Consider the following 57671-nt stretch of genomic DNA (forward strand, 5'->3'; position numbering starts at 1 on the left):
GGCTCTTCTTCACCGCCCAGCAGCGGGTCGACAACTTCGGCCAGACCATGGCCTGCGACGCCCAGGCGTTCCGCGACTTCTTCACCCGAATGCTGGAGTCCGGCGTCTATCTGGCGCCGTCGGCCTTCGAGGCCGGCTTCATGTCGAGCGCACATACGCACGACGACATCCAGACCACTTTGCTGGCCAGCGAGCAGGCGTTCGCGGCCATGGCCCGGTGAGCCGACCGCGCCGCCATCGACAGGGAGACCCGGCATGAGCCGAGCGCTGATCCAGGCACTCAAGGAGAGTGACTGCTTCGACCATCCGGTCGGTGCCATCGACGTATTCGAGACCCCCATCTCCTGGGTGGTGCTGACCGGAGATTACGCCTACAAGATCAAGAAGTCGCTGGACTACGGCACCTTCCTCGACTTCTCCAGCCTCGACAAGCGTCGACGGCTGTGCGAGCAGGAGGTCGAGCTCAACCGGCGGGTGGCGCCGGCGCTCTATCTGGGCTGTGTCGCCATCTCCGGCAGCGAGGAGGCACCGCGGGTCAATGACGACAGCGCGCCGATCGAGTACGCGGTCAAGATGCGCCAGTTCAGCAACCGCCATCTGCTGAGCTCGCTGCAGGCCAGCGGCGAGCTGTCGGTGGAACTGCTCGACGATCTGATCGACCAGCTGGTGGCGCTGCACGAGTCGGCGCCACGGATCGACGACGACAGCCCCTACGGCTCGCCGGCGCATACCCGGCAGATGCTGGTGGAGGAGTTCGAACTGATCGAGTCGCTGCTCGATCAGCAAGCGATCGGTCAGACGCCCGAGGACCGCGCCGAGCTCGAGTGCGTCAAGACGCTGACGCTGGAGAGCTTCGCCCGGCTCGAGCCGCTGCTGGCGGCGCGGCGCCGCGACGGCTTCATCCGCGAGAGTCATGGTGATATTCACCTCGGCAACGCGGTGCGCTTCGAGGGCAAGGCGATCCTGTTCAACGGCATCGAGTTCAACGAGCGCCTGCGCTGGTGCGACGTCGCCTGCGAGCTGGCGTTCCTGATCATGGATCTGGAGGCGCGCGGTGAGCGGGAATTCGCCCACCACGCGCTCAACCGCTATCTCGAGCTCTCCGGCGACTACCCGGTGGTGCGCCTGCTCGACTTCTACAAGCGCTACCGGGCGCTGCTGCGGGCGCGCATCGAGCTGATCCGCGACCACGACGCCGGGCGCATCGACGACCTTCCCGAGGGCGATCCGCTCGAGGTGTTCCGGCGCTATCTGACGATGGCGCGGGAGTACAGCGAGTTCCGCTTCCCCTACCTGATCCTCGCCGTCGGCGTGTCGGGCAGCGGCAAGAGCCGCTTCACCGAGGAGATCGTGCGCCGTCTGGGCGGCGTGCGCATCCGCTCCGATGTCGAGCGCAAGCGCCTGTTCGATTTCAGCGCGGCGCCCGCTGACGCTGACGAGGTCTATGGCGAGGCCGCCACCGAGCAGACCTACCAGCGCCTGGCCGAGCTTGCCGGCAGCGTGCTGGAGTCGGGGCTACCGGCGTGTATCGACGCCACCTGCCTGCTGCGTGAGCAGCGCAAGCGGCTACGCTTCGAGGCCGAGCGCCGTGGGCTACCGGTATTGATGGTGAGCTTCGAGGCCGATAACGCCACCCTGCGTGCGCGCATCGTCAAGCGCGCCCGCCGTAGCGGCGAGCCATCCGAAACCAGCCTGGCGATCCTCGACCACCAGCTCGAGCGCTTCGAGCCGTTCGCCGACGACGAGATCAGTTACCTGGTGCATCTGGACACCACGGCGGCCGACGCCAACCTGACGCTGGCCTCGCTGATCCAGGAGCGCATGCGGCTCAATTGAACCGCCCGGAACCCGCCGGGGACATNNATGTCCCCGGCGGGTCACCTGGCGGGCGCTCAGCGACGTCCGTTGGCGTAGCGCGAGGCCATCACCGGAATCGTGCCCAGATTCTGGCGCGCCCAGTTGGTGGCCTGGATACGGTTGTGGACGTTGATCTTGCGGAACAGATTGTAGAGATGCGACTTCACCGTGTGCTCGCTGACGAAGAGCTTTTCGGCGATCTCGGTATTGCTGGCGCCAGAGACCAGCAGTGTCACGATCTCGAGTTCGCGTCGGGTCAGCCCGCAGACCGGACGGTAGGTATTGACCTGCTGACGGCGATAGAAGTCGATCAGCATCGCCGAGAGTGGGCGTGAAATCCACAGCTCGCCCTCGAGAAGTTTGACAATACCTTTACAGATCAACTCGAGATTGTCCTGCCGATAAAACACGCCGCGCAGATGGATGCCGATCAGCAGCTCCATGACCTGCTTGTTGTCGCGCACGTTGAAGGCCGACAGGATGATGGCCTTGTTCTCTTCGGCGCGGGTGTTCCACACCAGCAGATCCTTCTCGTTGACGTGGTCGCCGTCGAGCAACACCAGCGCACGCCTGCCTTCGGGCATCAAGAAGCGCTCCTGTGGATTGAGCGCAGAGACCCGGCAGCCGGTCTTTTGGTGGATATAGTCTAGGAATAGAACAGACTGTGAGTTACAGTCCGTTACAAGTACGATGTCGGTGGTTTCAGTGTTCATGGTCTGATCCCTTGTATCGGGTTTTTAATTAGTCTTCTACAGGTTTTGTTGTGATCCTTGGGCACTAGCCTCATGGCCGGTCTCTTAGTACCGGACGTCAATAGTGTTAATAAAACCTTTGCCTTGTAAATATAGGGCATTGAGGTTTTCGAAACGTGACACCCAGAGGTCATTTAAGCGCGCCTTAATTTTTAAAAAAACACAAAGAATTCATGTGCTTGGAAGTGAATTTTGGCAGGTGTTGGAGAAATTGCTGCTCTCTGTTGGAGAAAAAACAGCCGTGTTTGTCCGTGGCAAAATGAGGGTGTGCACGCCAACCGATGAGCTTTCTCATCCTCTCCTTCGGCGGCCCGCCAGGTGCCAGGTCAGGGAGCGCTCATACCCCCTCCCGCCAACGCTATACCCGCTTCCGTGCGGCCCGTAGAATGGAGCTTTTGGCAGGAAGACGCGCATGACCGCCACTCCACAAGATCTCGTCGTCGCCAGCGGTAACCCGGGAAAACTGGCCGAGTTTCAACAGCTTCTCGGACCGCTGGGATTGCGTGTCCGGGCCCAGGCCGAGTTCGGCGTCGATGACGTCGAAGAGACCGGCCTGACCTTCGTCGAAAATGCCCTGATCAAGGCGCGCGCCGCGGCCCGCGCCAGCGGTGGCCCTGCCCTGGCCGACGACTCCGGCTTGGCGGTGGATGCGCTGAACGGCGCCCCGGGGATCTACTCCGCGCGCTACGCCGGGGAGCCCAAGAGTGACCGCGCCAACAACGACAAGCTGTTGAGCGCGCTGCGCGAGGTGCCCGAGGGTCAGCGCGGGGCGCGCTACTGGTGCGTGTTGGTCTACCTGCGCCACGCCGACGATCCGGTGCCGATCATCGTCCAGCAGGATTGGCCGGGTGATATTCTCGCCTACCCACGGGGTGAAGGCGGTTTCGGCTACGACCCGCTGTTCTGGGTGCCGGAGTCCGGGGCAAGCGCCGCCGAGCTGAGCGCCGAGGAGAAAAATCGCCTGAGTCATCGTGGCCGTGCCCTGCAGGCGCTGATTGCGCGGCTGAAGGCGTGAGTTTGGATTTCCCTGACGCGGCAGCGCCCGGTGGTCTGCCGCCGCTGGCGCTCTATATCCATGTGCCCTGGTGCGTGCGCAAGTGCCCCTACTGCGATTTCAACTCGCACGGGGTCGGTTATGGTGCGGCCCTGCCAGAGACGGCCTATGTGGCTGCGCTGCTGGCGGATCTCGACGCCGATCTGGCGTGGGTGCAGGGTCGCGAGATCGTCAGCATCTTCATCGGCGGCGGTACCCCCAGCCTGTTCTCTCCCGAGGCTTATCATCAGCTGTTCGCCGGGCTGCGCCAGCGGCTGGTCTTTGCCGCGGATATCGAAATCACCCTGGAGGCCAACCCCGGCACCACCGAGCATGGGCGTTTCGCCGGTTACCGGGAGGCGGGAATCAATCGCCTGTCGCTCGGCGTGCAGAGCTTCCAGCCCGCACAGTTGACGGCACTCGGGCGCATCCATAGCGGTGCCGAGGCGGTTCAGGCGATGCAGCTGGCGCGCGATGCCGGGTTCGACAACGTCAATCTCGATCTGATGCACGGACTGCCGGGGCAGGATACGGCGCTGGCGCTGGCCGATATCGAGCAGGCGCTGGCGCTGGCGCCGACGCACCTCTCCTGGTATCAGCTGACCCTGGAGCCGAATACCGAATTCTTCTCGCAGCCGCCGCCGCTGCCCGACGAGGAGCGGCTGTGGGACATCCAGGATGCCGGCCACGCCCTGCTCGAGGAGGCCGGCTTCTCGCGCTATGAAATCTCCGCCTACGCCCGGCCCGGGCGCGCAGCGCGACACAATCTCAACTACTGGCGCTTCGGTGACTATCTGGGGATCGGTGCTGGCGCCCACGCCAAGCTGAGCCGGCCTGATGGTGACGGCGGGCTACGGATCGAGCGGCGCTGGAAAACGCGCCAGCCGCAGGCCTATCTGCGGCGTGCCAACGATCCGCGCGGGTTCGTCGCCGGCGGGCGTGCGGTCGATGAGGAGACGCTGCCGCTGGAGTTTCTGATGAATGCGCTACGGCTGACCCACGGCGTCGATCTCGCCGACTGGCAAAACCATACCGGGCGCGCGCTGTCTGAGTTGACGCCGCGTCTCGCCGTGGCGCGGCAGCGAGGCCTGCTGGCGGACTCGCCGTCGCGGCTGCAGGCGACGCCGCAAGGACTGTTATTCTTGAATGATCTGCTGGCACTGCTCGACGAGGCGTGACCCTCGCGAGCCGTGTCACTGCGTAACGTCGTCGTCGGTCGATCCGGCGACGCAGGGCAAGGAGCGATTCGCGCATGAAAACGATGATGAACAAGACCTGGTGGCTGGCCGTGCCGCTCGCCGTGGCCGTGGGTGTCAGCGGCTGTGCCAGCAACGACGGCTATCAGCAGCAGCAGGGCCAGCAGGAGAGCGGTAACACCAACACCTGGGGCGGTGCGGGTATCGGCGCCGTGGCCGGGGCCGTGGTCGGTGCGCTCAGCGGTCACGGCGGCAGCAGCACCCGCGATCGTGCGTTGATCGGTGCGGCCACCGGTGCCGCAATCGGTGGCGGCGTTGGTGCCTACATGGATTCCCAGGAGAAGGAGCTGCGCAATCGTCTCGACGGCACCGGTATCGGGGTCGAGCGCAACGGCAACAACCTGATCCTCAACATGCCCAGCAATGTCACCTTCGGCTTCGACTCGAGCGAGCTGCAGACCCCGGCGCGCCAGGCGCTCAACGACGTCAATGCGGTGCTGCGCGCCTATCCGGACACCCGCATCGGCGTTGCCGGCTATACCGACAGCACCGGCGCCGAGAGCTACAACCAGAAGCTCTCCGAGCGCCGGGCGCAGGCGGTGGCGAGCTACCTCGAGCAGGGCGGTGTCGCGTCCGGGCGCATCAGCGCAGTGGGTTACGGCGAGAGCCACCCGGTGGCGAGCAATGACACGGACGCCGGACGTGCCCAGAACCGTCGTGTCGAGATCACGCTGACGCCGACGAAACAGTCCTGATCACGTATCGATCGGTGGGATGACGCGGCCCCTTGGGGCCGCGTTTCACGTTCGAAGGTTCACTTCCAGATGCTCTACTGCAAGGCATCTCACTGCGAGGGGTAGCCGCCAATGCTGGCCTATCAGCACGCCTATCATGCCGGCAACTTCGCCGATGTACACAAGCACCTGGGGCTTTTTCACCTGCTCGAGGCGCTGACGCGCAAATCCTCCGCGATCAGTTTCGTCGATACCCACGCCGGACGCGGACTCTATCCGCTGGCGGCGACGGAGACGCAGAAGCTCGCCGAGTATCGTGAGGGGGTCGAGCGGCTGTGGCGGCGGCGCCAGGCGCTGGCCGCCGAGCCTGCCTTGGGCGCTTGGCTGGCGCGGCTGGCTACGCTGCAGTCCGGCCCGGCGCTGGAGTGCTACCCGGGCTCGCCGTGGTGGCTCGGCGACGCGCTGCGCCCGCAGGATCGGCTGACGCTGTATGAGCTGCACCCCGGCGAGCATCAGCACCTGGACACGCAGATGACGACCAGCATCAACGCCCAGCGGCTCCACGCCGACGGCCTCAAGGGGCTGTGCCAGCGGCTGCCGGTACCGACGCCGCGGCTGTGCGCGCTGATCGACCCGAGCTACGAACGCAAGGAAGAGTACCGCGAGGTGGTCGACACGCTCGTCCAGGTGGTGCGCAAGGTGCGCCATGCGGTGGTCATGATCTGGTATCCGCTGTTGCCGGCCGGACGTCATCTGACGCTGCTGGAAGGGCTGCGCGAGGCGCACATTCCCAAGCTGTGGCGTAGCGAGATCACTCTACGCGAGGCCAACGCCGAGCGCGGCATGTACGGCAGCGGGCTGGTGCTGCTCAATCCGCCGTGGCAGCTCGATCAGACCCTCGACAACGCCTTCGATACGCTGGCGCCACTGCTCGCCGAGCGGGCGGTGCATCATGGGGAGTGGTGGACCGCCGAGCGCTAGGCCGTGTACGAAAATTGGCTGCGCTCGGTAATACGGCGTTAAAAATCGGCTGGAACGCCAGCCCGGTCAAAAATGCTCATTTACACATCGTAAACTGGAGCGCCAGCCCGGTCCGTTTTCGTCGATTTTTGCCTTAGCTACGCGCCCCGGTCTGGCCTTCGCTCGCCGACTTTTTCGTGCAGACCCTAAAACACCAGGCCCGCCAATCGGCGGGCTCGGCAAGGCAGCAGCGCCTAGGTGCTGGCGCCGCTGTCGCCCTCGTCCTTGATCGCGGCGATGAACTCGTCGCCCCAGCGGCGGATATCGTTGTACTCGACGATATCGTTGAGCTGGCGCAGACGCGCCTGGGCTTCGGCGCGCGGCAGGTTGAGCCCCAGATAGCAGGTGCGCGCCAGGTCGTGCAGGTCGTGGGGGTTGGTCAGGATCGCCCCCTTCAGCTCCGCCGCCGCGCCGGCGAACTCCGACAGTACCAGCACGCCGCAGCCCTGGGTCAGCCCCTGGGTGGCGACGAACTCCTTGGCCACCAGGTTGAGCCCGTCGCGCAGCGGAGTGATCCACATCACGTCGGCCATGGCGTACCACGCCATCAGCTCCTCGAACGGGAAACCGCGGAAGTAGAACTGTACCGGCGTCCAGCCGACGTCGGCGAAGCGACCGTTGATATGGCCGATGGTCTGTTCGATCTGGGTCTGCAGCTCGTCATAGATGGTCATTTCACGCGCCGCCGGCACGCAGATGCTGACCAGAGTGACCTTGCCGCGCAGCTCCGGGTTCTCGTCGAGCAGCAGCTCGTAGGCCTTGAGCTTTTCGAGAATCCCCTTGGTGTAGTCGAGGCGTTCGACCGAGAGAATCAGCTTCATGCCCTCGAACTCGTCGCGCAGTTCGGCCATGCGCGCCTCGGCACCGTCCTGTTCCAGCGCGTTGCGAATACGCCCGAGATCCAGCCCCACCGGATGCGCGCCCAGTCTGACCACCCGAGTGCCGGTATCGATCGCCGTGGTCATGGTCTCCAGCCCCACCGCGCAGCCGTAGGTGAGAAAGCGTGGGGCGCAGTTCTGGCGCGATAGCGTGGTCAGCGGCACCACGCCGCGGGCGACGTCGACGAAGTTCTCCACCTGACGCGGGATGTGAAAGGCCACGTAGTCGCACTGCAGCAGGCTGCCGACGATCTCGCGGCGCCACGGCAGCACGTTGAAGACATCCGCCGAGGGGAAGTAGGTGTGGTGGAAGAAGGCGATACGCAGGTCCGGGCGCAGCTCGCGCAGATAGGCGGGTACCATCCACAGGTTGTAGTCGTGGATCCAGATAAGGGCGCCCTCGGCGGCTTCCTCGGCGGTACGTTCGGCAAAGGCGCGGTTGACCTCGCAGTAGGTGTCCCAATCCTCCTCGCGGAAACGGGCTCGCTCCCAGAAGGTGTGCAGCGTGGGCCAGAACGCCTCCTTGGAGAAGCGCTTGTAGAAGATGTCCACCTGCTCCTTCGTCAACGCCACGCGGGCAGCGGTGAGCAACGGATACTGCTTGGCGTCGACGCTGGTGTGAACGACGAAGTCTTCGGGCTCCTCGTCGCCCTCGTAGATCGACCAGGCGATCCACGAGCCGCGTTGGTTGGCGAAGAAGCTCTGCAGCGTCGGGATGATGCCGTTGGGCGAGGTCGGGCGGCGGCGGCGGATCTTGCCGTCGACGCGATACTCCTCGTAGGGCAGACGGTGGTAGACCATCACCAGCTCGGCCTTGCCGGTATGGGCGGTATCGCGGCGATTCTCCGCCGCCAGCCCGCGTGCCCCCAGGAAGCCGAAGTGGGCGAAGGCTTCGATGATGCCGCCGCAACCGGCGGCGCTGGCGTGCATCACCTTGGGCAGCGGGCGGGTGCGCTCGAGCAGCTCGGGCTCGGCGTCGCCCACGCAGACCGCCTTGAAGCCGGCGCTCAGCATCGCCAGGTCGTTCATGGTGTCGCCGGCCACCAGCACGTCGTCGTGGGCGATATCGAGCCACTCGACCAGCTTCTGAAGGCTGGAGCCCTTGTTGACCCCCTGCGGCAGGAAGTCGAGATAGCGTCCGGCGGAGTAGAGCATCTCGCAACCGAGCTCGTCGGCCAGCGCCGCGAGCTCGGGGCTCTCGGCCTGTTCCGGAGCGCAGTAGTAGGAACAGCGGCGGATCTGCGGCTCGTCCTGACGCACGATCTCGGGGAAGCGGCTCATCGCACTGGCGATGCGTGATTCGCCTGGCCAGCACTCGTCGATGGGGTCCTGCAGCGCCTGGATCGGCTGCAGGGTATCGCCGTGATAGAGGCTGGCGCCGACGTCGGCGACGATATAGTCGGGTTGCGGCAACGTGGGGTCGGAGAGCAGCGGCAGGATCGCCTCGAGGCTGCGCCCGCTGACGTAGGCCAGCTGGATCTCCGGATGCGCGGCGATGGTCTGGTAGAGGCTCAGGCGGTCCTCCGGGGCGCCACCGAGAAAGGTACCGTCGAGATCGGTCGCTAGTAGCATGTTCTTCTCCTGCCCGGCATGGCCGGGGTGTGGTTCCCTGCAGCATACACCGGGGAGGCCTCAGGCCTTGGCGGCCGTGTCGACGATCCGCCGGCGTTCATGCTCTGCGTAAAAACTGGGGTCGGCGAACAGATCCTGCTGCACGTCGTCGTACATCATCTCCAGCGCCTGGCTGCTGGTCGGGGTCATCGGCTCGAAATGTGCGCTGTCGCCACTGATCAGGGTCGAGACGTGGCGGCGGCGGTAGAGCGCGTAGAGACCCAGCAGGGCCAGCACGCCGGCGATATAGAGCGGTAGCCCCTGGTTGCCGAACAGGCTCATCACGGCGCCGGCGAGAATCGGCGCCAGGGCGCTGCCGGCGCCCTGCACCACCAGCATGTCGGCCGAGCCGGACACGATCTCATCGGGGTGCAACTGATCGATCAACTGCGCCACCGCCAGGGGGTAGAGGGAAAATGCCAAACCGCCCCAGACAAAGAATAGACCCAATAGCACCCTGGGGTCAGGCACCAGTGGCATCACCGCGGCACACAGGGCCGCGAGCAGCACCACCCAGGTCATGACCCGGGCGCGGTCGTGTCGGTCGGAGAAGCGCCCAATGGGGATCTGCAGCAGGGCGCCGCCGAGAATCGCGGCGCTCATCACCAGGCCGACACCGCCGACGTCGAAGCCCTGGGCGCGGGCGTAGACCGGGGTCAGCGCCCAGAAGGCACCCATGGCCAGCCCCGAGAGCGCGGCGGCGGCCACCGACAGCGGGGCGAAGCCGAGCAGCGCCTTGAGCCGGCTCTTGGGGCGCGCCGTGATCACCGGCTGGCTGCGTTTGGTCATGGTGATCGGCAACAGCGCCCAGCAGATGAAGATGGCGGTCATCAAAAACAGCAGATGGCCCTCGGGGGTGTCCAGCCGCAGCATCTGCTGGGCCAGTGTCAGTGCGCCCAGGTTGATCACCATGTAGAGGGCGAAGACGCGGCCGCGCTCGTGGCTGGCGGCCTGGGCGTTGAGCCAGCTCTCGATCACGGTCATCACGGTGATGAAGCTCAGCCCGTAGAGCACACGCAGCGCCAGCCATACCCAGGGGTCGATGAAGATCAGGTGCAGCAGTGCGGTCGAGGCGCACAGGCTGGCGCAGAAGGCGAAGGTGCGGATATGGCCCATGCGCCGGATCAGGCGTCCGCTGACCCAGGTGCCGCAGACGAAACCGACGAAGTAGCCGGACATGATCAGACCGATCAGCGCCGTCGGAAACCCTTCGCTGGCGCCGCGCAGGGTCAACAGGGTGTTGATCAGACCGTTGCCCAGCAGCAGCAGGGCGACGCTGCCGAGCAGGGCTCGCAGCGGACGAAGCAGCGACCACATGGCATCTCTCCCGAGGAAGGCTCTGCCATTTCCATGCAGTAAGCGTGCCGCCGGGCCAGGGTCGCTCAGAGACGCCTATTGATAATGCTGTGTTATCGGAAAAGGCCAGGATTGGGATATGCAGTTATCACCATCCTGAGTCCTGGAGGCGATGAATTGCACCACAATGGTGCCTATCCAAGGTGGCTGGCGGCATTGGCACGTTCAGACGTAGAGAACGCCTTCGCCGGCGATGATCGCCTCGCCACCGATCTGAATCGTCTCTTGGACTACCTCGGCGCGGCTCACCCGGCCGTGGATATGGCTCGGCCGACCCATCTCGACCCCTTGGGTGACCTGCCAGTCGAGCATCTGGGTGGCCGGCATCTGGCGCGACAGATGGCCGATCAGTGGCGCGGCGGCGCTGCCGGTGGCGGGATCTTCGTAGAGGGTCGTTTCTGCCGTGAACATCCGCGCGCGCAGCTGCTGCGAGGTGTTGCGCACATAGAGATAGAGATTGCGCTCGGCGGGGGCGGGCAGGGCGCGGGCGAGCGTGCCACTCTCGACCTGAACGCTGGCCAGCGAATCGAGATCGGCGAGTTCGATCAACTGATAGGGAATACCGCAGGAGGCCCTGACTGGCCGAGTAGCGATCTGCGCCCGGGAGAGCCCCAGGATCTCTGCCGCCTGCTCGATCGAAAGTGAGTCTTCACTGACGTCGAGCGGTTGCGCCGTGGTCAGCCAGGCCTGGGTGCCGGCGAAGCGGATCGGCACGTCGCCCACGCCCTCTGCGAGAATCAGCGGCGTGGCGGGATCGTGCCAACCCAGTGCCCGTATCAACCAGGCCGTACCCACGCTGGGATGACCGGCGAAGGGCAGCTCGCCGCTGGGGGTGAAGATGCGCAGGGCAACGCGGCCGGGTAGGCGCGTGGTGATGAACACGCTCTCGGAGAGGTTCAGCTCCTTGGCCAACTGCGCCATCTGGATGTCCGTCAGTGCAGCGGCGTCGGGAAACACGGCCAGCGGATTGCCCGCGAAGGGCGTGGCGGTGAAGACATCCAGCAACATGTAGCGATAGCCGCGCCGCCCTTGGACCTGCGCCGCGGACAACGTGAGACTGGATTCTGGCGAGCCGCCAGCTGGTAGTGTGTGCTTACTCATCAGGACATTCTCTGGCCGAATTAGCTAGCTAGGTGGTCGACTCAGCGCCAGAACGGGCGATGCGTTTCCCGGTACACCTGACTGGGCAGCAGGCCGATATCCCGCAACTGCTGCGCATCGAGCTCCGCCAGCTGGCGCCGGGTGCGCCGACGCTGCCAGACGTTGGGCGAGTCACGCCGCAGCGATCGCTGGCGTTGGTGCAAGTTGCCCCACAGGATACCGTCCACGGTATCCAGCGTGGTGACCAGCAGGTGCAAGGGTGTGAAACGCATGGTGGCGACTCCCGTGTCTCGAGGGGAGTGTCCAGCTTAGGCAGCCGCCGGCGTGCCACACAGAGGCAGAAAACGACTATATCGGGCACACAGATAGGCGCTTTCCCACTCTGTATGCCCGCTTTGTGCGCGATCTGTCACGTGAAGCGCCGGGTGCGAGCATACACAATGGTTGGCGTGACATGTCATGCGAGGCGGGGAGGGGAAAATGCACCGTTACGAGCGGTTGGCCGATCATCTGCGCGAGCGTATCCAGGCCGGCTTCTATCAGGTCCACGAGCGCTTGCCCTCGGTGCGCGCGCTGGCCCAGGCGCACGGGGTCAGCCTTTCCACCGTGCAGCACGCTTACCATCAGTTGGAAGACGCCCAACTGATCGAGGCGCGGCCCAAGTCGGGCTACTTCGTCTCGCCGCGGCGTGAGCGCCTGCCCGCGCCGCCGGTCGCACGTACCGCCCAGCGCCCGGTCGAGGTGTCACAGTGGGAGCACGTGCGCGAGGGCACCTGCGTGCTGCCGGACACCAGCATGCACAACCTGGGCCGGGGCATGCCGGATATCGATGCGCCGACGCTCAAGCCGTTGCTGCGCGCACTTGCCCGGGTCAGCCGGCGCCAGGATCTGATCGGACTCAACTACGATACCCTGCACGGGCGTCCCGAACTGCGCGAGCAGATTGCACGGCTCGCGGTGGGCCAGGGCTGCCGGCTGCATCCCGACGATATCGTGGTCACCACTGGCTGCCACGAGGCGATCTCGATCGCCATGCGGGCGGTGTGCGAGCCCGGCGGCATCATCGCGGTGGATTCACCCAGCTTCTACGGCGCCCTGCAGTCGATCCGCGCCTACGGCATGAAGGCGATGGAGATCCCCACCGACCCCGAGACCGGCATCAGCCTGGAGGCACTGGAGCTGGCCCTGGAGCAGTGGCCGATCCGTGCCATCCAACTCACCCCGACCTGCAACAACCCGCTCGGCTATACCCTGTCGGAGGCGCGCAAGCGGGCGCTCTACGCGCTGGCTCAACGCTTCGACGTGGCGATCATCGAAGACGATGTCTATGGCGATCTCAGCTACGGTTTTCCGCGACCGGTGACGATCAAGTCGTTCGACGAGGATGGCCGGGTGCTGCTGTGTAGCTCGTTCTCCAAGACCCTGGCGCCGGGGCTGCGCATCGGCTGGATCGCGCCGGGGCGCTATCACGAGCGCGCCCTGCACATGAAGTACGTCGGCACCGGCTCCACCGCGACCCAAGGTCAGATGGCGGTGGCCGAGTTCATCCGCGAAGGGCACCACGAGCCTCATCTGCGCCGGATGCGGGCGCAGTACCAAGGCAACCGAGACCGCATGCTCGACGTGATCGAAAGCGCTTTCCCCGCCTCGACCCGGGTCAGCTATCCGGCGGGGGGCTTCATGCTCTGGCTCGAGTGCGCTGACGGCATCGACAGCGTCGCGCTCAATCAGCGCCTGATGGCAGAGGGCATCCGCATCGCCCCCGGGGTGGTGTTCTCCGCCACCGGCAAGTACCGCCACTGTCTGCGCCTCAACCATGCCGTGTTCGATGCCGAGATCGCCCGCGCGGTGAGCCGCGTGGGGCACTGCGTGGCGGAGATGCTGACGCAGCGAGCCGACGCCGGGCAGCCGGAGACGGCCTGAGTCGACGTCGGCTACCACGCCGGATGATCATCGCCCCCGACCTGGGCGATCAGTCGATCAGGCGGGTCACTTCGGCGGCGATCGCCTCGCCCAGCAGGCGCTGCTGATTGGGCTCGATGTGCACGCCGTCGACCTCGCTGACCTGGATCAGGGTACCGGCGTCGATGAAGCCGGCACCCGCCTCCCGCGCCATCTTGCGGTAGCGGCTCGCCAGCTGGCGCGACTTGCGCTCGCCACCGGTGAAGATGCCTGCCAAGGGGCCGATCTCGCGAATCGGCGCCGGCGCGATCAGCAGCACCTTGGGGGCGGCCACGCCGAACTGGGCGCTGGTGGCCTCGATCTCCCACAGCAGCCGCTGAATGCTCAGGGCGATATCGTCGGGGGTAACGGAGAATCGCGCCTTGAGATCGTTGGTGCCCAGCATCAGCGTCATCACGTCCAGCGGCAGCTGGCTCAGCAGACACGGGCGCAGATAGCGCAGGCCGTTGAGATGCACCCCTTCGATGGGATCGTCATGCAGCGTGGTGCGTGCCGGCAGACCCTCCTCGATCACCCGCCATTCGCTGCCCAGGGTGGCAGCTACCACCCCGGTCCAGCGTGTCTCGAAGGGATAGCGCGCCAGCGGCCCCAACGTCCTGACCGGCTCGGTACCGTGGGTATTGGAGTCGCCGTAGCAGAGCAGGGTACGCGTGGTCATCGTGGATCTCCGGTGTGCGATGGCGTTCAGTATGAACGCGGTGTGCGCACCACGGTACCCTGCGGACGGCTAACGCGTACGGAACACCAGCGCTACGCCGCCGAGGATCGCACCCATGCCGAGAATGGCCAGCGGCGAGAGCGCATTGCCCAGCAGCAGATAGTCCAGCAGCGCGGTGACGATCGGCACCAGGTAGAACAGGCTGGTGACGTTGACCAGGTTGCCCTGACGGATCATGCGGTAGAGCAGCAGCTGTGCCAGGACCGAGATCACCAGCCCCAACCACACCACGGCCACGATCAGCCCCGGCTGCCAGCTGACGCTCACCGGGCGCCACGGGGTCAGCAGCAGGAACAGCGCCAGGCTTGCCAGATATTGCAGGGGAAGCACCTGGCGCGGCGGCAGGGCGATCGACTTCTGCCCGATCGCGCCGAGGGTCATGCAGGCCAGGGTGGCCAGTGCCAGCAGGATTCCGAGCGCAGGGAATTGCGCGGCCAGCAGGCTCTGCAGTACCACCAGTGCCAGCCCGCACAGCGCCAGCAACAGCCCGGCGATGCGCCAGCCGGAGATCCGGCGCTCGGTCAGCAGCAGCGTCAGCAGCGGTTGGATACCCAGCAGGGTTGCCAACAGCCCGGGGGTGATGGCGTGGTCCAGGGTTTCGAAGTAGCACACCGAGTAGCCGCCGATCAGCAGCGTGCCGACGCCGGCGACGCGCAGCCGCTGGCCCCGCGGTGGTAGCCAGGCTTCGCGCTGGGCGGCGAGCGGCAGCAGCACGGCCAGGGCGAGCAGAAAGCGCAGGATCAGCAGCGCCAGCGGCGAACCGTGATCCAGCCCCCAGCGGGTGAAGATTGGGGCGCTGCCCCACAGCAGCACGAACAGGGCCATTGGGGCGGCCTGGCCCCATGAAGAAGAACGGATCATGTGAAGACTCATCTGTCGAAGACGTGACGACCCGTTGCTGGACGCGATGCGCGTCGACCAGCATACACAGCGAACGGGGATTGTCGGGCTTGGGATCGCCGGGCGGATCAGCCCAGCGCGGCGAGGCGTGGCGGCGCTTGCACGCCAGCGACACTCGCGACAACCGCAGGCGGAGCCACGGTGTCAGCCAAGACGTCGGCCACGACACGCGCGACAGAGGAGCGGGGGGGAGGTGTCGCCGCCAGCACCTGCGGCCCTACCGACAGTTCGGCAAGGCGGGAAGCGTGCGGATGCGGGATGTGTGGCGACATGGGAAACCGGCATTCGAGTGTGAATGAGTTCGCCAGCATAACGCCGGCGAGGGCAGCGGAAAAGTCGACCTTTGGCCGATCACTTGCCGATGCAGAAGCTGCCGAAGATCTCGCCGAGCAGATCGTCGGCGTGGCGAAGCCTTACTCAGCTTCGCCTACCCTTTTGACCTTTCAACGAAGGACGCCGTTTTTTAAAAGACACTCTGTTTTTTGGGAAGGCCTGCCTGGCCGCCCATGCTACTTCTTGCAATGCGGTTATCGCCATCTTGCGGCAATGGACGTGTCTGATTCGTATCGGGACTTTTTTTCAAGGCCTGGCGGGTTGGTGTCTACTCACTTCGCTTCCCGCCATTGATTCGATAACGCGTACTACGCCCGCCACCGGACATCGGTTCCAGACAACCCTTCTCGACCAGATCCTGCAGATGGCGCGTAGCGGTCGCCTTGCTGACCTTGGCGACCTTCTGATACTGAGACGCACTGATGCCCGTCTCGAAACCACGATCGCCGCCTTCCAGCAGGCGCTCGAGGACACGGGTTTGAGCATCGGATAGCGCCGTCATGGCGTGTCGTTGCCAGAACCGCTGGCGTTCGAAGGTACGCTCGACCTTGGTGATGGCCTCGCGCATCGCGGCTTCCAGGGTTTCCAGGAACCAAACCAACCATGCGGTGATATCCAGACCACCGTGCTGGGTGGACTCCAACATGGCGTAGTAGTCGCTGCGCCGGGTCATGATCGCTTCCGACATGGCGTAGAGCCGGATGCTCTGCGCCTCGGCCTGTGCCAGGACGCGATCGGTCAGCGCCCGCGTCAGGCGTCCATTGCCATCTTCGAACGGATGCAGGGTAATCAGATAGAGGTGGCACAGCCCGGCACGTATCAGGGGATCCAGCGCGTTATCGTCGAGACTGGCATTGAACCACTCGACGAAGCGTGCCAGTTCGGCTTCCAGGCGGTTGGCCGGTGGTGCTTCGAAGTGAACTCTGGGCCGGTCGATGCGCCCCGAGACCACCTGCATCGGCCCGTCATCATCTCGGCGCAGTTGGCCGACGGCGACAGACTGCAACAGACCCGGCTCTGGAAACAGCAGCGCATGCCAACGCAGCAGCGTATCCAGCGTCAGCGGTATCTCCAGCGCGGTAACGGCTTCGAGCATCAATTCCGCCAGCCCTTCCGAACGGCGCGAGACGGGGTAGGCTGACGCGTCGCTCAGCCCCAGGCGTCGTGCCAGCGAGGAGCGCAGGGACTGCACGTTGAGTCTCTCGCCTTCGATGGCGGACGAGTGGACGATATTGGTCAGTAGCGTTTCCAGCGCTTGCGCGGGCTGAGTGTCATCGCCCCTGTGGCTCAATCCCAGTAGCTCGCCTTGACGCAGCGTGGCTCGACGTAGCGCCGGCGCGACGGCTTCTGCCTGCCAATGGAATCCAGGCCACTGCGGTTGTTGCCAGATCCAGCTCGTCGATGAAGGTACTGAGGACACGGTCATGGTGGCTCGTGTGGGCAATGAGCCAAAAGCGTAGCATATTCGGCTCAATTAATGAGCCGAATATGGCCTCTATTCGGCTCACTTGCCGATGCAGAAGCTGCCGAAGATCTCGCCGAGCAGATCGTCGGCGGTGAACTCGCCGGTGATCTCGTTGAGCGCCTGCTGGGCGTCGCGCAGATCCTCGGCGAGCAGCTCGCCGGCGGCGGCACCCTCCAACTGGGCAGTGCCGCTGACCAGCGCCTGGCTGGCGCGTTCGAGGGCATCCAGGTGGCGGCGCCGGGCGGAAAAGCGGCCTTCGGTGGTGGCATCGAAGCCCATCACCGCCTTGAGATGGGTCTTGAGGTTATCCACCCCCGCGCCGGTGTGCGCCGAGAGGCGGATCACCGGCGGCGTGGATTCGAAGTCGGCGGTATCGCCCTCGCCACTCTCGTCGATCTTGTTGCGTACCAGCGTCAGCCGCTCGGGGTGGGGCAGGCGGGCGACGAACTCGGGCCAGATCGCCTGTGGGTCGGTCTCCGTGGTGGTGCGGGCGTCGACCAGCAGCAGGACGCGGTCGGCCTTCTCGATCTCGGCCCAGGCGCGGGCGACGCCGATCTGCTCCACCGCATCCGGGGTGTCGCGCAGGCCGGCGGTATCGATCACGTGCAGCGGCATGCCGTCGACATGGATATGTTCGCGCAGCACATCGCGGGTGGTGCCCTCGATCTCGGTGACGATGGCGCTGTCGCGCTCGGTGAGACGGTTGAGCAGACTCGACTTGCCGGCGTTGGGGCGCCCGGCGATCACCACGCTCATGCCCTCACGCATCAGTGCACCCTGGTTGGCGCTGGCGCGCACTGCGGCCAGGGTCTCGCGCAGCGCCGCCAGCTTGGCCGCGACCACACCATCGGCGAGGAAGTCGATCTCCTCCTCGGGGAAGTCGATCGCCGCCTCGACATAGAGGCGCAGTTCGATCAGTTCGCTGACCAGCTGCGACACGCGGCTGGAGAACTCGCCCTGCAGCGAGCGCAGGGCATTCTCCGCGGCGGCGCGGGAGCTGGCGTCGATCAGATCGGCGATCGCCTCGGCCTGGGCCAGATCGAGCTTGTCGTTGAGAAAGGCGCGCTCGGAGAACTCGCCGGGGCGTGCCAGACGCGCGCCGAGCGCCACGCAGCGCTCCAGCAGCATGTCCATCAGCACCGGGCCGCCATGGCCCTGAAGCTCGAGCACATCCTCGCCGGTGAACGAGTGGGGGCCGGGGAAGTAGAGCGCGATGCCCTCGTCGATGATACCCGTCTCGGCGTGGAAGGGTCCGTAGTGGGCGTGGCGTGCCTGGGGGCGGTGGCCCAGCAGGTGCTCGGCCATGACCCCGGCGGCGGGCCCGGAGACTCTGACGATGCCCACGCCGCCGCGTCCCGGGGGCGTGGCCAGGGCGGCGATGGTGTCCTGACGATAGAGCGGTGCGTTCATCACGGTCTCCGGTGGCACGGGGTGGACGGCGACGCTCGGTGCCGGGCCGGCGTGCGCGGGTAGTTGTACAGGAAGGCGATGTATAAACGCCAGACCCCCGCCGGGGCGGGGGTCTGGGAGGGTTCGCGGAGGGCGATCAGCTCTTGGGCTTGAGCGCCTTGCCGCCACCGCTGTCGTCGTTGAGGACGCGCCGGGTGATGAACCACTGCTGCAGGATCGAGATCGAGTTGTTGACGATCCAGTAGATGACCAGACCGGCCGGGAACCACAGGAAGAAGAAGGTGAAGACCACCGGCAGCATCTTCATGATCTTCGCCTGCATCGGGTCCGGCGGGGTCGGGTTCAGGAACTGCTGCAGCAGCATGGTGCCGCCCATGATGATCGGCAGGATGAAGTAGGGGTCCTTGGCCGAGAGGTCATGGATCCACAGGATGAACGGCGCGTGGCGCAGCTCCACCGACTCCATCAGCATCCAGTAGAGCGCGATGAACACCGGCATCTGGATCACCATCGGCAGGCAGCCCCCCAGAGGATTGATCTTCTCCTTCTGGTAGAACTTCATCATCTCCTGCGACATCTTCTGGCGATCGTCGCCGTACTGCTCCTTGAGCCGCTTCATTTCCGGGCCCATCTTGCGCATGCGGGCCATCGACTTGTAGGCCTTGGCCGCCAGCGGGAAGAGCACGATCTTGACGCAGACGGTGAGCAGGACGATCGACCAGCCCCAGTTGCCGACGATCTTGTGGATATGATCGAGCAGCCAGAACAGCGGGTTGGCGAGGAACCACAGCCAGCCGAAGTCGACCGTCAGCTCCAGGTGCGGCGCCACCTTGGCGAGCATCGACTGCACCTTGGGTCCGACGTACAGCGTTGCCGCAAGGGTCTCCTGCTGGCCCGGCTTGACGGTTTCGTTGGGACCGGCGAAGGCCGCCACGGTGCGATCGCGGTTGTCGACGCTGCCGTAGTAGAGGTTCTGCTGATTCGGGTTGGGCACCCACGCGGAGGTGAAGTAGTGCTGGATCATCGCGACCCAGCCGCCCTTGACATCGCGGTTCTGGAAGTTGCCCTTACGGATATCCTCGAAGCTGACCTTGCTGTACTTCTCTTCCGGCGACGAGAACGCCACCCCCAGGAAGGAGTGCATGCCGACGCCCTGGCCGCTGGTCGGATCGGCGCTCTGATCGCGGGCGAGCTGACCGATGAAGCGAGCGGTGACCGGCTGCTGGCTCGCGTTGTCGATCAGGTACTCGACCTTGATCGCGTAGCTACCGCGGTCGATCACGAAGCGCTTGATGATATCGACGCCGTTGACGCTGCCGTGCAGGTCGACGTCGAGGCTCTTCTCGTCTTTGCTGAGCGCGTAGCTCGTCTTGTCGGCGCGGAAATCGATGCGCCCGCTATGACCTTCGATCTGCAGACCGGACTTGGCCACGTAGCTGCGCACCTTGTTGTCGCTGAGCAACACGAAGGGCTTGTCGGAGTCGAGAACCTGGTCATGGCCGAACAGCGCAGCGTAGACGATGTCGCCGCCGTTGGGGTTGATGCGCAGATCGAGCACGTCGCTCTGGACCTGGATCAGGTTGCTGCCCTTGGCGGGAGCACTACCCGCGGGCATGTCGTCCTCGATCGGCTGGGTCTTGCCACTGCCGCCGTCGGGGGCGGAGAGGGCATTGCCTTCTTTGCCACCGTCGCTGGTGGCCGAAGCGACTTCCGGTGCCGGGTTGTTCACGACGTTCTGACCGTAGTCCTGATTCCACTGCATGATCAGCAGATAGGCGAGTACGGCCAGCGGAATCACGAAAAGGAGTCGTTTGAAATCCATAGAGGGGTCTGCCCGGTAAGGGAGTGGTTCGGTAGGCGCCGGGCAACGGCGATCATTCGGCGATGGACGCCGAAGCTCCCCGGCCTGCAGCGCGGGGATGTCCGATCAGGTCGACGACGAAGTGTCGTGGCGCGTCTGGCGCGCGGACTTTTCCAGGCGTCGCCACATGCCGTTGAGCTGGCGCGCGACGCTGGCATTGTCCAGCTCGTGTACGCCTCGCCGAGCGAGAAGAACGATATCCACGGGCGGCAGGCGATGCTGCTGCAGACGGATGGATTCGCGCACGAGGCGTTTGAGGCGATTGCGGTCGACGGCACGACGCACGTTCTTCTTGCTGAAGATCAACCCGATCCGCGGATGGCCAAGCGCGTTTGGGCGTGCCAACACCAGCATGCCTTTACCGTGGACCTTGAAGGGAGCGTGGTCGAAAACGTGCTTGTAGTCCCCGGCGTTGAGCAACCGTAGCTGCCGGGGGAAACCCTGATCGGACACCCGATGTCCGATCAGGCGCTGAGGCGCTTGCGGCCTTTGGCGCGACGACGGGCAATGACCTGACGGCCGTTCTTGGTCGCCATGCGGGCACGGAAACCGTGGACGCGCTTGCGCTTCAGGACGCTCGGCTGAAAAGTACGTTTCATGGTGGCTTTTTCCCAATTGGTTGAGTGATTAAGCTATTGATTTAGCTCGAAAAACTGGTTCGAAACGGGATGCCCGACACGCGTACGGAAACCGGGCTCACTCGGCTCAAGAGCGGGAATTCTAGTGAATCCGGCGATCGGGTGCAATTTTTCTCTGAATTATCCACACCCGTTTGTGGGTGAAACCCTTGCGTCAGATCGCCGCGGCGGTCACGCGCGTACGCCGTTAGGAAGGGGCGCCATCGGCGGTCGAAGGTGGAAATGGTCCTCCTCGGCTTATCCCCACCCTGGACGCTTGTCAATCACACCATGTGGTTAAGGATGGGGATAATGTTTGTGAATAACTCACAATAACCCTTATTATTCATGTATCTATGCATTTTTCTGGCCTGTGGGGAAGATGCGGAAGAGAGGTGAAGATCCTGCGTGCAGTGACAAGGTTCGAGGTCTGGCGCGGCGCTGAATGAGCACGGCCGGGTCATGATTTTCCCAAGGCTGTCAACGGGTTCTCCGCCGTTTATCCACAGAGGGATGACCTGGCGACCACGTGTGGATAACCTGTCTGGCCGGCGCTACACTGTGCGGCCGTTTTCTTTTCATCTGCCGAAATTCCCGTGAGGTCGTGTGTCGGTCGCTCTCTGGCAACAATGTCTCAATTCGCTTCAGGATGAGTTGAGCTCGCAGCAGTTCAACACCTGGATCCGCCCCCTGCAGGCGGAGGATGGCGAGACGGACGAGCTCTGTCTGCTGGCGCCCAACCGCTTCGTGCGCGACTGGGTCAGCGACAAGTACCTGAAGCGCATCAACGAGCTGCTGCGCGAAGTGGCATCGAGCAGCAAGCCGCCGAAGGTGCGTCTGGTGGTGGGCAGCCGTCGCGCGGCCGCCGTGTCGCCGCGGGATCTGGGCGCGCCGGTGTCGGCGCCCAGCCAGCCGCCGCAGCGCCCCAGTGCGCCCAGTGTCCAGACACCGTCGCGCTCCCCCGAGGTGGCCGAGGAGCAGGCACTCGACCAGAGCCGCGAGCGTGAAGAGAGCGGCCGGCGTGGCGGTGAACGCCAGGTGCAGGTGGAGGGCAGTCTCAAGCACCAGAGCGGCCTCAACCCCAACTTCACCTTCGAAACCTTCGTCGAGGGCAAGTCGAACCAGCTGGCGCGGGCCGCTTCGCGCCAGGTCTCGGAGAATCCCGGTGGCGCCTACAACCCGCTGTTCCTCTACGGCGGGGTGGGCCTGGGCAAGACCCACCTGATGCATGCGGTGGGCAATCATCTGGCCGGCCTGCGCGATAACGCCAAGGTGGTCTATCTGCACTCCGAACGCTTCGTCGCCGACATGGTCAAGGCGCTGCAGCTCAACGCGATCAACGACTTCAAGCGCTTCTACCGCAGCGTCGATGCGCTGCTGATCGACGATATCCAGTTCTTTGGTGGCAAGGAGCGCTCCCAGGAGGAGTTCTTCCACACCTTCAACGCCCTGCTCGAGGGCGGCCAGCAGATGATCCTCACCTCCGACCGTTACCCCAAGGAGATCAGCGGGGTGGAGGAGCGTCTCAAGTCGCGCTTCGGCTGGGGGCTGACGGTGGCGATCGAGCCGCCGGAGCTGGAGACCCGGGTGGCGATCCTGATGAAGAAGGCCGATCAGGCCAAGGTCGACCTGCCACACGACGCCGCCTTCTTCATCGCCCAGAAGATCCGCTCCAACGTGCGCGAACTGGAGGGCGCACTGAAGAAGGTGATCGCCGACTCCCACTTCATGGGCAAGCCGATCACCCAGGACTTCATCCGCGAGTCGCTCAAGGATCTGCTGGCGCTGCAGGACAAGCAGGTCGGGATCGAGAACATTCAGCGCACGGTGGCGGAGTACTACAAGATCAAGATGGCCGACCTGCTCTCCAAGCGCCGTTCGCGCTCGGTGGCGCGGCCGCGCCAGGTCGCCATGGCGCTGGCCAAGGAGCTGACCAACCACAGCCTGCCCGAGATCGGCGATGCCTTCGGCGGACGCGACCACACCACCGTGCTGCACGCCTGCCGCAAGGTGGTGGCGCTGAAGGAGGAGAGCGCGGACATCCGCGAGGACTACAAGAATCTGATGCGACTGCTGACCAGCTGACCCCATCGGCTCGGCAAGCGCCGCCAGGGGATTGCCCGTATCGCCCCGGGCAGCAAGAATGAACCCCAGCCGGCAGCGTCGCCGCGGCCGCTCGCGGCGCCGACGTTTCTTTCAGGATCGAATTCAACCACGGAGCTCCCATGAAATTTTCCATCTCCCGCGAAGCCCTGCTGCGCCCGCTGACGCTGGTGGCCGGCGTGGTCGAGCGCCGTCAGACGCTGCCGGTGCTCTCCAATGTGCTGATCGAAGTCCAGGATGGCGGCCTGTCGCTGACCGGTACCGATCTCGAGGTGGAATTGATCGGTCGCGCGACCACCGATCTGGTCGACGAGCCGGGCTCCGTCACCGTGCCGGCGCGCAAGCTGATGGATATCTGCAAATCGCTGCCGGATCAGTCGGAGATCAGCTTTACCCTGGAGGATGGTCGCGTGGTGCTGCGCGCCGGGCGCTCGCGCTTCACCCTCTCCACCCTGCCGGTGGCCGAGTTCCCCAATATCGAGGATGGCCACAACGACACCACGCTGTCGCTGCCGCGGGGCACGCTCAAGTACCTGATCGATGCCACCTCCTTCGCCATGGCGCAGCAGGATGTCCGCTACTACCTGAACGGCATGCTGCTGGAGCTGGCCAACCACGTGGTGCGCACCGTGGCCACCGACGGCCACCGTCTGGCGGTGTGCGAGCGCAGCGCCGAGATCGAGCTCGCCGAAGCGCGCAAGCTGATCATCCCGCGCAAGGGCGTGCTGGAGCTGTCGCGGCTGCTCGATGGCAGTGAGGAGCCGGTGGAGCTGGCGCTGGGCGCCAACCATATCCGGGCCAATACCGGCGAGTTCACCTTCACTTCCAAGCTGGTCGACGGCAAGTTCCCCGACTACGACCGGGTCATCCCCAAGGGCGGCGACAAGACCTTCATCGCCGAGCGCGGCGAACTGCGCCAGATCCTGGCGCGTACCGCCATTCTCTCCAACGAGAAGTATCGCGGCGTGCGTCTGCAGCTCGAGGAGAACAACCTCAAGGTGATGGCCAACAACCCCGAGCAGGAAGAGGCCGAGGAGAATGTCGGCATCGAGTACACCGGCGATGCGCTGGAGATCGGCTTCAACGTCGGCTACCTGATCGATGTGCTCAACGTGCTCGACGCCGACCGCATGCAGATGACGCTGTCGGATGCCAACAGTTCGGCGCTGATGGAAGAGCCGGGCGGCGGGGATGCCCGTTACGTGGTCATGCCGATGCGCCTTTGACCATCGGTAATGGCTGCGCGCGCGAATCGCGTTGTTGCACGCCGCCCGTCAAGCTCGCCTAACCCCGTTGTTATGTCTCGCTTTTCGGGCGGCGCGCGGCGTGCGCTTCATCGCGCTCGCCGATTACCCTCCAGCGGCGGTGGTGGCCGATCATCGCTCGCCAACGTCTTACCCGGTGATCGACTGGCCGGGCATCTCCTCTCGTCTCTTGCCATGAGTTTTCACGTGCCATGCCGCTCGATCGGTTGAGTTTTCACGGCCTGCGCAATCTGCATCCGCTCGAGATGACGCCGGGGCCGCACATCAATGTGATCAGCGGGGCCAACGGCAGCGGCAAGACGTCGCTGCTCGAGGGGCTCCACGTGCTGGGGATGGCGCGCTCCTTTCGCACCCAGAAGCTCAAGGCGCTGATTACCCACGACGCCGAGGAGATGACCCTGTTCGGGCGCCTCGACGGCGATCCGCCGCGCCCGCTGGGAGTGCGTCGCCGGCGTGACGTCCAGGAGCTGGAGATCCGTATCGGCGGCGAGCGGGCCGCCAGGGTGACCCAGCTCGCCGAGGCACTGCCGCTGCAGCTGATCAATCCTGATGCCTTCCGTTTGCTGGAGGGATCGCCGGCGGCAAGACGCGAGTTTCTCGACTGGGGTGTGTTCCATGCCGAGCCGGTGTTCCTCGACGCCTGGAAGCGCGTGCGGCGTGCGTTGAAACATCGGAACGCCCTGCTCAGGCATGATAGAATCGACCGGGCGTCGATAGGCGTCTGGGAGCAGGAACTGGCCCACTGGAGCGAGCGGCTGGATGCGCTGCGCGAGGGCTATATGGCGCGCTTTCTGCCGGTCTTCGAGGAGACCCTGGCGGCGCTGTTGCCGCTGGCGGATCTGAGCCTGCGCTACTCGCGCGGCTGGGATCGTCAGCGCGCCCTGCTCGAGGTGTTCGAGGCCGGGCGTGATACCGACCGCCAGATGGGCTTCACCCAGCAGGGGCCACAGCGTGCCGACCTGCGCATCCGGGTCGGGCGCCACGCCGCGGTGGAGGTGCTCTCCCGCGGGCAGCAGAAGCTGGTGGTCAGCGCCATGAAACTGGCCCAGGGGCGCCTGCTCGAGCAGCTGAGCGGGCAGACCTGCCTCTATCTGATCGATGACCTGCCGGCGGAGCTCGACGGCGAACACCAGCGCATCTTCTGCCGCTGGCTCGAGCGGCTCAACTGCCAGGTCTTCATCACCAGCGTCGAGCGCTCGGCGCTGGCCGACGTCTGGCAGCCGGACACGGATGTCGTGGCATCGTGTATCGCCGGCGGACGGCTGCATTCGGAATGATTTCACCATGGAGTGAGCAATGAGCGAACAGGCCTACGATTCATCGAGCATCAAGGTCCTCAAGGGACTGGACGCGGTGCGCAAGCGCCCGGGCATGTACATCGGCGACACCGATGACGGCACCGGCCTGCACCACATGGTGTTCGAGATCGTCGACAACTCGATCGACGAAGCGCTGGCCGGCCATTGCAGCGAGATCCGCATCGTCATTCACCCCGACGAATCGGTCACCGTCTCCGACGACGGTCGCGGCATCCCCACCGACATCCACGCCGAAGGGGTCTCCGCCGCCGAGGTCATCATGACCGTGCTCCACGCCGGGGGTAAGTTCGACGACAACTCCTACAAGGTCTCCGGCGGTCTGCACGGGGTCGGGGTGTCGGTGGTCAACGCACTCTCCGAGCAGCTCAAGCTGACCATCTGGCGCAACCACCAGGTCCACGAGCAGATCTATCGCCACGGCGTGCCGCAGGCGCCGCTGGCAGTGGTCGGCGAGACCGAGAAGTCGGGCACCCAGATCAATTTCAAGCCGTCCAGCGAGACCTTCGCCAACATCGAGTTCCATTACGATATTCTCGCCAAGCGCCTGCGCGAGCTGTCGTTCCTCAACTCCGGCGTGGCGATCCGCCTGGTCGACGAGCGTGACGGCCGCGAGGAGCTGTTCCACTACGAGGGCGGTCTGCGCGCCTTCGTCGACCATCTCAACACCAACCGCACCGCGCTCAATCCGGTCTTCCACTTCGAGATGCAGCGCGAGGACGGTATCGGTGTCGAGGTGGCGATGCAGTGGAACGACACCTTCGCCGAGAACGTCTTCTGCTACACCAACAACATTCCGCAGCGCGATGGCGGCACCCATATGGCCGGCTTCCGTGCGGCGCTGACGCGCAGCCTCAACAGCTACATCGAGGCCGAGGACATCCAGAAGAAGGCCAAGGTGGCGACCTCCGGCGACGACGCCCGCGAAGGCCTCACCGCGATCATCTCGGTCAAGGTGCCGGATCCCAAGTTCTCCTCGCAGACCAAGGACAAGCTGGTCTCCTCGGAGGTCAAGACCGCGGTCGAGCAGGAGCTGAGCCGGCACTTCTCCGACTATCTGATCGAGCACCCTGCGGATGCCAAGGCGATCGTCAACAAGATGATCGACGCCGCGCGTGCCCGCGAGGCGGCGCGCAAGGCGCGCGACATGACCCGACGTAAGGGTGCGCTGGATATCGCCGGGCTGCCGGGCAAGCTGGCCGATTGCCAGGAGAAGGATCCCAGCCTCTCCGAGCTCTACCTGGTCGAGGGTGACTCCGCCGGCGGCAGTGCCAAGCAGGGCCGCGACCGCCGCACCCAGGCGATCCTGCCGCTCAAGGGCAAGATCCTCAACGTCGAGAAGGCGCGCTTCGACAAGATGCTCTCCTCGGCCGAGGTCGGCACCCTGATCACCGCGCTGGGCTGCGGCATCGGGCGCGAGGAGTTCAATCCGGACAAGCTGCGCTACCACTCGATCATCATCATGACCGATGCCGACGTCGACGGTTCGCACATCCGTACCCTGCTGCTGACCTTCTTCTTCCGCCAGATGCCGGAGCTGATCGAGCGTGGTCATGTGTTCATCGCCCAGCCGCCGCTTTACAAGATCAAGCGCGGCAAGCAGGAGATGTACCTGAAGGACGAGCAGGCGATGACCGACTACCTCACCACCACCGCGCTGGATGGCGCACGCCTGTGCGTCAACGCCGACGCGCCGGGCATCGGCGGTGAGCAGCTCGAGACGCTGGTAACCCAGTATCGTGACGTGATGAAGCGCATCGACCGGCTGTCGCGGGTCTATCCCAACGCGGTGCTGCGCAAGATGGTCCACGCTCCCAAGCTGGAGGAGGCCAATCTGAGCGACCGCGGCACTCTGCAGCAGTGGATCGAGGCACTGCAGGTGGAGATGGATTCGCTGATCGCCCACGAGGGCGGCCCGCGCTACACCTTCCAACTGCAGGAGGACACCGAGCGCGGTCTGTGGCTGCCCAGCGTGGCGCTCACCGCCCACGGTGTCACCACCGACTACGTGTGGGGCATCGACTTCTTCCGCAGTGCGGATTACCGCGCGCTGGCGGGTCTCGGCGAGACCCTCGACGGGCTGGTCGAGGAGGGCGCCTATATCGCCCGTGGCGAGCGCCAGAAGCCGATCGAGACCTTCTACGATGCGCTGGAGTGGCTGATGCTGGAGGCCCAGCGCGGGCTGTCGATCCAGCGCTACAAGGGGCTGGGCGAGATGAACCCGGACCAGCTGTGGGAGACCACCATGGACCCGCAATCGCGGCGCATGCTGAGGGTCTCGATCGAGGACGCGGTGGCCGCCGACCAGATGTTCAACACCCTGATGGGCGACGAGGTGGAGCCGCGCCGCGACTTCATCGAGCGCTTCGCGCTGGTGGCCAACCTGGATATCTGAGCGCGCCCGAGACACTGCCAGGCCAGCCGACGGCCCGCCCCCTACCGGGGGCGGGCCGTTTTGCGTTCGGCGGCTGCACCCTTGGTTGTATTGCCGGCGGCAAACCGCTGCGCAATAGTCGTTCGAATCAGTGGCTGATCCGAGTCAGCAAGGGACTTTGGCGAGCCGCACCGTGGTCCCGGAAGCGGCCGACGCTTCCCCGAACGCGGTCTCCGATCCGATATGGCCTTCCTCGACAGGCCGACAACAAGAAGGATGACAGGGATGTTCGGTATCACGACACGACGCTTCATCGCCCGCCTCGGCTGCGCCCTGCTGCCGCTGAGCGCCTCGGTTCTGAGCCCATCGGCCCTGGCGGCGGATGGCACCGGCGACAATCAGGTGAAGGTGCTCAACTGGTGGACCTCGGGCAGCGAGGCCAAGGCCCTGGGCGCGCTCAAGGATGCGCTCGCCACGCAGCAGATCGGCTGGCAGAACATGCCGGTCGCCGGCGGCGCCGGGACCAACGCGATGGCTGTGCTGCGCTCGCGGATCACCTCCGGCAATCCGCCCACGGCGGCCCAGGTGCTGGGCTACGACGCCCAGGACTGGGCCAAGCGCGATGCGCTGGCGACCCTCGACGACATCGCCGCGGCGGAGCACTGGAACGATGTCTTCCCCGCGGCGATCCAGAACTTCGCCAAGTTCGACGGGCACTGGATCGCGGCCCCGTTCGAGATCCACTCGACCAACTGGGTGTGGGCCAACAAGGCGCTGATGGACAAGCTCGGCATTGCCCAGCCCAAGACCTGGGATGCGTTCATCGCCTCCCTCGAGAAGGCCAAGCAGGCCGGTTACACCGGGCTCGCCTACGGTGGCCAGCCGTGGCAGGACACCACGGTGTTCGAGAACGTGGTGCTGGCCACCGGCGGTGCCGACTTCTATCGCCGGGCGCTGATCGAGCTCGACCCGCAGGCGCTCGACTCCGAGACCATGGTCAAGACCTTCGACAACCTGCGTCAGCTGCTCGCCTACAAGGACGACAACTCGCCGGGACGCGACTGGAATCTGGCCACCGCGATGGTGATCAACGGCAAGGCGCTGTATCAGATCATGGGTGACTGGGCCAAGGGCGAGTTCCTCAATGCGGGGCTCGAGGCGGGCAAGGACTTCATGTGCTTCCGCACCCCGGGCACCCAGGAGGCCGTCACCTTCAACAGCGATCTGATGATCATGTTCGATACCGACGATGCCCAGCAGCAGCAGATGCAGCAGACCATGGCGCGGATCATCGGTTCACCCGAGTTCCAGCTCACCTTCAGCCGGCTCAAGGGCTCGGTACCGGCGCGCATGGATCTCTCCGCCGACTCGCTCGATGCCTGCGCCCAGCGCGGCTATCAGCAGGTTCAGGCGGCCGCCGAGCATTCGACCCTGATGGGCAGTCTGGCGCACGGCTACGCCGCGCCCGCTTCGGTCAAGAATGCCGTGTTCGACATCGTCTCCTCGTTCGTCAACAGCGACATGCCCAGCGACGTGGCCGCCGAGCAGCTCGCCATGGCGGTCAAGAGCGCGACCTCCTGAGCGTCGCGTCCGCGCAGTGGCGCGGGCGCGATCATCCAACCAGCGTGAGATCGAGCGGGGAGTGAATCGATGCCGAACGCCGCCTCGCGTCGGCACATGGGAGCGCGTGAGCGCCTGCAGCGCTGGCTGCCCAAGCTGGTGCTGTCACCCTCCTGTGTGCTGGTGCTGTTCTTCGTCTACGGCTTCATCGCCTGGACCAGCTATATCTCCTTCAGTGACTCCGGCATGCTGCCGGACTACACCTGGGCGGGGCTGCGCCAGTGGACGCGGTTGTGGCAATCCTGGACCTGGGGCATCGCGCTGCACAACATCTGGGTCTTCGGCCTGCTCTACATCGTCGCCTGCATCCTGCTGGGGCTGCTGCTGGCGATCCTGCTGGACCAGCGTATCCGCGCCGAGGGCGTGCTGCGCACGATCTATCTCTATCCGATGGCACTGTCGTTCATCGTCACCGGCACCGCCTGGCAGTGGTTTCTCAACCCTGGGCTGGGGCTGGAGAAGACGATGCACGATCTGGGCTGGCAGAGCTTCAGCTTCCACTGGCTGATCGACTCGAAGATGGCGATCTATACCGTGGTGATCGCCGCGGTGTGGCAGGCCACCGGCTTCGTCATGGCGATGTTCCTGGCCGGCCTGCGCGGTATCGACGGCGAGATGATCAAGGCCGCGCAGCTCGACGGCGCGCCGATCTGGAAGATCTATCTGCGCATCATCGTGCCCCAGCTGCGGCCTGTCTTCCTCAGCGCGGTGGTGGTGCTGGCGCACCTGGCGATCAAGAGCTTCGATCTGATCGTGGCGATGACCGGCGGTGGCCCCGGCAACGCTACCGCGGTGCCGGCGACCTTCATGTACTCCTATGCGTTCTCGCGCAATGAGATGGGTATCGCCGCGGCCAGCGCGGTGTTCATGCTGGCGGTGATCGCGGCGCTGATCATCCCCTATCTCTACTCCGAACTGCGGGAGCCGCGCCCATGAGTGCCGTCGCCGGCCGTCGCTTCACGCTCGCGCGGGCCTTGCTCTATACGATTCTGTTGCTCTTCGCGGTCGTCTATCTGATGCCGCTCTACGTGATGCTGACCACCTCGTTCAAGACCCTCGAGGAGATCCATCAGGGCAACATGCTGGCACTGCCTGGGCAGTGGACGCTGGCGCCGTGGCGCGAGGCGTGGGGGAGTGCCTGCATCGGCCTGGAGTGCAGCGGGATCCATGGCTACTTCTTCAACAGCATCAAGATCGTGGTGCCGGCGGTGCTGATCTCCGGCCTGCTCGGGGCCTTCAACGGTTATGTGCTGACCAAGTGGCGCTTTCGCGGGCACAAGATCGTGTTCGGGCTGATGCTGTTCAGCTGCTTCATCCCGTTCCAGATCATCCTGCTGCCGATGGCGCGGGTACTGGGCATTCTGCACCTGGCCAACAGCACCGCCGGCCTGGTGCTGGTGCATATCGTCTACGGGATCGGCTTCACCACGCTGTTCTTCCGCAACTTCTACGCCGCCTTCCCGGATGAGCTGGTGCGCGCCGCCAAGCTCGATGGAGCCGGCTTCTTCACGCTCTTCTTTCGCATACTCCTGCCGGCCTCGGTGCCGATCATCGTGGTCACCGTGATCTGGCAGTTCACCAACGTCTGGAACGACTTCCTGTTCGGGGTCTCTTTCGCCTCCGGCGACAGCGCGCCGATCACGGTGGCGCTCAACAACCTGGTCAATAGCTCCACCGGGGTGAAGGCCTACAACGTCAACATGGCAGCGGCGATGGTGGCGGCGGTGCCCACCCTCATCGTCTACGTCCTCGCGGGCAAGTACTTCCTGCGCGGGCTGATGTCGGGATCGGTCAAGGGCTGAAAGAGACATGAGTTTTCTGCACATTCACAACGTCCACAAGCGCTTCGGCTCGACCCCGGTGCTCAAGGGGGTCGATATCGCGATCGCCCAGGGCGACTTCCTGGTGCTGGTGGGGCCCTCGGGCTGCGGCAAGTCGACCCTGCTCAACATGATCGCCGGGCTCGATACCCTGAGCGATGGCGAGCTGCTGCTCGATGGCGTGCGCATCAACGACCTGCCGCCGGCCAAGCGCGACATCGCCATGGTGTTCCAGTCCTATGCGCTCTATCCGAGCATGACCGTGGCCGGCAACATCGGCTTCGGCCTGGAGATGCGCAAGGTGCCGCGCAAGGCGCGCCGCGAGGCGATCGAGCGGGTGGCGCGGCTGCTGCAGATCGAGAATCTGCTGTCGCGCAAGCCGTCTCAGCTCTCTGGTGGCCAGCGTCAGCGCGTGGCAATGGGGCGGGCGCTGGTGCGCGAGCCGCAGCTGTTCCTGTTCGACGAGCCGCTCTCCAATCTCGATGCCAAGCTGCGGGTCGACATGCGTACCGAGATCAAGCAGCTGCATCAGCGCCTGCGGACCACGATCGTCTATGTCACCCACGATCAGATCGAGGCGATGACGCTGGCCACGCGGATCGCGGTGATGCGCGGCGGCGAGCTGCAGCAGCTGGGCACGCCGCAGCAGGTCTACGATGACCCCAGCAATCTGTTCGTGGCCGGCTTCATGGGCTCGCCTTCGATGAATCTGATTCCCGGGCGGGTGGTCGAGCGCGACGGCGAACCCTGGGTCGCTCTCGACGCCGAGGAGACCCAGGTGCTGCTGCCGGTGCGCCGCGACCGTGACGCCCTGCGTCAGTGGTACGACCGCGAGGTGGTGGTGGGGCTGCGCCCGGAGGCGATCACCGACCCGGCCAGCGCCGATCGCCGCGAGGGCGACGTCCACGAAGCCGAGCTGCCGGTGGCGCTGGTCGAACCTACCGGTGCCGATCTCTACGTGGTGACGTCGCTCGGCGGCAAGCGCATCAATGCCCGCATGCGCCCGGGCGGGGCGGTCGAGCCGGGCAGCGCCGCGCGCTTCGCGTTCGACGTCACACGCATGGTGGTGTTCGACCCCGACTCCGAACAGCGCATCCGTTCCCCGGCGCCGGACCCCGCCTGACGCGCAGCCCTGTGGCGACCGCGCGGGTGTCCACCCGGTGCCGCGCACACCCTCCGCCGAGCACACCTTGTACCTCGTGGCTCTTCACCGAGTCGCCCCCCATCAAGAGAGCGTGACGGCTTACTGTCCCGCTGTCGGTCGCATGACGCTCACGCCTGCTGTTCGACGAAGCTGCGGATCGCCGCCGCCAGCCGCCGACCCTGGTGTGTCAGCGCTTCCCCTTCGGCCATGCCCACCCCGAGAACCAGACCGCGGCGCGTATCGCCGGGCGCGCACACTCGGCTCAGCGGCCGTACCACCAGGTGGTGACGGTTGAGCAGGTAGTGCGACAGGCGTTCATCGTCGAGGGTGGGGGAGAGCTCGACGCTCAAGCTGATATTGGGCGCCGGCGGGGAGACCGCGATCACCCCCGGTGTCTCTACCAGCAGGGCGTGGAGCTCGCGCTGACGGGTCAGGTAGTCGGCCGCGATCCGGTGGCACCAGCTATCCAGGTCGCCAGCGTCGATGAAGGCGGCGAGCACCGCCTGATCCAGCAGCCGACCCTCGCGAAAGACCCCGGTACGTACCCGGTTGAGGGTATGGCTGAGAGCGCTGGGCACGACCAGATAGCCCAGCCGCAGCCCGGGGAACATCAGCTTGGAGAAGGAGCCGATCAGGATGCGATTGCCGCTGCGCGGGTCGAACGTCAATGACTGGCGATCGCCGTCACCGAATTCGTAGTCATCCTCGAGTATCCATTCGGGCTCGAGATGCTGGATCAGTGCCTGTTTGTGAGCGTTTACTGACTCCACGCCCAGCGGGTAGTGGTGCGATCCGGTGAAGTAGACCAGTCGCGGTGCAGGCGCCGGCAGCGGCTCACGGTAGCCGTGGCGGGGGTCCCAGATGGCGTGGTCGACACCCAGGCCGCAGGCCTGGAAGACGTTGCGAGCGCCCCAGTAGAAGGGCGAGTCCATCACCGCCCGGTCACCCTCGTCGGCGAGCGCCAGAGCGCATAGCTGCAGGCCATGGTGGGCGCCTTCGGTGATCACGATCTGATCGAGCTCGCAGTGGATACCGCGCCAGCGGGCGAGAAAGCCGGCGATCGCGCGCTTGAGCGGGCCATAGCCCCCCGAGGCGTAGGCGAGCAACAGGGTGTTGTGAGGTACCGTGACGCGTGAGTAGAGCAGGCGCCAGCGGGCCAGCGGGAAATGCACGATATCCGGCACCCCGGGGACGAAGGCGCCGCTCTGCACCGGACTGGCGCCGACGTCGCTGAGGAGGCGTTGGGCACGCTGCGAGATCGGCCCGGTTGCGGGTGCGCTGGTATCGGGCGGCGAGCGCTTGTGGACCCAGGTGCCGCGGCCGTGATCGGTGATCAGGTAGCCCTGCTGGACCAGCCGTTCGATCACCCCGGCCAGGGTATTGCGGGCCACGCCCAGCGATGCGCACAGATCGCGATGCCCGGGCAGGCGCTGACCTTTCTGCCAGTGGCGCTCGATCAGCGACAGCAGGGTCTGCTCCAGGCGTTGGTGCTTGGTCAAATGGGCGGGCTGGTCGCGGTAGCCGCTCTCGATCCGGGCCAGAGCCCGGCGGCGATCTTCCATGGGTGCCTCCGGGGTGCCGTGACGATGAAATTATGGCGCTTGCCGCGCAAGTGGTCTATCTGAATAGCAGGAGTGGTCTACTCAGCGTGGCTGGCGGCGGTGATAGCGTGGCGTCAGAGTCGTGCCAATAGCGGCTCATCGACAATGCTTCGGCAACAACGCTTCATCAACACGCTTCATCAACAACAACGTCAAGAGATCCTGCTATGTCCAACGCTTCTCAACCCACCGAGTTCGTGCGCGTCCTGGCGCGGGCCGACGTGCTGGCACTCGCCTTCGGCGCGATGATCGGCTGGGGCTGGATCGTGCTCACCGGCGGCGCCATTCTCGATGGCGGCAGCCTGGGTGCGATCATTGCCTTCATCATCGGCGGCATCGCGGTACTGCTGGTCGGCCTGACCTACGCCGAGCTGGCCGCGGCGATGCCGCAGGTCGGCGGCGAGCACGTCTACAGCTATCGTGCGCTGGGGCATTTCGCCTCCTTCGTCTGCACCTGGAGCATCGTGCTCGGCTATGTCAGCGTCGCCTCGTTCGAGGCGGTGGCGCTGCCCACCGTGGTCCAGCATCTGTTCCCCGGCTATGCCGTGGGCGATCTGTGGACCGTCGCCGGCTGGGAGGTCAAGGCCAGCTGGGTGGCGGTCGGGGTGATCGGCTCGCTGATGATGATGGTGATCAACTACCTGGGGATCTCGACGGCGGCGCTGCTGCAGAAAGTGGTCACCGGGCTGATCCTGATCGCCGGGGTGATGTTCGTCACCGGTTCGCTGTTCTCCGGTGATACCGGCAACATGCAGCCGCTGTTCGCCAGCGGCGAGCACGGCGCCTTCGGCGGTATCGTCGCGGTGCTGGTGCTGGTGCCCTTCCTGTTCGTCGGTTTCGACGTCATTCCCCAGGCGGCGGAGGAGATCGATCTGCCGTTCCGCGACATCGGCAAGGTGCTGGTGCTGTCGGTGCTCATGGCGGTGGCCTGGTACACCCTGATCGTGCTGGGGACCAGCCTGATGCTCGATAACGACGCCCTGGGCGGCAGCACCCTGAGCGTGCCCGATGCCATGCAGGCGGTGTTCGATGGCGCCTGGGCCGGCAATCTGATGGTGCTGGCCGGGATCGCCGGGATCATCACCAGCTGGAACGCCTTCTATATCGGCGGCTCGCGGGCGATCTACGCACTCGCTCACTCGGGCATGCTGCCGGCGTTCCTGGGCAAGCTGCATCCGCGCTACAAGACTCCCACCAACGCCATCATCCTGATCGGCGTGCTCTCCACCCTGGCGCCATTCTTCGGCCGCCCGGCGCTGGTGTGGCTGGTCGATGCCGGCGGTCTGGGGATCGTCATCGCCTACCTGTTCGTATCGCTGTCGTTCTTGATCCTGCGCCGGCGTGAACCGGAGATGGCGCGCCCTTATCGGGTCAAGGCCGGTGGCCTGGTCGGCGTGCTGGCGGTACTGCTGTCGCTGGGCATGGTGTTCCTATACCTGCCGGGCAGCCCGTCGGCCCTGGTGCCGGTGGAGTGGGTGGTGTTCGGCGGCTGGATGATCGCCGGATTGCTGCTGTACCTGTGGGCGCGACAGCGCTACGGTCGAGAGGTAGGCGATCGTCTCATCCGTGCCTCTTACACGAAATCGTGACAGTCACCATCGTCCCGTCGATACCCGTGTGGACGTCCGGGACGGCTCATCGGCGCCATCACGCGCGCCGCCTCAGGAGGAGAGTTGCATGACCAACGCAGAACTCAATGAACTCAAGCAGCGCTACGTGGCCAACGGTGCCGCCAGCCCGGCGGTCGAATTCGCCGCGCGGGCGGAGAACGCCGAGCTGTGGGACGAGGACGGCAAGCGCTTCATCGACTTCGCCGGCGGTATCGGCGTGCTCAACATCGGCCACCGCCATCCCAAGGTGGTCGAAGCGGTCAAGGCGCAGCTCGACCGCGTCATGCACACCTGCCAGACGGTCATGCCCTACGAGGGCTATGTGCGCGTGGCGCAGAAGCTCAGTGAAGTGACGCCGGTCCGTGGGCACGCCAAGGTGATGCTGGCCAACTCCGGTGCCGAGGCGCTGGAGAACGCGGTCAAGGTGGCGCGGGCCGCCACCGGGCGCTCCGGCGTGATCTGTTTCACCGGCGGCTATCACGGGCGCACCTTCATGACCATGGCGATGAACGGCAAGGTCGCCCCCTATCGCAACGACTTCGGCCCGATGCCGGGTCAGGTCTACCGTGCTCCCTATCCGGTCGAGTCGATCGGGGTCAGCGAGGAAGAGGCCCTGCGCCACCTCAAGATGGTGCTCAAGAGCGACGCCAATCCGCGCGATACCGCAGCGATCGTGATCGAGCCGGTGCTTGGCGAGGGCGGCTTCCACGCGGCGCCCAAGCGCTTCCTCGAAGCGATCCGCGAGATCTGCGACGAGCACGGCATCCTGATGATCGTCGACGAGGTGCAGTCCGGCTTCGGGCGTACCGGCAAGCTGTTCGCGATCGAGCACAGCGGGGTCGAGCCGGACATCATGACCATGGCCAAGAGCATGGCCGACGGCATGCCGATCTCCGCGGTGGTGGGCACCGACAAGGTCATGGACGCTTCCGGTGGCAACTCGCTGGGCGGTACCTATACCGGCAGCCCGGTGTCATGTGCCGCGGTGCTGGCAGTGCTCGAGGTGTTCGAGGAGGAGCGCATCCTGGAGAAGAGCCAGGCGCTGGGCGAGAAGCTGCGGGCGCGCTTCGACAAGTGGCAGCAGGACTACGCCTCGGTCGCCAACGCGCGCAACCTGGGCGCCATGGCGGCGTTCGACCTGGTCAGCGACAAGAAGAGCGCGCAGCCCAACACCGAGATGGCGGCCAAGCTGTGCAAGACCGCTCGCGAGCGCGGGCTGATCCTGCTCTCCTGCGGCCTCTACGGCAACACCATCCGCTTCTTGATGCCGGTCACCATCAGTGACGAGGTACTGGAAGAGGGGCTGGACCTGATCGAGAAGATGCTGAGCGAGTTGGGCGCCTGAACGAAAGATGACCTCTGCCCCGCCTGGCGGGGCGGATACGCCGAAGAGAAGCCGACGCTGCTGTGCAGCGTCGGCTTTTTTGTCTCCATTGATGTGTGTGGTTAGCGACTTTCCGCGTCCCAAGCTCGGTGCATGTCGATATGCGGAATGCCGTCTTCCAGATAGATATCGCTGACGGGTTCGAATCCGTGGCGGCCATAGTAGGCTCGTAGATGCGCCTGGGCAGACAGCCTGGCGCTGCGGCCGGGCCACAGGGATTCGATTCTGTGCAGCGCGGCTCGCAACAGGTCGTGGCCCAGGCCACTACCCCGGTGGTCGGGGTGGATGACGACGCGTCCGATGGCGACCGGCTGAGTGACCGTAGCGGGTGCCAGCAGGCGCAGGGTGGCCGCGAGCTGACCCGCTGCCAAGATCTGCAAGTGATGCGTCGATGGCGCCAGGTCGCGGCCGTCCAGCTCCTGATAGGCACACTGCTGTTCGACCACGAACACCGCCGTGCGCAGCGACAGCAGTGTGTACAGCCCGGCGGGATCGAGCTCCGGCCCGGTTTGCCATATCCACTCGTATGACGTCATCTGTCCCTTTCCTCGGTAGCCGTTGAGAATGACACTGTGGCTGGCATATTACGCAGCGCGCCACGGGGTGTCAGTGGCGAAGGTGACAGGAGAGAGCATGAGCCACTTGGCGATCGATTATGACGATGTGGTGGCGGCACACCGGCGGTTGGCGGGCATCGCCCACCACACCCCCGTGCTGCGTTCGACGACGGCTGATGAGCGCAGCGGCGCAGCGCTTCATTTCAAGGCGGAACATCTCCAGCGGATCGGCGCCTTCAAGTTTCGTGGCGGATACAACGCCATCAGCCAGTTCGATCGGGGGCAGAAGGCCGCGGGGGTGATCGCCTTCTCCTCGGGTAACCATGCCCAGGCGATTGCGCTCTCGGCCAGACTGCATGGCATTCGCGCCGTCATCGTGATGCCCGAGGATGCACCGGCGATCAAGATCGCGGCGACGCGGGGCTACGGTGCCGAAGTGGTGCTCTATGATCGCTATACCCAGGACCGCGAGGCGTTGGGCCGGGAGCTGGCCGAGGCCGAAGGCTTGACGCTGATCCCGCCGTTCAATCACCCACACGTCATGGCCGGGCAGGGGACCGCGGCCAAGGAGCTGTTCGATGATGTCGGCGAGCTGGATGCGCTGATCGTGCCGCTGGGTGGCGGCGGGCTGTTGTCCGGCTGTGCCACGGTCGCCAGGGCGCGCTATCCGGGCTGCCGAGTCATTGGGGTCGAGCCGGAGGCCGGAAACGATGCCCAGAGAAGCCTGGCCAGTGGCGAGATCGTCTCGATTGCCACCCCGCGCACGATCGCCGATGGCGCCCAGACCCAGGCGCTGGGCAGCCTGACGTTCCCGGTGGTGCAGCAGTGCGTCGATGAGATCGTCACCGTCACCGACGCCGAGCTGGTCGAGGCGATGGGCTTTCTGGCCGGTCGCATGAAGCAGTTCGTCGAGCCGACCGGTTGCCTGGCGGCTGCGGCGGCTTTCGCTGGCCGTGTGCGGATCGAGGGCCAGCGTGTCGGGATCGTGCTCTCCGGCGGCAACGTCGATCTGAACCGTTTCGCCGAGCTGATATTGCCAGTCCGCGATTGATGCCGCCACCCGGGGTGGATCAAGAGGGCGGTGAGCGTTCTTGTAGCAGTGATCGCGTGATCTCCTGCCACTCGTCATCGAGACTCTGGTCCGGCACTGGGCACCCCGCTTGCCGATACCAGTAGCCGGCGTTGCCGATATCGCCTTCCCAGCGGTGCAGATACGCGTGCACCCAGGCGGCGCGGGCACCGCAAGCGGTCTCCACCTGATCGTGTGCCTTGGACCACTCGGACTTGCCGGCCCACCACAGGGCGCGCAGCTCGCGCCCCAGGTCGGCGGGGGGAGACGGTCGATCCAGACTGCCCAGGAAGGTCGTCATGTCGATCATGGCGTTTTCTCTCTTCTCTGCCTGTCTGTGTGTCCCACTATCGCCGAGTGAAAATCGGCTCGACACAACGTGGATCAAGTCGACCGCCGTGAGTCGAACATGTCGAAGGGCAGAGGCGCTGTCGCACGCGTGATGCATCCCCTTTGTGGCGGCTGGCCGCGGGGTATGCCATTGCGCTTCAGGTGACCCTGCGACCTAGTGTCGCTTTCGACTAATGACTGAGGGAGTAAAGCCCCGGCGATGCATAGACTGAAGGTATCGTCACGCACCGAAGCCGAGGAGGTCATCATGATGCAGACGCAGGAATACCGCGAGCAGCGTCCGATGTCGGAGGCGACGGACTGCTGCGAGATGAGCGCGATCAATCTGCTCGACGACAGCGTTTCCACCCAGAAAGAGGTGCAGGAGCGTAACGTCATGCAGCTCTACCTGCTCACCGTGCAGATGAGAGCGCTGATGGATGTCGCCTGTCATCAGGGACACGCCGAATTTCTCACCGAGCGGATGCGTTTCCATACCGAGCAGCTGGGCGATCAGTTCGAAGCCCTGGTCAGAAAGCACAAGGGTTCCTCCTATACCCGCCACTTCTATGCCCAGCAGCAGGAGCGTTTCAGCAGCGAGATCGATAAGCTGATCGACGCTCTCGCATCGCTGGGCCGCCACTATCGTGACAACGCTGACGCTGATAGCGCCGCTCACCAAGATGGCAGGGCGGAACCCCGCGACTGACATTCCCTACCCGTTGCCTCCCGGCCCGCCGTTGTGTCGTTTCACGACTAAGGCGGGCCTCTTTTATGTGCCGGGCTTTCTCGTTGTGTAAGCCACTTCCCACCGTACATTCCCGCTGCGGCGCAGCCGTTGACACGCAAGCATCGCGTTCATGAGAGGTGACTGCGTGTTCTTTCGGCGCGTTGGATGTTTCACGTGGAACACCGTGCCTAGCCATCGATCGGCATCACTGATCGGCGCGGCTGGGGCGTTCGCTGAGGGTCAGGATTCGGTATTCGTCGAGTGCAGGGGCGGCCATGTTGTCGAAGCGGCAACAGGGTCGTGTCTCGGCAGCGACGGCACCAGATCAAGGAGTGATGGTTACGGTGGTCTCTCGGGCGACATAGGCACTGTCGTGAGATAGCGTCGATGTTTCACGTGGAACACGACTCCTCGCCATGGGCCGGCGTCGCTGATCGGCACCACCACAGTCGGGTCAATCGCTGAGTTTCAGATTCAAGTCGCCGTCGACTGCAGGGAGAGGAACACGTCAGGGCGGTAGCACATCCGCATCCTGCGGCGGGCGCAACCGCCCCAGGGTAGACATGTCGACTGCCGGTCCCGGCCTCATGCTCGGCAGAGGCCGCTGCCGCAACGCTCCGATAGTGTTCCACGTGAAACATCTTGGCGTCATCGCTGGGTCTGGATCTGGCTCAGAAAGTCATTGCACGGCGTGGTCTGGCCGGCGCTGGGAGAAACCAGTGCCAGGAGCGCAGCCGCGGGTGCGGCGACAGTGCCCAGGAAGGCGCCGACAGCGCCTCGCGCCAGCAGCGAGCTGGCATCCACCCCGGGCGAGGGGTTGGCGAAGGTGCCATGGACATAGAGCGGGGAGCGCAGCGTGAATACTCGAGCGCCCTTGCTTTCCGGCTCGATATTGAGATCGAGCCGCTCGTTGGCGAAGTTGATGCTGCCATCGATCTTGATCAGTGCGTTCTCCGTATCGATGACGAAGAATCGCGTGCGTGCCAGGCCATCGTCGACCTTGAGACTGGTGGCGGCGCAGTTGATGCGTACCTGTTCGTCCCCGAACAGCTTGCCCACCAGATAATTGCCCACGTTGAGCCCGGCCAGTTCCATCAAATTGCGACTGATGACGCCATCGCTGACGATCATTTGTAGATCGCCATCGCTGCTGCCGAGCAGGGCGGCAACCGAGTTGCCGCGCCCGCTGAGGGTGGCGTCTCCGTTGAGCTCCCCACGGCTGTTCTGCATCAGCTCGACCTCGGGAAAGAGTCGGCTCAACAGCAGGCGACGAATATGCAGATCGATACGCGCCGCCAGTGGCGTCTGGCTGCCATCCAGGCGTAACGTGGTATTGAGATTGCCGCCGGCGACGCCAAAGCGCAGCGGGTCGAGCAGGATTTCGCCATCACGTAGTCTGACATGGGTATAGAGATCCTCCAGCGGCAGCGAGTCGCCGTGTTCGATCCGCTGGGCGGTGAACTTGACGTCGGCATCCATGGCTCGCCACTGCTCGGTCTTGAACTCTGCCACCGGTAGTACCTTGCCTTCGGGCTGCGGTTTGCTCGTTTCGTCGGGGCCGTCGCTGCTGCTGTCGGCGCCGATCAGTGGCGCCAGATCGGCGAAGCGCAGCTGACGCGACACGACCTCGCCGGTGAGAGACGGGCGAGGCTCGCCCAGGGTATAGGTGAGATCGCCATGGATGTCGCTGTCCCCGACCTGGCCGTCGAAATCGCGGTAGCGAAAGGTGAGCGTATCTTGCGTCGCCAGGTCGGCGGTCAGGTGGCCACGAGTCGAGTACGGCGGAGTGTCGGGCAGGGTGACACCGATCACCCGATAGAGATCTCCCAGATTCTGGCCAGCGAAGGTGAGGTCGAGATCGATCCGTTTTGGCGCCAGCGGGTCGGTCAGAGTGCCGGCGACGCTCACGCGGGTCTGTCCTGCGGTGACATCGGCTTGCAGCGGGTAGGGCGCGACGGGCTGACGCAGCGCTATCAGACTGCCTAGTTTACCCTCGCCGCCGATATCCTGACCCCGATAGGTGCCGCTGGCCTGCCAGCCGAAAGCGTAGTCGGCGACGCGATGACCTGTGCCGTCGTCAGGTGCAGGCGCCCCGCCGCTCAGCTCGCTGAAGGCGATGGGCTGGCCCAGCAGGGTTAAGGTGGCGTCGACATTGGCATCCAGGGTCTGGTCGCGATAGTGGAGGGCAATGGGGTCGAACGTGATATCGCCAATATCCACGGTCCAGCCAGGCTGCGCTTCGGCCGTATCCGCATCACTGGAGGTGTCGCCGAGATCGAGTGTCCAGTTGTTGCTGCCATCCTTGCGCCTGACCAAGGTGGCTTCGCCGCCGCTGATCGCTATTCGAGGGATCGTCACGCGGCGTTCGAGCAGTGACAAGGGGGCCAGCGTCAGGTCCAGTGCTTTCAGTCTGGCGAGATCGGCATCGGTGACGGGCTCGGGGCTGCCGACACGAATCTGCTCGGCGTGCAGGTGCGGCCAGGGTATCCAGCCACGCCAGCCGTCGACATCTGTCGGTCTCTCCCAGGAGAGACCGAGATCGCCCTCGATGGCGAAAGGCCGATGAATTGCCGCCGAGATCCGCTGGTTGAGCGTCGGCTTGAGGCGATTCCAGTCGAATGTCAGCACCACGATGACTAACGCGATGATCGCCACCAGCACGACGAGCAGCAGCGATAGGCCTATCTTCTTACCCGATGTCATGACTCCGTCCCATCCGGTGGGCTGTTGCCCCAAGCGTAGTCCAGTCTTCATGCGCCGTTTGTGACGTAACGTTGCCGGGCAACACCCTAGGCCGCACGGCATGTTTCACGTGAAACATGTTGAGCGTACCGTCGCCTTCGCGGCACCTGCCGGGGCCGTCTTATTGGGCTCGGCGATTGCGGTCGTGTTAGTCAGCGCGATATCGCGCTTCGATCATGCCGCCTTCAGCAGGTGTCGAACGAAGTCAGCGAGGTCGTCGCAGCGCCAGGTATTTGGGAGGTCACGGGCCACGTCGGAGGCGTAGCCCTCGCCCTTGCCAGTATTGACCAGTGCCGTTTGTGTGCCGGCCGCGATACCCGCTTCGATGTCGCGCAGGCTATCTCCCACCATCCAGCTCCCCGCCAGTGTTGGCAGTGCCAGCGCCTGCTGGATCTGAAACAGCAGCCCCGGCTTTGGCTTGCGGCAGTCACAGGCCTCCTGGGGCAGGTGGGGGCAATAGGCGATATGTGCGATCTCGCCGCCGGCCTGACGAACCATCGTGTGAAGCCGCGCGTGGATGGCTTCCAGGGTGTCGCGACTGTAGTAGCCGCGGCCGATGCCCGACTGATTGGTGGCGATCGCTACTTGCCAGCCTGCCCGCGTGAGTGTGGCAATGGCTTCGATGGCAGTGGGGTAGGGGTGCCACTCGTCGAGGGACTTGATATAGGCATCGGAGTCCTCGTTGATGACGCCGTCGCGGTCGAGGATGACCAGTTTCTGCATGGCGGGGCCTGGTTGGAGGCGGATGTCGCCGCATTATCGCTCTGCTGTGGCACTGGCGCCAATCCAGTTGCGCAATGTTTCACGTGGAACAATCTGGCTTGTGCCGCGCGCTCGGGCTGTGAGGATATGAGGTGGCGAGAGGCGTGGTCGGGCCGTGCTGATGCAGGAGGGGCTGGTCAATACTGGGAGAGAAGAGACCCGCCCGGGTGTTCCGGGCGGGTGGTGTTTCACGTGAAACGTTACTGCTGCAGCTCGGAGATATCCGCCACGGCGAGGAACAGCCCTTGCAGGCTGGCCAGCAGCGCCAGACGGTTGGTGCGGACCGCGTCGTCGTCGACCGCCACCATGACCTCATCGAAGAAGCGATCCACCGGTGCGCGCAGCGTAGCCAGGATATCCAGCGCCTGGGCGTAGTCGGCCTGACGGAACAGCGGCTCCACCTGGTCGCGACAGTCGGTGACGGCATGCGCCAGGGCGATCTCTGCCTCTTCGCTCAACAGCGCCGCGTCGACGGTGGCGCCGGTGTCGTGCTGCTGCTTGGCCAGGATGTTGGCAACGCGCTTGTTGGCGGCCGCCAGGGCGGCGGCTTCCTCGCGCTGCTCGAAGCGATGCACCGCGTGCAGACGGCGGGCGAAGTCGAGCGGGCGAGTTACCGGGCGTGACCGCACGGCGAGGTAGACGTCTACTGGCAGGCCTTCGTCCTGGGCCCAGGCGCGGAAGCGGTCGAGCATATAGGTGAGGACGTCATCCACCAGACCGTCGGCCTTGGGCAGGTCGCGATGCTGGGAGGCGGCGAGTTCGAGCAGCTCACGCAGGTCCAGATCCAGCTCGCCCTTGATCAGGATGTTGAGCACGCCGATGGTGGCGCGGCGCAGGGCGAACGGGTCCTTGGCCCCGGTGGGGCGCTGGCCGATACCGAAGATGCCGGTGAGCGTATCCAGACGATCGGCCAGGGCGATTGCCATGCCGGTCGACGTACGCGGAATCTCGTCGCCGGCGAAGCGGGGCAGATACTGCTCGTGCAGCGCGTCGGCGACTGCATCGGGTTCGCCGTCGTGGCGTGCGTAGTAGGTGCCCATGATTCCCTGGAGCTCGGGGAACTCGAGCACCATCTCGGTGACCAGATCGCACTTCGCCAGCTGCGCTGCACGCGCTGCGGCGCTACTGTCGCCGCCGATCTTCTCGGCAATGAAGCGGGCCACCACCTCGCTGCGCGCCGCCTTGTCCGCCAGACTGCCGAGTTCGCGCTGGAATACCACGTTACTCAGCGAGGTCTGACGCGAAGCCAGTGTCTGCTTGCGATCGGTTTCGAAGAAGAAAACAGCATCGGCCAGGCGCGGACGAATCACCTTCTCGTTGCCGTAGATCACCTGCTGCGGATCTTCGCTCTCGATATTGGCCACGGTGATGAACTGCGGCATGAGCTTGCCGTCGGCATCGAGCAGGTGGAAGTACTTCTGGTTGGCCTTCATCGAGGAGATCAGGCACTCCGCGGGGACCTCGAGGAAGCGCTCGTCGAAGCTTCCGGTCAGCGCCACCGGCCACTCCACCAGGCCGTTGACCTCTTCCAGCAGGGCGTCGTCGATGACCGCCTGCCCGTCGTGGACCTCGGCTTCCGCCAGCACCTGCTCGCGAATGCGTGCGCGCCGGCGATCCATGTCGACCAGCACATAGGCATTCTCCAGCGCCGCCTGGTAGTCGTCGGCATGGGCCAGGTCGAACGCATCGGGGGCATGGAAGCGGTGGCCACGGGTGGTGCGTCCGGCAGACAGGCCGAGCACCTCGGCATCGACGACGCGATCACCGTAGAGCAGCACCAGCCAGTGCACCGGGCGCGAGAATTCGATGCGTGAGGCGCCCCAGCGCATGTTCTTGGGGACCGGCAGGGCGTTGACCGCACTGGCGACGATGGCCGGTAGCAGGGCATCAATGGATTCTCCCTGCTGCTGCTCGCGGTAGCCGAGCCAGGTCCCCTTGTCGGTCTCCAGGTGGATCAGCTCGTCCACGCTCACGCCGCAGGAGCGGGCAAAGCCCTCGGCTGCCTTGGTCGGCTGGCCATCCTTGAAGGCGGCGGCGAGTGCCGGGCCGCGCTTCTCGACCTCACGGTCGGGCTGCTTGTCGGCGAGCGCTTCGATGCGCACGGCGAGGCGGCGGGGAGAGGCCAGGGCGGTGGCGCTACCCATGGGGACTTCGGCGTCGGCGAGCCCCTTGGAGACGCCGTCACGCAGGGCCTGGGCGAGATCGCGCAGGGCTCCGGGTGGCAGCTCCTCGACGCCCAGTTCGATCAGTAGGGTGTTGGCTGCCATGCTCATGCGTCTCCCTGAGTGGTTTGCGATGTCTGCGCCAGCAGGTCGCGCCGTAGCGCTTCCGGTGCCAGCGGGAAGCCGGCCGCCTCACGCGAGGCGTAGTAGGCGTGGGCCACGTCCCGCGCCAGTGTGCGCACGCGCAGGATATAGCGCTGACGCTCGGTCACCGAGATGGCGTGGCGGGCGTCCAGCAGGTTGAAGGTGTGCGAGGCCTTGAGTACCTGCTCATAGGCGGGCAGCGGCAGATTGGCCTCGAGCAGCTTGTTGCACTCGCCCTCGCAGTGGTCGAAGGCCTCGAACAGGTAGGGTACGTCGGCGTGCTCGAAGTTGTAGGCCGACTGCTCGCGCTCGTTCTGCAGATAGACGTCACCGTATGTGACGCGGGTGCCATCCGGGGCGATCGTCCACACCAGGTCATAGACGCTGTCGACATCCTGCAGGTACATGGCGATGCGCTCGAGACCGTAGGTCAGCTCGCCGGTGACCGGATAGCACTCGAGGCCGCCGGCCTGCTGGAAGTAGGTGAACTGCGTCACCTCCATGCCGTTGAGCCAGATCTCCCAGCCCAGGCCCCAGGCACCCAGTGTGGGTGACTCCCAGTTGTCCTCGACGAAGCGGATGTCGTGGACCTTGGGGTCGATGCCCAGGCGCTCGAGTGAGCCGAGATAGAGCGCCTGGAAGTCTGCCGGCGAAGGCTTCATCACCACCTGGAACTGATAGTAGTGCTGCAGGCGGTTGGGGTTCTCGCCATAGCGACCGTCGGTGGGGCGGCGCGATGGCTGAACGTAGGCGGCGTTCCAGCTCTCCGGCCCGATCGAGCGTAGAAAGGTGGCCGGGTGGAAGGTGCCGGCGCCCACTTCCATATCGAGCGGCTGCAGCACGACGCAGCCCTGTTCCGCCCAGTATTGCTGCAGGGCGAGGATCAGCCCCTGAAAGGTTTTCGCATCTGCCGTCGACTCTGTCATTGACTGCGTACCGTTGCCCATGAATTCGTAAGCCGCCAAGTATACAATTAGCGCTCAATCGGTTATAGGCACCGGCAGCAATCGGCCGAAGGCGAGACCATGCCCTCGGACCGCTGTCGGCATGGCCGAGTCGAGACAGAGAGGATAGCGACATGATCGTAGTCACCGGCGGGGCCGGCTTCATCGGGGCCAATCTGGTCAAGGCACTCAACGCGCGCGGCCGCCAGGACGTGATGGTGGTCGATGACCTCAGCGACGGCACCAAGTTCGTCAATCTGGCCGACTGCACGCTGGGCGACTATCTCGACAAGGATGACTTCCTGGCCCGGGTCCAGGCCGAGCTGCGCGGCGAGATCGGTGGTCTGCCGCCGATCGAGGCGATCTTCCACGAGGGCGCCTGCTCGGATACCACCGAGTGGGACGGGCGCTTCATGCTCGAGAACAACTTCGAGTACTCCAAGACACTGCTGCGCTACTGCCAGGCCAAGCGCATTCCGTTTCTGTACGCCTCTTCGGCGGCGACCTACGGCGGTAGCGAGGTGTTCGTCGAAGCGCCCGAGCACGAGAAGCCGCTCAACGTCTACGGCTACTCCAAGCTGCTCTTCGACCAATACGTGCGTGCGCGCTGGGACAGCTTCGATACCCAGGTGGTGGGTTTTCGCTACTTCAATGTCTACGGCCCGCGCGAGCAGCACAAGGGCAAGATGGCGAGTGTGGCCTTTCACCATCACAACCAGGTCCAGCGCGGCGAGAATCCGAAACTCTTCGGCGCCTGGGACGGCTTCGAGGCCGGCATGCAGAGTCGCGACTTCGTCTATGTGGGTGACGTGGTCGACGTCAATCTGTGGTTCCTCGACAACCCCGAGGTCTCCGGTATCTTCAATCTGGGCACCGGCCGAGCCGAGCCGTTCAAGGCGATCGCCGAGACGGTGATCGACTTTCATGCACGCCATGGCGGGGCCCAGGGCGAGATCGAGTACATCGACTTCCCCGATGAGCTCAAGGGGCGCTACCAGAGCTACACCCGGGCCGATATCGGGCGCCTGCGCGAGGCGGGCTACCGTGGCGAGTTCAAGACCGTGCGCGAGGGCGTCACGGCCTATCTGGAATGGCTGAATGGCTGAGACAGCAAGCCGCGCGCCGCGGATCCTCGTCGTCGGCCCGTCATGGGTCGGTGACATGGTCATGGCGCAGAGTCTGTTCATGACCCTCAAGCAGCGCCACCCCGGCGCCACGCTGGGGGTAGTGGCGCCGGGGTGGTCGCTGCCCATTCTCGAGCGCATGCCGGAGGTCGACGAGGCCATTGCCCTCGACGTGAAGCATGGCGAGTTCGGCTGGCGCACCCGCCGCGACCTTGCGCGCCAGCTCAAGGGCCGCTTCGATCACGCCATTGTGCTGCCGCGCTCGCTGAAATCATCGCTGGTGCCGTTTCTGGCTGGCATCCCCCGGCGCACCGGCTTCACCGGTGAGCAGCGCTACTGGCTGATCAACGATCGTCGCCGGCTCGACAAGGGCGTGCTCGATCAGACCGTCAAGCGCTTCGTGGCGCTCGGGCTCGATGCGCAGACGGCGGCCCACGGCGATTTTCCCCTGCCGCACCCTCAGCTGCGCGTCGATGCCGAACGCCAGGCGAGTCTGCGCGAGACGCTGGCCCTCGGCGCGCGCCCGGCCATCGGCATGATGCCCGGCGCCGAGTACGGTCCGGCCAAGCAGTGGCCGCTGGCCTATTTCCGCGAGCTGGCCGAGACGTTGATCAGCCAGGGCTACACGGTGTGGATACTCGGCGGTCCCAAGGATGTCGAGGCCGGAGAGACGATCGTCGAGGGGCTCGAACACGCCCGCAACCTGTGCGGCAAGACCCGCCTCGCCGACGCGGTGGATCTGCTCGCGGCCTGCGATCAGGTGGTCACCAACGACTCCGGGCTGATGCATGTCGCCGCCGCGGTCGGCACGCGTATCCAGGCGCTCTACGGCTCCTCTTCGCCGGCCTACACGCCGCCGCTGAGCGATGACGCCCATATCCACTATCTGGCGCTCTCCTGTTCGCCCTGCTTCCAGCGCACCTGCCCGCTGGGCCACCACGACTGCCTGCGCCAGTTGACGCCGTCACTGGTGCTTCGGGCGATGCAGTGACCCCCCGAGTCGCCGCCGACGACGGCTTCCAGGAGTGATATCCATGTCTCAGCGCGTGCTGCTGGTATTACGCAAGCTCAAGATCGGTGGCATCGAGCGTGCCACCTTGGATCTGGCCAGTGTTCTGGTGCGCGAGGGGCACGAGGTGCATGTGCTCGTGCTCAAGGGCGGCCATGAGCTGGAGCCGGCGCCCGGTGTCATGGTGCATCGGGTCGACTTCGACAAGGCGTTCCGCAGGACCGGAATCGGCCTGCTCTACGACCTGTTCACGCGAACGCTGCTCAAGCCGCTGCTGCCGGGGTCGGGCTTCGTCTGGCGCGGCTGGTATGGGGGATGGTACTTCAAGCGCTTCGTAGCCAGTCTGGAGCGTGATACCGGACGCTTCGACCGTATCATTGTCCGCGGGCAGGGCGCCTTTGAAACGATATGGTCCTGGAACGACCCGAGGCTTTGGCAGGTGGCCGAGTCCTGGCCGGGAGAGCACCGAGGCTGGCTGAGAGGACGCTATCTGGCTTGCCTGTATCAGCACAAGCGAGTCGTGAGCGTCAGTGATATCGTTGGTCGGCAGCTCGATGCCTTGTGTCGGCAGTACGGCATAAGGACGGCGCACAGAATGACTGTCCCTAACTTGTGTGACATCGAGGGAATACGCCGGAAGGCCGAGGAGCCGGTAGAACTGCCGGATAAACCCTATGTTGTACACGTTGCGCGGTTGTCTGAAGTGAAGCGGCAAGCGTGGTTGATACGTGCCTACATCGAGGCGCAGATCGATGAAGACTTAGTCATCGTGGGTGATGGTCCCAAGCGTAGGGTCCTGGAAACGCTCGTCGACGAGTTGGGGGTGCGCGAACGCGTTCACTTCGTGGGCAGTCAAATCAATCCCTATCCGTGGATGAAGCACGCGCGGTTGTTCGTCTTGAGTTCACGTAGCGAGGCCTTCGGCATCGCGCTAGTTGAAAGTATGATCTGTGGCACTCCCTGTGCCGCCATCGGCTGCCCTGGTGGGGTACGCAACGTGCTTGTGCATGACCAGGCACGTCTGGTCGCGGACGACAGCATCGCCAGCCTGGCGCAGAAGATTCGCGAGGGCCTGAGCGAGCCCCCGGATCTTGCGAGCGATCCGGAGCTGGTCGAGCGCTTTCGTGATACCCGTATCATGCAGCAGTTTCTGGCCCTACCCACCACGTCCTGATCTGACTACCGCGCGCATGGCGCTCAATTGGCTGCTATTCTAAGGGAAATTGAATAGCACCCTAATAAGGGTGCTACGATTTTTTGCCGAGTCGTGTTTCATGAACTCGCTGACATCTCCCTGAAGCCTCGAGTCGATCATGCCCCGTACCTCCTGCCCCTCGCTGCCGACAACGGCGCCCGAGCACTCTCGCCATGGGCGGCGAGAGGGGGATATGCGCGCGTCAGGACCCATGGTCGAGCGGACCGATGCCCGCTGGACGATGCGGTTGCGTGGCGCCGTCCAGCAGGGGGTCGTGCGACCAATGGAAACCGCTCTCTTCGCCTACTGGCAACTCGGTTGGCCGGGGAGTGGTCTGGTGGCCCAGCGGGGCCTGCCACGCCGGGTGGGCGATGCGAGGCTGGGGCCGGCGCTGGTGGTCGAGATCGACCCGCGTCAGCTGGTTCGAGATCGCAACGCCGCGGGCGTCGGTGGGAGGAAGAACTCGTCGTCCGCGTTCATCTGGGATGGCGACTGGGACCGCAGTCGGGGTGACCTGCGCTTCGGATCGCGTTACCGCTTCATCAGCGACTTGGATGCGCACCGTGACGATCTCACTCGGACCGAGCGTTTTCGCCAGTATCGTTCACGACTGGCAGCCGGTAACCCCTGGCGTTCGCGCAGCCGAGGCTGGGTGCTCGATTCCGAAGAGAAGATTCTTGCTTATCTGCGTACCTACCTGGGCTATCTCGACCATATGGCCACCCATGGCTTCGATGCCAGCCTGGGCAAGGATGCGCTGGGGGTGGCGGTGACCCGAGACGGCACGCTGCTCAAGATCAATCGCGGGCTGCACCGGCTGGCGATGGCCCAGCGGCTGGGCCTGCCTGCGATTCCAGTGGTGGTACGCGCCGTCCATCGCCAGTGGTGGGAGCGTGTGGTCCAGGGCGCGCGGGGCGAGCAGGCGCTGGCCCGGGTCGCCGCGGCGTTGCCAGGGTGCCTGCCGGAGCGCGAGCCGGGTGATCTGGATCCAACCCGCTACGAGGAGCCCTTTAATTGGCCGACTCCGCGCCGGCAGCGTCCGACGGTGTGCCCATCACCCATGCGTACCGCCTCTTGGACGCTTTTTGGAGAGGATCGGGCGCGTGCTAGCGGCGAAGAGCATCAAGAGCAACGCGACAGAACGGCGTGCTAATTGACGCCGGTCCATAGCTCTTCCTGCAGCCGGTTCTCGCTGCGCATGCGTCGGTTCAACTCTTCCAGCGAGTAGCGCTCGACCAGCGTCGGACGCGATGACAACAGTGACACGCCGAGGCCGGCACGATGGTCGGGCACACCAAAGCCCATCGCCTCGAGCACCGTCGGCAGAACGTCGACCATGCTGGCCTGGCGCTCGATGATGCGCGGGCGCTGGTGCTTGCCCAGCAGGATCAGGGTATCTTCCCGCGGTCCCGCGATCAGCTGTTCCCACGCCGAATTCTTCATCGATAGATGATCGCTGGATACCACCACCAGAGTATTGTCGAGCAAACCATCGGCATCGAGCCGCGCGATGAAGTTCTTGACCAGCCAGCCGGTACACTTCACCGAATAGAGAATATCAGTGCCGTCGAACGGCCCCTGATTGTCGCGGCAGGATTGCGACGGGTGGCCGAACGGCGGATGCGCGGCCAGGGTCAGGCCGAAGAAGGCGTAGGGCCTGTGGGCATCGTGCAGACGGCGAATACGCGCCTCGGCCAGGCCCAGCAGGGTGTCATCATAGAGTCCCCAGTCGTTGAGGTAGTCCGCCGGAGCCTGGTCCAGCAGCTCATCCTTGCCCAGCACGGTATCGAAGCCGTGGCCGCGGTAGAACTTCGCCTTGCCGGCGAACTTGGTGCTGGCGCCACCCATGAAGGTCAGCGCGTAGCCTCTGGCCTTGAGCAGGTCGCCCAGGCAGTCGACGCCGGGAAGCACGTCGGAGAGCGGCTCGAACTGGTTGTCGTGCATCAGCCCCGCCGGCATCAGCGGGACGCCACACTGGCTGGCGACCATGCCGGCCATGGTCCAGCCGGTGTTGTCGAGCTGCTGAACGCCTTGGAATACCACACCACGCCGACCCAGTTCGGTCAGGTCCTCATAGGCATTACCGAAGCGTTGGGTATCGGCGTAGGTGCGCTCGGTGCTTTCCAGGTAGAGATAGATCAGGTTGGGCGGCTGCTTCGGGGCGGAAACGATCTGCGGCGGGCGGTAGCGATCGGCAAGCCAAGAGGCGTTGTCGTCGATCACCGAGGCGCCCCGCAGCGAGAGTCCGAACAGCAGCGGGTTGAAGGCGAGCAGAAACAGGCTGAGCACGCGCTCCCACAGGCGCCAGCGGTGGTCCGCGCGCACCAGCCAGGTCACGCATACCAGCATGAGGATAGCGGCGAGGGTGTAGATCGCGCCGGCGATCTGGCGGTCGGTACTGCCGTTCTCCTCGATGCCGGCCTGAAGATGGAAGATCACCGCACCGAGATCGAGCTTGCCGAAGCTGTCGTCGAGATAGATATAGACCCACCACAGGGCCAGCGGGAGCAGCGACCAGGGCCACGCCCGACGCCGCGCCGCGCGCTGCTCGGGGGCACCCCAGCCGAAGCGATGGGCCGGTACCAGCCAGGCCAGCGCGAGCAGCGCCGGGGTCCACCAGGGCAGCACCCACATCACCATGACCGCATAGCCGATGCAGAGTCCGATGTAAGTGAGTGCAAACCAACGTCGCGTATTGCGGGAGAGGGTCATGACGTTTTCGATCCGTGAACGTCCGCTATGGCGCGGCCCCCATCCCGGGTGCCGCCTGAGTGTCGTTGCTCGAGCGTGCCGGCTCGCGCGGGTCATGATGACTTTATCATGACCGTTCGGTGACCGGCTCCCTTGCCGACTTTGCGCAAGGATCTTAGAGGGTGTTTACAAATTCGCCGAGCGAAGGCCAGACCGGGCTCGCGTACGAGGTCGATTCCAACGCCGTATTGTCGAGCGCAGACACTCTGTCAATACCCCCTCAGTCGCGCGAGCTGCGCAGCGCTTCGTCGGCGGCGTGGCGCGCCAGCGCCAGTTCGATCAAGTGGGTCACTAGGGCGGGATAGGTCACTCCGCTCGCCTGCCACAGCTTGGGGTACATGCTGATACGGGTGAAGCCAGGCAGGGTATTGATCTCGTTGATCACCACCTCGCCCGCCGGCGTCAGGAAGACATCCACCCGGGCCAGGCCGGCGCACTCCAGCACCTGGAAGGCGCGCACCGCGAGCGCTCGGATACGCTCGCTCGCCGCCTCTTCGATATCCGCCGGCACGGCGATGGTCGCGCCGTCGTCGATATACTTGGTGTCGTAGGAGTAGAAGCCCTGGGAAACCACGATCTCGCCGCAAACGCTGGCCTCGGGATGTTCGTTGCCGAGCACCGCGCACTCGATCTCGCGGCCGTCGATGGCGGCCTCGACCAGCACCTTGTGATCGAACGCCAGAGCCAGGTCCAGAGCCGCGGTGAACGCCGCGGCACTCTCGACCCGGCTGACGCCCACCGAGGAGCCCTGGTTGGCGGGCTTGACGAACAGCGGCGTCCCCAGGGTTTCGCGCAGGGTATCGAAGTTCGCCTCGCGGGCGCTGTGACGAGTGTAGGTGATGAAGGGGGCAACCGGGATGCCGGCGTCGCGCAGCAGCCGTTTGGCCACGTCCTTGTCCATGCCCACGGCGGAGCCAAGCACGCCGGAGCCGACGAACGGCAGGTTGGCCATACGCAGCAGCCCCTGCAGTGAGCCATCCTCGCCCAGGGTGCCATGGACGATGGGGAAGATTACATCGAGCTGGTCGAGGACCTGGCGCGCCTCGTCGGCGGCGACCAGCTGTGAGTTGGAGCGGCCTGGGACCAGGGCGAGATCGCCCGCCGAGGGGTTGAGTGCGATACGCCGCGGATCATCGGCATGGCGCAGGAAGTCATCGGCCGCATTGAGATGCCACTGCCCCTGCTTGTCGATACCGATGACGCTGACCGCGAAGCGCTCGCGGTCCAGCGCGTCGACGATGTTCTTCGCCGACTGCAGAGAGACTTCGTGCTCCGCCGACTTGCCGCCGCAGATCACCCCGACCCGAATTTTGCTCATGCCACCGCTCCGCTGATAGATCTGGTGGGCGCCATGATGCCACGTCGTCGGCCTTTGCGCTGCCCGGGCTGACCACGACCGTGTCGCCTCATGATGTCAGACACGATAGAAGCGCCGATACCAGTCGACGAAACGTGCCACGCCCTCCTCCACGCCGATTCGGGGGCGGTAGCCGGTGGCGGCGAAGAGGGCTTCGGTATCCGCCCAGGTACGCGGCACGTCGCCCGGCTGCATCGGCTGGAAGTCGCAGCGTGCCTGGCGACCGGTCGCCTTCTCAAGGGCGTGAATGAAGTCCATCAGCGCCACCGGACTGCCGTGACCGATGTTATAGAGCGCGTAGGGTGGGCGTTCGCCGCCGAGGCCGCCTGCCGGCGGGATCACCTCGAGAATGCGCGTCACCCCGGCCACGATGTCGTCGATATAGGTGAAGTCACGCTGCATGTCACCATGGTTGAAGACCTGAATCGGTTCGCCCGCCAGCAGCGCCCGGGTGAACTTGAACGGCGCCATGTCGGGTCGCCCCCAGGGGCCGTAGACGGTGAAGAAACGCAGCCCCGTCACCGGTAGACGATGCAGGTGGGCATAGGTATAGGCCATCAGCTCGTTGGCTTTCTTGGTGGCCGCGTAGAGACTGATCGGCTGATCGACGCTGTCCTGGGTCGAGAATGGCACCTTGGGGTTCATGCCGTAGACCGAGCTGGAGGATGCGTAGACCAGGTGCTCGATGGCGTGATGCGCGCAGCACTCGAGTACGTTGAGGTGGCCGCTGATGTTGCTGTCGGTATAGGCGTGGGGGTTCTCGAGCGAATAGCGAACACCGGCCTGGGCGGCCAGGTGGATCACCCGGGTGAAGCGTTTGCGCGCGAACAGCGCCTGCATGCCGTCGCGATCGGTCAGATCACAGGCGACGAAACGCACGTTGGCATAGGGCTCGAGATCGGCGAGGCGGGCGCGCTTGAGCGCCACGTCGTAGTAGTCGTTGAGATTGTCGATACCGACGATTTCGATCCCGCGCGGGGCCAACTGCTTTGCCACAGCGTGGCCGATGAAACCGGCCATGCCGGTGATGAGTAGTTTCATGGTGTCGTCTTCGATTGGGCACCCCGAACCGCCCCGAAACACGTCACCACGGTGGCTTCGAGGACGAGTAGCATGCACGGTGCATAGTGGTATGGGCAGTGGCCGTGACAGTCACTGCCCATGTAGGGTGGCTACTTCTGCCTCCAACCTTAGGCTTCAGCGCTTAAGTGGGCATGATCCTTCGATACAGTGCCTGATAAGCATCGGCCATATGGCCGACGGAGAAGCCGAGAGCGGTTTCGCGTCCGGCTCGGGCCATGCGTTGTCTTGCAGTGCTGTCTTCGAACATCCTGAGAGTAGCTGCCAGTAAGCCCTGCTCGTCGCCAGGCTCCACCAGAATACCGTTGACGCCATCTTCGACGAACTCAGGCAGTCCGTCGACGGCTGACGCGATGACGGGTAAGCCAGCGTTCATGGCGTCAAGCGCTGCACCGCCGATGCCCTCGTGTAGAGAAGGTAATGCGAATGCATCTGCTGCCGCCAGATAGTCGCCGACGTTATCGACGAAGCCGGCGAACTCTAGGTTGGGCAGTCCGCTGGCTTGCTTTTCGAGTATGGCTCGGTCCTTGCCCGAACCGACCAACACGAAATGCAATCGCGGCTCGCGTATAGATGCCTGTCTTGCCACCTCGATCAAGTGAGACTGGCCTTTCTGGGAGTTCACCAAAGCCGCAACGTTCACCACGACGAAGGCATCTCCCCACCGCTGGCGCAGCTGATCTCGTCGCTGCGGGTCGACGGGAAGGTCGCTCAAGGCGCTGTAGATCGTGTCTGTATCGCGATGTGCATAGTCTGCGACAGTGCGAGCCACCGAGCCCGCCACACCGACGCAGGCCGCGGCACGCCGATAGACCGACCGCGTCAGCCAGCTGTTTCCGGGACGCTTGCCGATGCGCCGGGTGACGACGTAAGGCGTTTTCGACAGCCATCCACGGCACCAGGCAAGCTGTGCAGCACGGCTTTCGTGAGCATGCAGAATGTCCCCTTTCACGTGCCGTAAACCCGCAGTGAAAGGCTTGTCGAGCTTGATCAGGGTCAATCGTTCTACATCGGCGAGACGGTCTGCCAATGGCTCGCCGGCTCTAACGACGGCGCGCTGTACCACCTCACGGCGGGCGAGCTCGCGGATCAGCAGTTCGGTCTGACGTTCACCGCCGCGATAACCGCGAGCCAGATTGATGTGACATATTTGAACCAAAGGATAGGCGCCCCAACGCTCTTCAGCTTTTGCATGCTCAAACGGGCTAAGATATCGCCCCGCCATTGGCGCAGCAAGCTGCTACGGGTGAAGTGGCGGCAGTTTCTAGGTTCAGGTGGCACGAATGGCATGACCGCAGCGAGGCTGTGGAGCTTACCAGATTTTGTCGAAATCCTCGGCGTCACGCACCCGAGCATCGCGCTGGAGTTCGAGCAGCTTGGCGTACTTGAGGTAGGCATTGACGCCGGATGACAGTGCAACCGACAAGCCATCCAGACCCGCCAAAAAGCCACCTTGGAAGACGTATTTGCGCATGAAGGCGTTGGCGCCGTGCAGTGCCGGTGAGCCGGCGTTGGCGCGCTTGCCCTTCAGATACATGATCTTCGCCGCGCGATTGGAGAAGCGCCCGCTGGCCTTGCCGAACATTTCGCCGAGATTGGCGAAGGAGTAGTGTTCGAGATCGGCATCGAGCCGGTATGGCTGGCTCGCTTGCACCGAGGAGTGCTGGCGCGAGTCGGCGAAGGCGCAGCGCTGTCGATCGTAGAGACGCAGGCAGTAGTCGGGATACCAGCCGCAGCGCTTCACCCAGCGGCTGCCGATGAAGTTGCGCCGGCGCAGGGCGAAGGCGTCGTGCGGCGTGTTCTCGAGATCGAGTGCACCGATCGTGGTCACCGCCGCGTCGGTGAGACGCTCGTCGGCGTCCAGTGACAGCACCCAGCGATGGCTGGCGGCCGCCGGGCCGACGTTCTTTTGCGGGCCGTCGCCCAGATAGGGCTGACTGATGACACGTGCGCCGCAGGCCTCGGCCAAGGCAACGGTGGCATCGCGCGAGCCGGAGTCGACCACGATCAGCTCCTGGCACACGCGTCCCAGCGAGGCCAGGCAGGCTTCGATGTTGTCCGCTTCGTTGAGCGTGATCACCACGCCGGTGATATTAGCCATGCGGGATTAACTCTAGATGCTGTATGGCAGATAAATAGCCGTCGGGGTTGCCCGTAGGCATACTCGTCGATTGAATCATCGAATGGTGATAAAGTCTACCCATTTCAGGACATGGCGGATATGAGCATAAAGGAATGGGAGTAGATGACTTAGACGATTTTGATCAGCTTCTATAGGGTGAAGGGCATTTTGCGACAAGCCAAGGTCCTTCCTCATAAATTAGTGAGCAGGGCGTCGTGTTCTTGAGTGATAAGTGTCTTCAGGTTTTGTCGGTGCGTGCTTGGTTTTAGAATAGCATCGTTGATGCGCTCTGGATAAGCGTCAGTGGCTGGGTTGTTGTCGAGAGGATGTTTTGAATATGGTTCGTCTTTTTCGTAGAAATGGTAAGCGTGAAGTTAGTGAGTCTGCTCTGACAAAAAGCGTGAGCGGAAAATGGGTGAAAACGGCCTTCATTTTTAATGATACTCGTCCGGATTTGCACTTCGGGTGTGACCGTGTCATGGATAATTTGCTGGCGCTGCTAGATGAGTGCAGAATATCTCCCCGGTATTTTTACGGAGTGGGGCAGTATTG

48 protein-coding genes (2 of these 48 cut by a window edge) are annotated in these 57671 nt (G+C 64.7%); 24 read left to right on the forward strand and 24 right to left on the reverse strand.

Annotated features, from left to right (window positions below; all coding sequences use genetic code 11):
* Positions 1 to 221 carry the final stretch of a glutamate-1-semialdehyde 2,1-aminomutase gene (gene hemL / locus DOM66_RS08075; protein ID WP_110689811.1) on the forward strand. It extends 1066 nt beyond the left edge of the window, so the window shows 221 of its 1287 coding nt (coding positions 1067–1287); the start codon falls outside the window, past its left edge; its stop codon occupies positions 219 to 221.
* Between the two features lie 34 nt (positions 222 to 255).
* Positions 256 to 1836: a bifunctional aminoglycoside phosphotransferase/ATP-binding protein gene (locus DOM66_RS08080; protein ID WP_110689812.1), complete on the forward strand. Its 1581-nt coding sequence runs from the start codon at positions 256 to 258 to the stop codon at positions 1834 to 1836.
* 56 nt (positions 1837 to 1892) lie between these two features.
* On the opposite strand, the gene DOM66_RS08085 is transcribed toward DOM66_RS08080, so the two are convergent.
* Positions 1893 to 2570, reverse strand: a complete 678-nt coding sequence (locus tag DOM66_RS08085; protein WP_110673732.1) for a LuxR C-terminal-related transcriptional regulator — start codon at positions 2568 to 2570, stop codon at positions 1893 to 1895.
* A gap of 451 nt (positions 2571 to 3021) precedes the next feature.
* Here DOM66_RS08085 and rdgB point away from each other — a divergent pair, with 451 nt between their 5' ends.
* The 4 genes from rdgB to DOM66_RS08105 all read left to right on the forward strand — a co-directional run bounded on the left by rdgB (position 3022) and on the right by DOM66_RS08105 (position 6553).
* Complete coding sequence (gene rdgB / locus DOM66_RS08090) at positions 3022 to 3624, forward strand: RdgB/HAM1 family non-canonical purine NTP pyrophosphatase (RefSeq protein ID WP_110689813.1); 603 nt, start codon at positions 3022 to 3024, stop codon at positions 3622 to 3624.
* Positions 3625 to 3626: 2 nt separating this feature from the next.
* The gene (gene hemW, locus DOM66_RS08095) at positions 3627 to 4820 is read left to right on the forward strand and encodes a radical SAM family heme chaperone HemW (RefSeq protein ID WP_232825081.1); all 1194 of its coding nucleotides are present in this window, start codon (positions 3627 to 3629) and stop codon (positions 4818 to 4820) included.
* Positions 4821 to 4894: 74 nt separating this feature from the next.
* Positions 4895 to 5593, forward strand: coding sequence for an OmpA family protein (locus DOM66_RS08100; RefSeq protein WP_232825080.1), 699 nt, complete (start codon positions 4895 to 4897; stop codon positions 5591 to 5593).
* 111 nt (positions 5594 to 5704) lie between these two features.
* Complete coding sequence (locus tag DOM66_RS08105; RefSeq protein WP_110689814.1) at positions 5705 to 6553, forward strand: 23S rRNA (adenine(2030)-N(6))-methyltransferase RlmJ; 849 nt, start codon at positions 5705 to 5707, stop codon at positions 6551 to 6553.
* A 233-nt stretch (positions 6554 to 6786) separates the two neighbouring features.
* On the opposite strand, the gene ggpS is transcribed toward DOM66_RS08105, so the two are convergent.
* The 4 genes from ggpS to DOM66_RS08125 all read right to left on the reverse strand — a co-directional run bounded on the left by ggpS (position 6787) and on the right by DOM66_RS08125 (position 11810).
* Positions 6787 to 9042 (reverse strand): glucosylglycerol-phosphate synthase, encoded by a 2256-nt coding sequence (gene ggpS, locus DOM66_RS08110; RefSeq protein ID WP_110689815.1) that lies wholly within the window; start codon positions 9040 to 9042, stop codon positions 6787 to 6789.
* Positions 9043 to 9102: 60 nt separating this feature from the next.
* Positions 9103 to 10398, reverse strand: a complete 1296-nt coding sequence (locus DOM66_RS08115) for an MFS transporter (protein ID WP_110673727.1) — start codon at positions 10396 to 10398, stop codon at positions 9103 to 9105.
* 204 nt (positions 10399 to 10602) lie between these two features.
* Complete coding sequence (locus DOM66_RS08120) at positions 10603 to 11538, reverse strand: PhzF family phenazine biosynthesis protein (RefSeq protein WP_110689816.1); 936 nt, start codon at positions 11536 to 11538, stop codon at positions 10603 to 10605.
* A gap of 41 nt (positions 11539 to 11579) precedes the next feature.
* A complete protein-coding gene (locus DOM66_RS08125) occupies positions 11580 to 11810 on the reverse strand; it encodes a DUF1127 domain-containing protein (protein ID WP_110673725.1) in 231 nt (76 codons plus the stop codon).
* A gap of 208 nt (positions 11811 to 12018) precedes the next feature.
* Between DOM66_RS08125 and DOM66_RS08130 the strand changes: the two genes are divergently transcribed.
* On the forward strand, positions 12019 to 13461 hold the full coding sequence (locus DOM66_RS08130) for an aminotransferase-like domain-containing protein (RefSeq protein WP_110689817.1): 1443 nt from the start codon (positions 12019 to 12021) through the stop codon (positions 13459 to 13461).
* A 49-nt stretch (positions 13462 to 13510) separates the two neighbouring features.
* On the opposite strand, the gene DOM66_RS08135 is transcribed toward DOM66_RS08130, so the two are convergent.
* The 7 genes from DOM66_RS08135 to rpmH all read right to left on the reverse strand — a co-directional run bounded on the left by DOM66_RS08135 (position 13511) and on the right by rpmH (position 20786).
* On the reverse strand, positions 13511 to 14158 hold the full coding sequence (locus DOM66_RS08135; protein WP_110689818.1) for an SGNH/GDSL hydrolase family protein: 648 nt from the start codon (positions 14156 to 14158) through the stop codon (positions 13511 to 13513).
* Positions 14159 to 14227: 69 nt separating this feature from the next.
* Positions 14228 to 15079: a DMT family transporter gene (locus tag DOM66_RS08140; protein WP_223161926.1), complete on the reverse strand. Its 852-nt coding sequence runs from the start codon at positions 15077 to 15079 to the stop codon at positions 14228 to 14230.
* 640 nt (positions 15080 to 15719) lie between these two features.
* Positions 15720 to 16877 carry a Fic family protein gene (locus DOM66_RS08145; RefSeq protein ID WP_110689820.1) on the reverse strand — a complete coding sequence of 386 codons (1158 nt, stop codon included), beginning with the start codon at positions 16875 to 16877 and terminating at the stop codon, positions 15720 to 15722.
* 78 nt (positions 16878 to 16955) lie between these two features.
* Positions 16956 to 18326, reverse strand: coding sequence for a tRNA uridine-5-carboxymethylaminomethyl(34) synthesis GTPase MnmE (gene mnmE / locus DOM66_RS08150; RefSeq protein WP_110689821.1), 1371 nt, complete (start codon positions 18324 to 18326; stop codon positions 16956 to 16958).
* A 136-nt stretch (positions 18327 to 18462) separates the two neighbouring features.
* Positions 18463 to 20148 carry a membrane protein insertase YidC gene (gene yidC, locus DOM66_RS08155; RefSeq protein WP_110673719.1) on the reverse strand — a complete coding sequence of 562 codons (1686 nt, stop codon included), beginning with the start codon at positions 20146 to 20148 and terminating at the stop codon, positions 18463 to 18465.
* Between the two features lie 105 nt (positions 20149 to 20253).
* On the reverse strand, positions 20254 to 20640 hold the full coding sequence (gene rnpA, locus DOM66_RS08160; protein WP_110673718.1) for a ribonuclease P protein component: 387 nt from the start codon (positions 20638 to 20640) through the stop codon (positions 20254 to 20256).
* Positions 20641 to 20651: 11 nt separating this feature from the next.
* A complete protein-coding gene (gene rpmH / locus DOM66_RS08165) occupies positions 20652 to 20786 on the reverse strand; it encodes a 50S ribosomal protein L34 (protein ID WP_019019264.1) in 135 nt (44 codons plus the stop codon).
* A gap of 624 nt (positions 20787 to 21410) precedes the next feature.
* Between rpmH and dnaA the strand changes: the two genes are divergently transcribed.
* The 8 genes from dnaA to DOM66_RS08205 all read left to right on the forward strand — a co-directional run bounded on the left by dnaA (position 21411) and on the right by DOM66_RS08205 (position 32425).
* The gene (gene dnaA, locus DOM66_RS08170) at positions 21411 to 22889 is read left to right on the forward strand and encodes a chromosomal replication initiator protein DnaA (RefSeq protein ID WP_110673717.1); all 1479 of its coding nucleotides are present in this window, start codon (positions 21411 to 21413) and stop codon (positions 22887 to 22889) included.
* 140 nt (positions 22890 to 23029) lie between these two features.
* Complete coding sequence (dnaN, locus tag DOM66_RS08175; protein WP_110689822.1) at positions 23030 to 24133, forward strand: DNA polymerase III subunit beta; 1104 nt, start codon at positions 23030 to 23032, stop codon at positions 24131 to 24133.
* Positions 24134 to 24363: 230 nt separating this feature from the next.
* Complete coding sequence (recF, locus tag DOM66_RS08180; RefSeq protein WP_110673715.1) at positions 24364 to 25449, forward strand: DNA replication/repair protein RecF; 1086 nt, start codon at positions 24364 to 24366, stop codon at positions 25447 to 25449.
* A 19-nt stretch (positions 25450 to 25468) separates the two neighbouring features.
* The gene (gene gyrB / locus DOM66_RS08185; protein ID WP_110673714.1) at positions 25469 to 27883 is read left to right on the forward strand and encodes a DNA topoisomerase (ATP-hydrolyzing) subunit B; all 2415 of its coding nucleotides are present in this window, start codon (positions 25469 to 25471) and stop codon (positions 27881 to 27883) included.
* 264 nt (positions 27884 to 28147) lie between these two features.
* The gene (locus DOM66_RS08190; RefSeq protein WP_110689823.1) at positions 28148 to 29443 is read left to right on the forward strand and encodes an ABC transporter substrate-binding protein; all 1296 of its coding nucleotides are present in this window, start codon (positions 28148 to 28150) and stop codon (positions 29441 to 29443) included.
* Positions 29444 to 29512: 69 nt separating this feature from the next.
* Positions 29513 to 30418, forward strand: a complete 906-nt coding sequence (locus DOM66_RS08195) for a carbohydrate ABC transporter permease (RefSeq protein WP_198651688.1) — start codon at positions 29513 to 29515, stop codon at positions 30416 to 30418.
* Entirely contained in the window at positions 30415 to 31284 is an 870-nt protein-coding gene (locus DOM66_RS08200) for a carbohydrate ABC transporter permease (RefSeq protein WP_110673712.1), read from the forward strand. Before DOM66_RS08195 ends, DOM66_RS08200 begins: the two co-directional genes overlap by 4 nt.
* Before the next feature lie 7 nt (positions 31285 to 31291).
* Positions 31292 to 32425: an ABC transporter ATP-binding protein gene (locus tag DOM66_RS08205; RefSeq protein ID WP_110689824.1), complete on the forward strand. Its 1134-nt coding sequence runs from the start codon at positions 31292 to 31294 to the stop codon at positions 32423 to 32425.
* Between the two features lie 149 nt (positions 32426 to 32574).
* Here the strand turns inward: DOM66_RS08205 and DOM66_RS08210 are convergent, their stop codons facing one another.
* The gene (locus tag DOM66_RS08210; RefSeq protein ID WP_110689825.1) at positions 32575 to 34008 is read right to left on the reverse strand and encodes an aminotransferase-like domain-containing protein; all 1434 of its coding nucleotides are present in this window, start codon (positions 34006 to 34008) and stop codon (positions 32575 to 32577) included.
* Between the two features lie 206 nt (positions 34009 to 34214).
* On the opposite strand from DOM66_RS08210, the gene DOM66_RS08215 reads away from it, so the two are divergent.
* Together DOM66_RS08215 and gabT are read left to right on the forward strand one after the other, a co-directional pair.
* Positions 34215 to 35636, forward strand: a complete 1422-nt coding sequence (locus DOM66_RS08215) for an APC family permease (RefSeq protein ID WP_110673709.1) — start codon at positions 34215 to 34217, stop codon at positions 35634 to 35636.
* Positions 35637 to 35724: 88 nt separating this feature from the next.
* A complete protein-coding gene (gabT, locus tag DOM66_RS08220) occupies positions 35725 to 37002 on the forward strand; it encodes a 4-aminobutyrate--2-oxoglutarate transaminase (protein WP_110689826.1) in 1278 nt (425 codons plus the stop codon).
* A 101-nt stretch (positions 37003 to 37103) separates the two neighbouring features.
* Here the strand turns inward: gabT and DOM66_RS08225 are convergent, their stop codons facing one another.
* A complete protein-coding gene (locus tag DOM66_RS08225) occupies positions 37104 to 37577 on the reverse strand; it encodes a GNAT family N-acetyltransferase (protein WP_110689827.1) in 474 nt (157 codons plus the stop codon).
* 97 nt (positions 37578 to 37674) lie between these two features.
* Between DOM66_RS08225 and DOM66_RS08230 the strand changes: the two genes are divergently transcribed.
* Positions 37675 to 38649 (forward strand): threo-3-hydroxy-L-aspartate ammonia-lyase, encoded by a 975-nt coding sequence (locus DOM66_RS08230; protein ID WP_110689828.1) that lies wholly within the window; start codon positions 37675 to 37677, stop codon positions 38647 to 38649.
* Positions 38650 to 38668: 19 nt separating this feature from the next.
* On the opposite strand, the gene DOM66_RS08235 is transcribed toward DOM66_RS08230, so the two are convergent.
* Positions 38669 to 38977, reverse strand: coding sequence for a hypothetical protein (locus tag DOM66_RS08235; protein ID WP_198651687.1), 309 nt, complete (start codon positions 38975 to 38977; stop codon positions 38669 to 38671).
* A gap of 288 nt (positions 38978 to 39265) precedes the next feature.
* Here DOM66_RS08235 and DOM66_RS08240 point away from each other — a divergent pair, with 288 nt between their 5' ends.
* On the forward strand, positions 39266 to 39706 hold the full coding sequence (locus DOM66_RS08240; RefSeq protein ID WP_157958758.1) for a hypothetical protein: 441 nt from the start codon (positions 39266 to 39268) through the stop codon (positions 39704 to 39706).
* Positions 39707 to 40375: 669 nt separating this feature from the next.
* On the opposite strand, the gene DOM66_RS08245 is transcribed toward DOM66_RS08240, so the two are convergent.
* The 4 genes from DOM66_RS08245 to glyQ form a co-directional block, all read right to left on the reverse strand.
* Positions 40376 to 42430 carry an AsmA family protein gene (locus DOM66_RS08245; protein WP_110689829.1) on the reverse strand — a complete coding sequence of 685 codons (2055 nt, stop codon included), beginning with the start codon at positions 42428 to 42430 and terminating at the stop codon, positions 40376 to 40378.
* Between the two features lie 213 nt (positions 42431 to 42643).
* Positions 42644 to 43192: a D-glycero-beta-D-manno-heptose 1,7-bisphosphate 7-phosphatase gene (gene gmhB, locus DOM66_RS08250; RefSeq protein ID WP_110689830.1), complete on the reverse strand. Its 549-nt coding sequence runs from the start codon at positions 43190 to 43192 to the stop codon at positions 42644 to 42646.
* 239 nt (positions 43193 to 43431) lie between these two features.
* Positions 43432 to 45498 carry a glycine--tRNA ligase subunit beta gene (gene glyS, locus DOM66_RS08255; RefSeq protein ID WP_110689831.1) on the reverse strand — a complete coding sequence of 689 codons (2067 nt, stop codon included), beginning with the start codon at positions 45496 to 45498 and terminating at the stop codon, positions 43432 to 43434.
* Positions 45499 to 45500: 2 nt separating this feature from the next.
* On the reverse strand, positions 45501 to 46463 hold the full coding sequence (gene glyQ / locus DOM66_RS08260; RefSeq protein WP_110689969.1) for a glycine--tRNA ligase subunit alpha: 963 nt from the start codon (positions 46461 to 46463) through the stop codon (positions 45501 to 45503).
* A gap of 152 nt (positions 46464 to 46615) precedes the next feature.
* On the opposite strand from glyQ, the gene rfaD reads away from it, so the two are divergent.
* From rfaD to DOM66_RS08280, 4 genes are all read left to right on the forward strand, one after another.
* On the forward strand, positions 46616 to 47587 hold the full coding sequence (gene rfaD, locus DOM66_RS08265) for an ADP-glyceromanno-heptose 6-epimerase (RefSeq protein ID WP_110689832.1): 972 nt from the start codon (positions 46616 to 46618) through the stop codon (positions 47585 to 47587).
* Positions 47580 to 48596, forward strand: a complete 1017-nt coding sequence (waaF, locus tag DOM66_RS08270; RefSeq protein WP_110689833.1) for a lipopolysaccharide heptosyltransferase II — start codon at positions 47580 to 47582, stop codon at positions 48594 to 48596. The genes rfaD and waaF overlap by 8 nt, the downstream gene beginning before the upstream one ends.
* A gap of 43 nt (positions 48597 to 48639) precedes the next feature.
* Positions 48640 to 49788 (forward strand): glycosyltransferase, encoded by a 1149-nt coding sequence (locus DOM66_RS08275; RefSeq protein WP_110689834.1) that lies wholly within the window; start codon positions 48640 to 48642, stop codon positions 49786 to 49788.
* A gap of 304 nt (positions 49789 to 50092) precedes the next feature.
* On the forward strand, positions 50093 to 50962 hold the full coding sequence (locus DOM66_RS08280) for a hypothetical protein (protein ID WP_157959020.1): 870 nt from the start codon (positions 50093 to 50095) through the stop codon (positions 50960 to 50962).
* Here DOM66_RS08280 and DOM66_RS08285 read toward each other — a convergent pair.
* From DOM66_RS08285 to DOM66_RS08305, 5 genes are all read right to left on the reverse strand, one after another.
* Positions 50959 to 52521 carry a sulfatase-like hydrolase/transferase gene (locus tag DOM66_RS08285; protein ID WP_110689836.1) on the reverse strand — a complete coding sequence of 521 codons (1563 nt, stop codon included), beginning with the start codon at positions 52519 to 52521 and terminating at the stop codon, positions 50959 to 50961. The genes DOM66_RS08280 and DOM66_RS08285 overlap by 4 nt on opposite strands.
* Positions 52522 to 52780: 259 nt before the next feature.
* Complete coding sequence (gene ddlA / locus DOM66_RS08290) at positions 52781 to 53878, reverse strand: D-alanine--D-alanine ligase (protein WP_110689837.1); 1098 nt, start codon at positions 53876 to 53878, stop codon at positions 52781 to 52783.
* Positions 53879 to 53974: 96 nt separating this feature from the next.
* Positions 53975 to 54958, reverse strand: coding sequence for an NAD-dependent epimerase (locus tag DOM66_RS08295; protein WP_110689838.1), 984 nt, complete (start codon positions 54956 to 54958; stop codon positions 53975 to 53977).
* 163 nt (positions 54959 to 55121) lie between these two features.
* Positions 55122 to 56222, reverse strand: coding sequence for a glycosyltransferase family 4 protein (locus DOM66_RS08300; protein ID WP_110689839.1), 1101 nt, complete (start codon positions 56220 to 56222; stop codon positions 55122 to 55124).
* Positions 56223 to 56309: 87 nt separating this feature from the next.
* Positions 56310 to 57098, reverse strand: a complete 789-nt coding sequence (locus DOM66_RS08305) for a glycosyltransferase family 2 protein (protein WP_110689840.1) — start codon at positions 57096 to 57098, stop codon at positions 56310 to 56312.
* A 358-nt stretch (positions 57099 to 57456) separates the two neighbouring features.
* Here DOM66_RS08305 and DOM66_RS08310 point away from each other — a divergent pair, with 358 nt between their 5' ends.
* Positions 57457 to 57671, forward strand: partial view of a polysaccharide pyruvyl transferase family protein gene (locus DOM66_RS08310; protein ID WP_110689841.1) — the 5' end (the start) only. Its footprint extends 778 nt past the window's final position; the window shows 215 of its 993 coding nt (coding positions 1–215); its start codon is at positions 57457 to 57459; its stop codon lies beyond the right edge, outside the window.

Source organism: Salinicola endophyticus (assembly GCF_003206575.1).
GTDB lineage: Bacteria > Pseudomonadota > Gammaproteobacteria > Pseudomonadales > Halomonadaceae > Salinicola > Salinicola endophyticus.

Coding starts and splice junctions, on each gene's coding strand:
- DOM66_RS08080 (WP_110689812.1), top strand. CDS start 256: ATGAGCCGAGCGCTGATCCAGGCACTCAAGGAGAGTGACTGCTTCGAC.
- DOM66_RS08085 (WP_110673732.1), bottom strand. CDS start 2,570: ATGAACACTGAAACCACCGACATCGTACTTGTAACGGACTGTAACTCA.
- rdgB (WP_110689813.1), top strand. CDS start 3,022: ATGACCGCCACTCCACAAGATCTCGTCGTCGCCAGCGGTAACCCGGGA.
- DOM66_RS08100 (WP_232825080.1), top strand. CDS start 4,895: ATGAAAACGATGATGAACAAGACCTGGTGGCTGGCCGTGCCGCTCGCC.
- DOM66_RS08105 (WP_110689814.1), top strand. CDS start 5,705: ATGCTGGCCTATCAGCACGCCTATCATGCCGGCAACTTCGCCGATGTA.
- ggpS (WP_110689815.1), bottom strand. CDS start 9,042: ATGCTACTAGCGACCGATCTCGACGGTACCTTTCTCGGTGGCGCCCCG.
- DOM66_RS08115 (WP_110673727.1), bottom strand. CDS start 10,398: ATGTGGTCGCTGCTTCGTCCGCTGCGAGCCCTGCTCGGCAGCGTCGCC.
- DOM66_RS08120 (WP_110689816.1), bottom strand. CDS start 11,538: ATGAGTAAGCACACACTACCAGCTGGCGGCTCGCCAGAATCCAGTCTC.
- DOM66_RS08125 (WP_110673725.1), bottom strand. CDS start 11,810: ATGCGTTTCACACCCTTGCACCTGCTGGTCACCACGCTGGATACCGTG.
- DOM66_RS08130 (WP_110689817.1), top strand. CDS start 12,019: ATGCACCGTTACGAGCGGTTGGCCGATCATCTGCGCGAGCGTATCCAG.
- DOM66_RS08135 (WP_110689818.1), bottom strand. CDS start 14,158: ATGACCACGCGTACCCTGCTCTGCTACGGCGACTCCAATACCCACGGT.
- DOM66_RS08140 (WP_223161926.1), bottom strand. CDS start 15,079: ATGATCCGTTCTTCTTCATGGGGCCAGGCCGCCCCAATGGCCCTGTTC.
- DOM66_RS08145 (WP_110689820.1), bottom strand. CDS start 16,877: ATGACCGTGTCCTCAGTACCTTCATCGACGAGCTGGATCTGGCAACAA.
- mnmE (WP_110689821.1), bottom strand. CDS start 18,326: ATGAACGCACCGCTCTATCGTCAGGACACCATCGCCGCCCTGGCCACG.
- yidC (WP_110673719.1), bottom strand. CDS start 20,148: ATGGATTTCAAACGACTCCTTTTCGTGATTCCGCTGGCCGTACTCGCC.
- rpmH (WP_019019264.1), bottom strand. CDS start 20,786: ATGAAACGTACTTTTCAGCCGAGCGTCCTGAAGCGCAAGCGCGTCCAC.
- dnaN (WP_110689822.1), top strand. CDS start 23,030: ATGAAATTTTCCATCTCCCGCGAAGCCCTGCTGCGCCCGCTGACGCTG.
- recF (WP_110673715.1), top strand. CDS start 24,364: ATGCCGCTCGATCGGTTGAGTTTTCACGGCCTGCGCAATCTGCATCCG.
- gyrB (WP_110673714.1), top strand. CDS start 25,469: ATGAGCGAACAGGCCTACGATTCATCGAGCATCAAGGTCCTCAAGGGA.
- DOM66_RS08190 (WP_110689823.1), top strand. CDS start 28,148: ATGTTCGGTATCACGACACGACGCTTCATCGCCCGCCTCGGCTGCGCC.
- DOM66_RS08195 (WP_198651688.1), top strand. CDS start 29,513: ATGCCGAACGCCGCCTCGCGTCGGCACATGGGAGCGCGTGAGCGCCTG.
- DOM66_RS08200 (WP_110673712.1), top strand. CDS start 30,415: ATGAGTGCCGTCGCCGGCCGTCGCTTCACGCTCGCGCGGGCCTTGCTC.
- DOM66_RS08205 (WP_110689824.1), top strand. CDS start 31,292: ATGAGTTTTCTGCACATTCACAACGTCCACAAGCGCTTCGGCTCGACC.
- DOM66_RS08210 (WP_110689825.1), bottom strand. CDS start 34,008: ATGGAAGATCGCCGCCGGGCTCTGGCCCGGATCGAGAGCGGCTACCGC.
- DOM66_RS08215 (WP_110673709.1), top strand. CDS start 34,215: ATGTCCAACGCTTCTCAACCCACCGAGTTCGTGCGCGTCCTGGCGCGG.
- gabT (WP_110689826.1), top strand. CDS start 35,725: ATGACCAACGCAGAACTCAATGAACTCAAGCAGCGCTACGTGGCCAAC.
- DOM66_RS08225 (WP_110689827.1), bottom strand. CDS start 37,577: ATGACGTCATACGAGTGGATATGGCAAACCGGGCCGGAGCTCGATCCC.
- DOM66_RS08230 (WP_110689828.1), top strand. CDS start 37,675: ATGAGCCACTTGGCGATCGATTATGACGATGTGGTGGCGGCACACCGG.
- DOM66_RS08235 (WP_198651687.1), bottom strand. CDS start 38,977: ATGATCGACATGACGACCTTCCTGGGCAGTCTGGATCGACCGTCTCCC.
- DOM66_RS08240 (WP_157958758.1), top strand. CDS start 39,266: ATGATGCAGACGCAGGAATACCGCGAGCAGCGTCCGATGTCGGAGGCG.
- DOM66_RS08245 (WP_110689829.1), bottom strand. CDS start 42,430: ATGACATCGGGTAAGAAGATAGGCCTATCGCTGCTGCTCGTCGTGCTG.
- gmhB (WP_110689830.1), bottom strand. CDS start 43,192: ATGCAGAAACTGGTCATCCTCGACCGCGACGGCGTCATCAACGAGGAC.
- glyS (WP_110689831.1), bottom strand. CDS start 45,498: ATGGCAGCCAACACCCTACTGATCGAACTGGGCGTCGAGGAGCTGCCA.
- glyQ (WP_110689969.1), bottom strand. CDS start 46,463: ATGACAGAGTCGACGGCAGATGCGAAAACCTTTCAGGGGCTGATCCTC.
- rfaD (WP_110689832.1), top strand. CDS start 46,616: ATGATCGTAGTCACCGGCGGGGCCGGCTTCATCGGGGCCAATCTGGTC.
- waaF (WP_110689833.1), top strand. CDS start 47,580: ATGGCTGAGACAGCAAGCCGCGCGCCGCGGATCCTCGTCGTCGGCCCG.
- DOM66_RS08275 (WP_110689834.1), top strand. CDS start 48,640: ATGTCTCAGCGCGTGCTGCTGGTATTACGCAAGCTCAAGATCGGTGGC.
- DOM66_RS08280 (WP_157959020.1), top strand. CDS start 50,093: ATGGAAACCGCTCTCTTCGCCTACTGGCAACTCGGTTGGCCGGGGAGT.
- DOM66_RS08285 (WP_110689836.1), bottom strand. CDS start 52,521: ATGACCCTCTCCCGCAATACGCGACGTTGGTTTGCACTCACTTACATC.
- ddlA (WP_110689837.1), bottom strand. CDS start 53,878: ATGAGCAAAATTCGGGTCGGGGTGATCTGCGGCGGCAAGTCGGCGGAG.
- DOM66_RS08295 (WP_110689838.1), bottom strand. CDS start 54,958: ATGAAACTACTCATCACCGGCATGGCCGGTTTCATCGGCCACGCTGTG.
- DOM66_RS08300 (WP_110689839.1), bottom strand. CDS start 56,222: ATGGCGGGGCGATATCTTAGCCCGTTTGAGCATGCAAAAGCTGAAGAG.
- DOM66_RS08305 (WP_110689840.1), bottom strand. CDS start 57,098: ATGGCTAATATCACCGGCGTGGTGATCACGCTCAACGAAGCGGACAAC.